The organism is Aquabacterium sp. (assembly GCF_016234775.1).
Taxonomy (GTDB): domain Bacteria; phylum Pseudomonadota; class Gammaproteobacteria; order Burkholderiales; family Burkholderiaceae_C; genus Aquabacterium.
In genome coordinates, this window is sequence record NZ_JACRAH010000057.1 from 1 (window position 1) to 56,822 (window position 56,822).

Genomic DNA, 56,822 nt, shown 5'->3' on the forward strand with positions numbered 1-56,822 from the left:
ACCGATCGTTCCGAGGGCATCAAGGATCCGATCTCCAAGCTGCAGGTTGACACGCTGGACCAGAACTGCGACCGCGTCGGCATCACCCAGTTCAAGATGGGTGACAAGCGCCAGGGCATCGTGCACGTGATTGGCCCAGAGCAGGGCGCGACGCTGCCCGGCATGACCGTGGTCTGTGGTGACAGCCATACGTCCACGCATGGTGCATTTGGCGCACTGGCCCACGGCATCGGTACCTCCGAAGTCGAGCACGTGCTGGCCACGCAAACCTTGCTGGCCAAGAAGGCCAAAAACATGCTGGTCAAGGTTGAAGGTGCGGTTGCCAAGGGCGTGGGTGCAAAGGACATCGTGCTGGCCATCATCGGCAAGATCGGTACCGCTGGCGGCACCGGCTACACCATTGAATTCGCCGGTAGTGCCATTCGCGCCTTGAGCATGGAAGGTCGCATGACCGTGTGCAACATGGCCATTGAGGCCGGTGCACGTGCGGGCCTGGTGGCGGTCGATGACACCACCATCAACTACACCAAGGGTCGTCCCTTCTCGCCGGCTGGCGTGGAGTGGGATCAGGCTGTGGCTTACTGGCGCACGCTGCATTCCGATGCGGATGCCCAGTTCGACACCGTGGTCGAGTTGAATGCCGCCGAGATCAAGCCGCAGGTCACCTGGGGCACCTCGCCCGAGATGGTCCTGTCCATTGACGATCGTGTGCCTGACCCCGACAAGATCAAGGACCCCGTCCAGCGTTCGGCCACCGAGCGGGCGCTGCAGTACATGGCGCTGGAGCCTAACAAGGCCATCAACGACATCCTCGTCGACAAGGTCTTCATCGGTTCGTGCACCAACAGCCGCATCGAAGACATGCGCGAAGCCGCTGCCGTGGTCAAAAAGGTCGGTGGTCGTGTCGCGGCCAACATCAAGTTGGCCCTGGTGGTGCCTGGCTCCGGCCTGGTCAAGGAGCAGGCTGAGCGCGAAGGCCTCGATGTGATCTTCAAGGCCGCCGGCTTCGAGTGGCGCGAGCCTGGTTGCTCCATGTGTCTGGCCATGAACGCCGACCGTCTGGAGCCCGGCGAGCGTTGCGCCTCGACCAGCAACCGCAACTTCGAAGGCCGTCAAGGCGCCGGTGGCCGCACTCACCTGGTGAGCCCTGCGATGGCTGCTGCTGCAGCGATGCAGGGGCACTTCGTGGATGTCCGTCGTATCGCCTGAATCTGATCTGTCTTGAAGTTGGAGAAACCTCACATGAAACGTCTGGCTGTATCCCTGATGCTGTTGCTGTCCTTGCTGGGCCTGAGTGCCTGCAACACGCTCCACGGTATGGGGCAGGACATCGAGAAGGCTGGTGAGGCCATCTCCAACGCAGCGAAAAAGTAAACACCATGCAAGCATTCCGCATTCACAAGGGCCTGGTGGCCCCCATGGACCGGGACAACGTCGATACCGACGCCATCATCCCCAAGCAATACCTGAAGTCCATCAAGCGCACGGGCTTCGGCCCCAACCTGTTTGACGAGTGGCGCTACCTGGATGCGGGCGAGCCCGGCCAGGATCCCGCTTCCCGCAAGCCCAACCCGGACTTCGTGCTCAACCAGTCGCGCTACAAGGGCGCTTCCGTGCTGCTGGCGCGCAAGAACTTCGGTTGCGGCTCCAGCCGTGAGCACGCGCCCTGGGCGCTGGATCAATATGGCTTTCGCGCCATCATTGCCCCGAGCTTTGCCGACATCTTCTTCAACAACAGCTTCAAGAACGGCCTGCTGCCTATCGTGCTGAGCGAGTCGCAAGTCGACAAGCTGTTCAACGATGTGCTGGCCTTTCCTGGCTACGAGTTGACCATCGATCTGGCGCGCCAGGTTGTGATCACGGCCGATGGCACCGAGCTGCCTTTCGAGGTGCAAGCCTTCCGCAAGTACTGCCTGCTCAATGGCTTTGACGACATCGGTCTGACATTGCAGCACGCCGACAAGATCAAGGCTTACGAGGCAGAGCGCTTGGCGCAAAAGCCCTGGTTGAACCACCGCATCGTTTAAACAATAACTAGTCTGTCGAGATTCCCATCATGGTCATGAAGATTGCTGTTCTGCCGGGTGACGGCATTGGTCCCGAAATCGTCACGGAAGCCGTCAAGGTACTCAATACCCTTGATCTGGCTTTCGAGATGGAAGAGGCCAAGGTCGGTGGCGCTGCGTTTGACGCCCACGGCCACCCGCTGCCCGAGCACACACTGAAGCTGGCCATGGAATCCGACGCCGTGCTGTTTGGCTCGGTGGGTGACTGGAAGTACGACAAGCTGGACCGCCCCCTGCGTCCCGAGCAGGCCATCCTCGGCCTGCGCAAGAACATGGGCCTGTTCGCCAACTTCCGCCCCGCCATCTGCTATCCCCAACTGACGCACGCATCCAGCCTCAAGCCCGAGCTGGTCGCTGGTCTGGACATCCTCATCATCCGTGAACTGACGGGTGACATCTACTTTGGTCAGCCCCGCGGCCGTCGTCAGTCGCCCGATGGCGAGTTCAAGGGCGCCGACGAGGCCTTCGACACGATGCGCTATTCGCGCCCCGAGATTGAGCGCATCGCCCACGTGGCCTTCCAGGCTGCCCGCAAGCGCAACAAGCGCGTGACCAGCGTCGACAAGGCCAATGTGCTGGAGACCTTCCAGTTCTGGAAGGATGTGGTCACCGAAGTCCACGCCCAGTACCCCGACATCGAGCTGGACCACATGTACGTGGACAATGCCGCGATGCAGCTGGTCAAGGCGCCCAAGAAGTTCGACGTGCTGTTCACCGGCAACATGTTCGGTGACATCCTGTCTGACGCGGCGGCCATGCTGACCGGTTCGATCGGCATGCTGCCTTCTGCCTCGCTGAACGCCAAGGGCCAGGGCCTTTACGAGCCCAGCCATGGCTCGGCCCCCGACATCGCCGGCAAGGGTGTGGCCAATCCGCTGGCCACCATCCTGAGTGCCGCCATGATGTTGCGCTTCAGCCTGAACCAGGAAGAGGCCGCCAGCCGCATCGAGCGCGCCGTGCAGGCAGTGCTGGAGCAAGGCTTGCGCACGCCTGACATCTACAGCGAAGGCACGAAGAAAGTTGGCACCGTCGAGATGGGTGAGGCCGTTGTGGCTGCCATGAAATCACAAGGTTAAGGCGCAGGGCTGAAGCTGATGTGCGCCCCGGTGCGCACGCACAAGATTCATATTGAAGGATAGAAAAATGGCTACGACTCTGGTTGGTTTGGTGGGCTGGCGCGGCATGGTCGGCTCCGTGTTGATGGACCGCATGCAGGCCGAAGGTGACTTCGACCTCATCGAGCCGATGTTCTTCTCGACCTCGAACGCAGGCGGCAAGGCCCCTTCGATGGCCAAGAACGAGACCACCCTCAAGGATGCCTTCAGCATTGACGACCTCAAGCGCTGCGACATCATCCTCACCGCCCAAGGTGGCGACTACACCACCGAGGTCTATCCCAAGCTGCGCGCTGCGGGCTGGAGCGGCCACTGGATCGATGCCGCCTCCACGCTGCGCATGGCCGATGACGCCGTGATCGTGCTGGATCCCGTCAACATGCCTGTGATCAAGAACTCGCTGGCCAATGGCGGCAAGAACTGGATCGGCGGCAACTGCACGGTCAGCTGCATGCTGATTGGCGTGGGTGCGCTGTACAAGGCCGGCCTGGTCGAGTGGATGTCCACCCAGACCTACCAGGCTGCTTCCGGTGGTGGTGCCCAGCACATGCGCGAACTGCTGACCCAGTTCGGCACCCTGAACGCCGAAGTGCGTTCGCTGCTGGACGACCCCAAGAGCGCCATCCTGGAAATCGACCGCAAGATCATCGCCAAGCAACGCGCCCTGACTGCGGCTGAAACCGCCAACTTCGGCGTGCCGCTGGGTGGCTCGCTGATCCCCTGGATCGACAAGGATCTGGGCAATGGCCAGTCCAAGGAGGAGTGGAAGGGTATGGCCGAGACCAACAAGATCCTGGGGCAGGGCGAAGGCTTCGGTTCGCCCGCCGTGCCGGTGGATGGTTTCTGCGTGCGCATTGGTGCCATGCGCTGCCACAGCCAGGCCTTGACCTTCAAGCTCAAGAAGGACGTGTCCGTGCAGGAGATCGAAGCCATGATCGCTGCCGACAATCCTTGGGCCAAGGTTGTGCCCAACACGCGTGAAGCCACCATCCAGGATCTGACGCCTGTGGCGGTGACCGGCACGCTGACCATCCCCGTGGGGCGTGTTCGCAAGCTGGCCATGGGTCCTGAATATGTGGGCGCCTTCACAATTGGCGATCAGTTGCTGTGGGGTGCGGCCGAGCCGCTGCGCCGCATGCTGCGCATTTTGCTTGATGCGTGATTTGAATTAGCCAGCGTTGCAGGTGCATATCTGACAAGCGCCTGCAACGTCTGGTCACAAAATCGGTGTCGCGGCTTGTTGCCCCAGGGCGACAATCTATCCCCCTAGTTTCACGCTGGGAGCTTATTTCCGGCCTGAAACCGACGATAGGGCGCTAGATCAGTAATTGCATGAGCTTGTCACCGTATCTGCTTGATGCTATTGTGTTTTCTGCTGCGTACCGTCTGCAGGTGCTGGCACGTCTATGGGTCGCTTTCCGGTCCGGGCGTGTCATCGGTCGATACACCGACCTCATGACGACTTGGGAGACGCCTTGAAAGATCATTTGTTGTCCGCGGGTCCACAAACCCAAAGTAAATTTGCCTTGAATAAGGTTGCAACCGCTGCAGCCTTTTCTGCTTTGACCGCTGCTGCGTCTTTGATGCCAGTTTCTGCGTGGGCATTGGGCCTGGGCAAGTTGCATGTGCAGTCCGCGCTGGGCGAGTCCCTGCGTGCGGAGATTGACGTCACCAGCCTGACGCCGGAAGAGAGTGGCTCGCTGCAAGTGCGCGTGGCCACGCCGGAAACCTACCGTGCGGCCGGCGTGGATTACAACCAGGTGTTGACGGCCACGAACATCGTGTTGCAGCGTCGCGCTGACGGCCGTCCCTATCTGCGCATCGCCAGCGATCGCGCCGTGCAGGAGCCCTTCGTGGACGTGATCCTGGATCTGTCCTGGTCCTCCGGTCGACTGGTGCGTGAATACACGCTGCTGTTTGATCCGCCTTCGACACGCGCCAGCACCCAGACCACGTCGCCGGTGATCGATGCGCCAGCTCCTGTGGTGGCGCAAGCGCCGGCACCCGTGCCTGCGCCCGCCGTGGCGGCTGAGCCTGCCGTGAAGCCCGCGACGACAAGGCCTGCTGCCTCGACGTCTGGTAGCGCGCCTCTGAAAGTTCGCAAGGGTGCGAAGCCTGCGCCTGCTGCACCTGAGCCAGTTGCCAGTGCGCCTTCCGAAGCTGAAGCCGCGACGCCTGCCAAGGTGGCGCCTGCTGAATCGACCCGATCGCCTTCATCTGTCGCTTCTGCGCCCGACACCATTCGCGTGAAGTCCGGTGACTCGTTGTCGCGCATCGCTGGTCGTACTGCGCAGCAAGGCGTGTCTCTGGATCAGATGCTCGTGGGCTTGTATCGCAACAACCCGCAAGCCTTCTTGGGCAACAACATGAACCGACTGAAGTCGGGCGTGGTGTTGAACGTGCCGACAGCCGAGCAGGCCAAGAGCGTTTCCAACGAAGAGGCGCGCCAATTGATCGTGGCGCAAAGCGCGGACTTTGCCGCCTACCGTCAGCATCTGGCTGGTGCGGTGGTTGCCACAGCGCCTGAGCAGCCTCAGCGTCAAGCCAAGGGCAAGGTTGAAGCCGAAGTTCAAGACAAGAAGCAGTCCGAGGCGCCAGCGCCAGACAAGCTGACCCTGAGCAAGGGCGGCATGTCAAATGCTGCCAAGCCTGCTGCCGAAGACCGCCTGGCCAAGAACCGCGCCAAGCAGGAAGATGCTGCACGTGTGGCCGAGCTGTCCAAGAACCTGGACGACCTGCGCAAGTTGAAGGAAAAGTCGGCTGCTGCTTCGGTTCCAACCAAGGTGGTGCCGCCTCCTGCGCCTGTTGTGCCCAGCAAGCCTGCTGTTGTGACCCCGCCGCCGGCTCCAGTGCCTGCACCAGCACCAGCACCGGTGCCTTCGAAGCCTGCTGTGGTGGAGCCTGCTTCGGTGCCGGCATCTGCCAGCGTGGCTGAGGCTGTGGCCAGCGCCGCATCCGAGGCCGCTTCCAGTGCCGCGACTGCCGCGATGGAGCAGGCTTCTGCAGCCGAGGCTGAGGCCTCGTCGGTTCGCCCGAGCTTGCCTGTTCCTGTTCCGCCTCCTGTCCAGGAGCCCGAAGCGCCAGGTTTCCTGGAAACACTGAACCCCATGCTGTTGCTGGCTGGCGGTGCGGCTGTGGCTCTGCTTGCAGGTGCGGGGCTGTACTTCCGTTCGCGTCGCCGCGGCGACACGGGCGAGACTTCCTTCCTGGAAAGCCGCCTGCAGCCTGACTCCTTCTTTGGTGCATCTGGCGGTCAACGCGTGGACACACGCGATGCCACCGGCGGCCCATCCTCGATGAGCTACTCGCTCAGCCAGTTGGATGCCATCGGTGACGTGGATCCTGTGGCGGAAGCCGATGTGTACCTGGCCTATGGCCGTGACCTGCAGGCCGAGGAGATCCTCAAGGAAGCGCTGCGCAGCACGCCTGATCGCCTGGCCGTGCGTACCAAGCTGCTGGAGGTCTATGCCAAGCGCCGCGACACCAAGGGCTACGAGCAACTGGCTGCCCAACTGTACAACCTGACCGGTGGCCAGGGCGAAGACTGGGCCAAGGCTCAGGAAATGGGCCTGGGCATCGATCCGGAAAATCCGCTGTATCAGCCTGGTGGTCAGCCTTCCGCTGCGCCGCTGAGCATAGAGACGCCGAATGACATGCTGGGTGCCAGCACCATTCCGCACTCCGTGATGCCTGCGCCGAGCATGCTGGAGCCTGCCCCCTCGCCCATGGCGCCTGTGGAGCCCGAACCTGCGGTAGAAGTGCCAGCCGATCTGGTTGATCTGGATCTGGACATCTCCGCACCAGCCCCGCTGGACGAGGTGAACGATTCGGTGTCGCCGCCCACCACGGAAGCCGGTGATCTGCCTCCTCTGGAGTTGCCTGAAGTCGAAACCACGGTGATCGAGCCCAAGACAGCTGCCGCAGACACGGGCCCGATGGATCTGCCCATGATCGACACGGGTGCGCCTGCCGCACCGGCTGCCGACGCAGGTCTGGATTTCGATCTGGATGACGTGCCAACTGAAGCACCAGCTCCAGCGCCTGCCTCGTTCGACCTGAGCAGCATCAGCCTGGATCTGGATGCACCTGCACCGGCTCCTGCGCCCGAAGCGGCCCCTGAAGACGACTGGCTGACGGCCACCGCTTCTTCGCCTTCTTCGCTGTCGTCGGATCCGATGAACCGCAAGTTCGAGCTGGCTGAAGAGTTCCGTCAGATCGGTGACGTGGACGGTGCCCGCGAACTCCTGCAGGAAGTGCTGGAGAACTCGCAGGACGAAGGTCTGAAGGCCCGTGCACAAGGCATGCTCGACAGCCTGGGCTGATGATCCATGCAAGATGACACTCCGGGGTTGGAGGCGCCCAGTGCCTTCGCCCCGGCAGACCAGAACAGCTCCGAGCTGACAGGGGCGACCCGCCGGGTCGCCCTTGGCGTTTCTTACCTTGGGTGCACCTACAAGGGTTGGCAAAGCCAGCCTGGTGGCGGCACCGTGCAGGACGCCCTGGAGGCTGCCCTCAGCGAATTTGCCACCAAGCGCATCAAGGTCATGTGTGCGGGGCGTACAGACGCGGGCGTACATGGCATCAACCAGGTGGTGCACCTCGATACCGATATCGACCGTGCGCCGTTTTCCTGGGTGCGCGGCACCAACACCTATCTGCCCAAGGACATTGCGGTGCAGTGGGCGGCCGAGGTGCCGGCGCATTTCCATGCCCGCAACAGCGCGCTGGGGCGTCGCTACACCTATGTGCTGCTGGAAGCGGCCGTGCGCCCTGCGCTGGAAACAGGCCGGGCAGGGTGGGTGTTTCGCCCTCTGGATCTGGATGCCATGCAGGCGGCCGCGCAACACCTGATTGGCGAGCACGATTTCAGCTCTTTCAGATCGTCCATGTGCCAGTCGCCCACGCCGGTCAAGGAACTGCGCGAGATCCGCATTCGCCGCTGTGGGCCGCCCCATGCACCCTCGGCCTATTGGCGCTTCGACTTCGAAGGCAAGGCCTTTTTGCATCACATGATCCGCAACATCATGGGCTGCCTCATCATGGTCGGCACAGGTGTGCAGCCGGCATCCTGGGTGCTGGAGGTGCTGCATGCGCGCGACCGCAAGGTGGCGGCGCCGACCTTTTCGCCAGATGGACTTTATTTTTTCGGGCCACGCTACGACGCGGCCTTCGGCCTGCCCGAGCAGATTCCTGGTCAGGACTGGCTGCCTTCCTGAGCGCATCCTGCCAGATCAGTTCAGCGTCAAATCCGCGCCAGTGGCACGGAGGGGCAGGGCGCCTGAACAGGTGGCTGGGCGTTTCCCGTATTTTTGAGACAATCCCGGCATTGACACCGACGGGCTGCCTGCCAGCCTTCCAGCCTGGATGTCCCTGTCCCCTGAACACCGAACCCGCATCAAGATTTGCGGACTGACCCGCGAAGCCGATGTGGACGCCGCCGTCGAGGCGGGTGCCGATGCGATCGGTTTTGTGGTTTACGACAAAAGCCCACGTTATGTGACGGCCGCACGGGCCGGTGAGCTGGCGCGTCGTTTGCCCCCTTATGTGACGCCGGTCGTGCTGTTGGTCAACGCCTCTGATGAGTTGCGTCAACACGCCCTGCAAGCCGTGCCCAACGCCTTGCTCCAGTTCCATGGCGACGAGACGCCCGCCCAGTGCGAGGCGGCTGCGCGCCCCTATGTCCGGGCTGCCCGGATGGCCCCCGGTTTCGATTTGTTAGACTTCGCTCTGTCTTACCCGTCGGCTCAAGCGATGTTAGTGGATGCTCACGTCGAGGGCTACGGTGGGGGAGGCAAGGTATTTGACTGGTCCCTGTTGCCAAAACAGCTGTCCAGACCCATGATCCTCTCGGGTGGTTTGCACCTGGGCAATGTGAAGGATGGGGTCATCAGCTTGCGGCCATGGGCCGTGGATGTGAGTTCTGGTGTGGAAGCAGCCAAGGGCATCAAGGATGCCGCGCTGATGCGCCAGTTCTGTCAGGCCGTGCGGGCGGCCGATCGGCAATGTGCCGAAGCCGCATGAGGGCGGAGCCTTCACCTGAAATGGTGTCGCCCCGCGTGGTGAGTTCAATGAGAGTGACATGCTGAAATACGACCAGCCCGATGCCAAGGGCCACTTTGGGCCTTACGGCGGCACCTTTGTCTCCGAGACCCTGATCTTTGCCCTGGATGAACTGAAGAACGTCTACGAGCACTATCGCCACGATGCCGACTTCCAGGCCGAGTTCCGCCGCGAGTTGAAGCACTTCGTGGGCCGCCCCAGCCCGATTTATCACGCTGACCGACTCAGCCGTGACATGGGTGGTGCGCAGATCTACTTCAAGCGCGAAGACCTCAACCACACCGGCGCGCACAAGATCAACAACGTGATTGGTCAGGCCCTGTTGGCCAAGCGCATGGGCAAGCCCCGCGTGATCGCCGAGACCGGCGCAGGCCAGCACGGCGTGGCCACGGCCACCATCTGTGCCCGCTACGGTCTGGAGTGCGTGGTCTACATGGGTGCCGAAGACGTGAAGCGCCAGTCGCCCAACGTCTACCGCATGCACCTGCTGGGCGCCAAGGTCATCCCGGTCGAATCCGGCAGCAAGACCCTGAAAGACGCACTCAACGAAGCCATGCGCGACTGGGTCACCAACGTCGAGAACACCTTCTACATCATCGGCACGGTGGCGGGCCCCAGCCCTTATCCGGCCATGGTGCGTGATTTCCAGAGCGTCATCGGCGAGGAGTGCCTGCAGCAGATGCCCGAGATGATCGGTCGTCAGCCCGATGCCGTGATCGCCTGTGTGGGTGGCGGCAGCAATGCCATGGGTATCTTCTATCCCTACATTCCGCATGAAGGCGTGCGCCTGATCGGCGTGGAAGCCGCTGGCGAAGGCTATGACAGCGGCAAGCATTCCATGTCGCTGCAAAAGGGTGTGCCAGGCGTGCTGCATGGCAACCGTACCTACCTGCTGCAGGATGAAAACGGCCAGATCACTGAGACGCACTCGATCTCGGCGGGCTTGGACTACCCCGGCGTGGGCCCCGAGCATGCTTATCTGAAGGACATCGGCCGCGCGGAATACGTGGGCATCACCGACAAGGAAGCGCTGGAAGCCTTCCACCGCATGTGCCGCACCGAGGGCATCATCCCCGCGCTGGAATCCAGCCATGCCGTGGCTTATGGCATGAAGCTGGCGGCCACCATGCGCCCTGATCAACATGTGCTGGTCAACCTGTCTGGCCGTGGTGACAAGGACATCGGCACCGTGGCCGATCTGAGCGGTGCGGAGTTCTACTGCCGCCCCTCCTGCCGTGGTCAATCCGTGAAGGGCGGTGCAGCATGAGTACCGTGACCCGTTTGGACAAGACCTTCGCCACGCTGAAGGACCAGGGCCGCAAGGCGTTGATCCCCTACATCACCTGCGGCGACCCCTTCCCCGAGAAGACGGTCGAGCTGATGCTGGCCATGGCCGAGGCCGGTGCCGACGTGATCGAACTGGGCGTGCCTTTCTCCGATCCGATGGCCGACGGCCCCGTGATCCAGAAGGCGGCCGAGCGCGCCCTGCTCAAGGGCATCTCGCTGACCCATGTGCTGGCCGATGTGAAGGCCTTCCGCGCGAAGAACGCGGACACGCCCGTCGTGCTGATGGGCTACGCCAACCCGATCGAATGTTATGACCTGCACCACGGCGCAGGTAGCTTTGTGCGTGATGCCAAGGCTGCTGGCGTCGATGGCGTGCTGGTGGTGGACTACCCGCCTGAAGAGTGTCAGGAGTTCGCTGCGCGCTTGAAGGCCGCCGATCTGGCGCCCATCTTCTTGCTGGCGCCAACGTCTTCCGAGCAGCGCATGGCCGATGTGGGCCGTGTGGCGGCTGGTTATGTGTATTACGTGTCGCTCAAGGGCGTGACGGGTGCTGGTCACCTGGATACCGCTGCCGTGGCTGACATGGTGCCCCGCATTCGCAAGCATGTGAGCGTGCCGGTGGGCGTGGGTTTTGGTATCCGTGATGCAGAGACTGCCAAGGCGGTGGCTGCTGTGTCGGACGCCGTCGTGATCGGTTCGCGCATCGTCCAGTTGCTGGAAGCGCAGACCCCGGACACGGTGGTGGCCGCCGGGCGTGATTTCATCGCTGAAATCCGTGCGGCGCTTGATTCCTTGAAAGGAAACTGAACATGAGTTGGCTCGAAAAGCTGCTGCCCCCGAAGATTCAACCGACCGACCCCTCCGAGCGTCGTTCGGTGCCGGAAGGGCTGTGGGTCAAGTGCCCGTCTTGTGAAACGGTGCTCTACAAGAACGACCTGGAAGCCAATGTGAACGTGTGCCCCAAGTGTGGCCACCATCACCGCATTGGCGCCCGTGCTCGTCTGGATGCCTTCCTCGATGCCGAAGGCCGCTATGAACTGGGCCAGGAAGTGCTGCCGGTTGACGCGCTGAAGTTCCGCGACAACAAGAAGTACCCCGATCGCCTCAAGCAAGGCATGGAAGCGACCGGCGAGACCGATGCGCTGATCGTGATGGGCGGCTCGGTCCACAGCATTCCCGTGGTCGCGGCCTGCTTCGAATTCGACTTCATGGGCGGCTCCATGGGCTCCGTGGTGGGCGAGCGCTTCGTGCGCGGCGTCGAGGCTGCGGTGGACCAGAAGACCCCGTTCATCTCGTTCACCGCGACGGGCGGCGCCCGCATGCAGGAAGGCCTGCTGAGCCTGATGCAGATGGCCAAGACCAATGCGGCCTTGACGCGCCTGGCCAAAGCCAGGCTGCCCTACATCAGCGTGCTGACCGACCCGACCATGGGTGGTGTGTCGGCTTCGTTCGCCTTCATGGGCGATGTGGTGATCGCCGAACCCAAGGCGCTGATCGGTTTTGCCGGCCCTCGCGTGATCGAGAACACCGTGCGTGAAGTGCTGCCGGAAGGCTTCCAGCGCGCCGAGTTCCTGATGCAAAAGGGTGGTCTGGACATGATCATCGACCGCCGCGAACTGCGCATGGCGATTGCGCGCCAGTTGGCGATCCTGACGCGCCAACCTGCCGATGCGGTGGCCGCCTGATGGTCTGATGCTTCCTTGAGCCAGTTGTCGGTTGGCCCCTGGATTGACCTCGGGCGAGCAAACTGATCCATCTGGTTTCAACATGCGGGCTGCGCTTGGATGCAGCCCGTTTTGTTTTTTGTTTGGTCGATATCCCCATGAGCCAGTCTTCTGACACCGCCGCCAACTCCCCTCGCACTCTGGATGCCTGGTTGTCGCACTGCGAGCGCCTGCATCCCGTCACCATCGACATGGGCCTGGAGCGGGTAGGGCAGGTCTGGCAGCGCACCGGCATCACGCTGGGCACGCCGCTGGGGCGCGAGGAAGAGGGCCTGGAGGGGCCTGTGGTGTTCACGGTGGCCGGCACCAATGGCAAGGGCTCGACCTGCGCCATGCTGGAAGGCATCTTGCTGAATGCGGGTTTCAAGACGGGCGTGTACGGCTCGCCGCATCTGGTGCACTTTGAAGAGCGCTGTCGCATCATGGGCGAGCCGGTCAAGGCCGCCGATCTGGTGCCTCATTTCGAGGCCATCGAAGCCGCCCGGGGCGACACCGCGCTGACGTATTTCGAGTTCACGACCCTGGCCATCCTGCGCCTGCTGGCCACCTCCGGCCTGGATGCGGTCATCCTGGAAGTGGGCCTGGGCGGCCGCCTGGATGCCGTCAACGTCATCGACACCGATTGCGCCGTCATCACCAGCATCGATCTGGATCACATGGACTACCTCGGGCCCGATCGCGAAGCCATTGGCCGCGAGAAGGCCGGCATCATGCGGGCGGGTCGCCCGGCGGTGGTGTCGGATCCGCAGCCACCACAGAGTGTGGTGGACCACGCCACGCAACTCGGTGCTGATCTGTGGCTGTTCGGGCGCGATCACAACTACGCGGGTGACCGCCAGCAATGGTCATGGGGTGGGCGCAACAAGCGTTTCAATGGCATGGCCTACCCGGCCTTGCGCGGCGCCAATCAATTGCTTAACGCCTCGGGCGTGCTGTCCGCCCTGGAAGCCATGCGCAACCGCCTGCCGGTATCGGCACAGGCCGTGCGCACCGGCCTGGCCACGGTCGAACTGCCGGGGCGCTTCCAGATCATCCCGGGCCAGCCTACGCTGATTCTGGACGTGGCCCACAACCCGCATGCGGCTGCCACCCTGGCGGTGAACCTGGACCAAATGGGGTTTTTCCCGCGCACGCATGTGGTCTGGGGGGCCATGGCCGACAAGGATGCCGCCGGCATGATCAGCAAGCTGCGCCCGCTGGTTGACGCCTGGTACTGCTGTGATCTGCCCACGGCGCGCGCCGCCACGGCCGAGCAGTTGAAACAGGCGATCGAGGCTGAAATGTCTGCAAAACCCATGGCGACGGCGCCCAAGGCGACCGTGTCGACCCATTCCGACCCCATGGCCGCACTCAAGGCTGCGCTGGCGGCAGCGGACCCCACGGATAGAATCGTGGTCTTTGGCTCTTTCTATACCGTAGGTGGTGTCTTGCACGACGGCTTGCCCAAGCTGAACGCACCTCACATGCCTGGGGCCTGATCGAGTCACCGCCCTTCATTTCAGCCCACCACCGAGCATGCCGCTGCCTTCGTTTCTCCAGCGCTTTCGCCGAAAGCCCTCGTCGGGCCAGGGTGCGTCCGATGCCGTGCCCTTGACGCCGTCTGACGTGGAGGCCACTCGGGCCCGCGCGCGCCGCCGTCTGGTGGGTATGGTGGTGCTGGTGGGCGCGGGCGTGATCGGCTTTCCCTGGTTGTTCGAGACCCAGCCTCGCTCCATGTCGCCGGACGTGCAGATCGTGCAGGGTGCCAACGCGGCTGGCGGCGACGTGCAGATCAGCGGTGTGGCCGCGCCTCGTTCGCCGCGCAGTGTGGCGGGCAGGGTGGCCGTGTCCAATATCGTCGAGCCTCAGGCCCCGGCCTCCTCGCAGGAAGACACTGCACCGGCTGCAGGTCAGCGTCGGTCCGAGCCGGTCGAACAGGTGGTGGATGAAGCCGCCGCACCGCGTGTTGCCGCGTCTCGCTCGGAGCCAGCCAAGGTGGCCGCCAAGCAAGCCAGCAAACCAGCGGAGAAGCCTGTCGCCAAGGTGGCTGACAAGCCTGCGGCCAAGGACAGTACGAAGGACAAGGCGAAAGAGCCACCCAAGGTGGCGGTCAAAGACAAGGACACGGCCAAGCCCACCGCTGCCAAGGATGCAGCAAAGGCACCCGCCAAGTCCGACAAGCCGGCTGACAAGCCTGCCGACAAAGACAAGACCCCGAGCCGCTACGTCGTGCAGTTCGGCGCCTTTGCTGACGTGAACACCGCGCACCAGGCCCGCATGAAGGTTGAACGTCTGGGCCTCAAGACTTACACGCAGCAGGTGGACACGCCTGCCGGCAAACGCATCCGTGTCCGCATGGGCCCTTACGCAGACAAGACCGAGGCAGACAAGGCCATGGCGACGCTGCGCAAGGCTGGCTTGAGTGGCGCCGTGCTGACCTTGTGATCGTGCGAAAGGTGCGTGCAAGGTGGACGGTGTGACCGAGACGGGGGCTTATGCCTGGACTCTGCCTGACCTGATCCTGTTGGTCGGCTTGGGCTTGTCCCTGGTCGTAGGTGCCTGGCGCGGTCTGGTGAAGGAAATGTTGTCCCTGGCTGGCTGGGGTGTGTCGTATTTCTCGGCGCAGTGGTTCGGGGCCGAGATGGGCGAGATGCTGCCGATTGGTCAGCCCGGGCAGCGCCTGAACGTGCTGGCCGGGATGATTGTGGTTTTTGTCCTCGCCTGGCTGGGGTGGGCGCTGATATCGTGGGCCATCACGCAGGTGGTGAGGGCTTCGCCATTGAGTGCGCCTGACCGTGTGCTGGGGGCGGGATTTGGTTTGATGCGCGGCGTGGTCGTGGCGCTGGTGGTCGTGACCCTGGTGGGCATGACACCGGTGGCCAAGTGGCCAAGCTGGCAGGCATCGCGCGGTGTCGCGTGGATGCAGGTGATTTTGAAGGGGCTTCGCCCCGTGTTGCCCGAGCAGGTGATCAAGTTCCTGCCCGAGCAGCAGTCCGATTTTTGAGTTTGATTTTGCAAGAGGTGAACCCATGTGCGGCATCGTTGGTGTGATTTCCAAGACGCCCGTCAATCAACTGATCTATGACGCGCTGTTGCTGTTGCAGCACCGTGGTCAGGACGCAGCCGGCATCGTGACGGCAGGCCCTGATGCACACGGTCGCAAGTTCTTCATGCACAAGGCGCGCGGGATGGTGAAGGACGTTTTCCGTACCCGTGACATGCGTGCCCTGCCGGGTACCGCCGGTCTGGGCCAGGTGCGTTACCCGACCGCCGGCAATGCCTTCAACGAAGAAGAGGCCCAGCCTTTCTACGTGAACGCACCTTTCGGTCTGGTGCTGGTGCACAACGGCAACCTGACGAACGCTCATGCCCTGCGCAAGGAGCTGTTCGACATCGACCGCCGCCACCTGAACACCGACAGCGACACCGAAGTGCTGCTCAATGTGTTCGCCCACGAACTGGAACTGGCTGGCCGTGAACTGCCACTGACGCCTGCCGCCGTGTTCACCGCCGTGCGCGCCGTGCACAAGCGCATCAAGGGCTCCTACGCCGTGATCTGCTTGATCGCCGGCTACGGCCTGGTGGCCTTCCGCGATCCGTTTGGCATCCGCCCCATGTGTTACGGCGAGGCCGATTTGCCCGAGGGCCGCGAGGTCATGGTGGCGAGCGAGTCGGTGGCCTTGGAAGGCACCGGCCATCGCGTGGTGCGCGACGTGGCACCGGGCGAAGCCCTGTTCATCGATCTGGATGGCGTCGTGCACGCCGAGCAGTGCGCCGAGAACCCCGTGCTGAACCCCTGCATGTTCGAGTTCGTGTACCTGGCCCGTCCTGACTCAGTCATGGATGGCGTGTCGGTCTACCAGGCTCGTCTGGAAATGGGTGAGACCCTGGCGCAGCGCGTGATCTCGACCATGCCCCCGTCTGAAATCGACGTGGTCATTCCCATCCCCGAATCCAGCCGTCCTTCGGCGATGCAACTGGCGCAGAAGCTGGGCAAGCCTTATCGCGAAGGCTTCGTGAAGAACCGCTACGTGGGCCGCACCTTCATCATGCCCGGCCAAGGCGTGCGCAAGAAATCCGTGCGCCAGAAGCTCAATGCCATCGGCATGGAGTTCAAGGGCCGCAACGTGCTGCTGGTCGATGACTCCATCGTGCGTGGCACCACCTCCAAGGAAATCGTGCAGATGGCCCGTGAAGCCGGCGCCAACAAGGTGTACCTGGCTTCGGCTGCGCCGCCTGTGCGCTTCCCCAATGTGTACGGCATCGACATGCCGACCAAAGCCGAACTGGTGGCCCATGGCCGCACGCTGGAGGACATCCGCCAGATCATCGGCGCCGATGCCCTGATCTATCAGGACGTGGACGCGATGAAGAAGGTCGTGGGCAAGCTCAATCCGGCCATCAAGGGCTTCGAGGCTTCGTGCTTCGATGGCGTCTACATCACCGGTGACGTGAGTGCCGCTGACTTTGCCGCCATCGAATCGCAACGCCTGACGCAAAAGGGTGAGGACGAGGCGTCCAACTCGCGCCTGGCTCTGCAGAACCGTCCAGACTGATCCTCGTTGATTGACAGAGAAGGCCCAGCCGCTTTGGCGGCCAGGCCGATAGGAGGCCGCATGGCCCAATCTGAATCCAAGAAAAAAACACTGCCTCGCAAGGCACTGCCAGCCGATGCCCGCATCGAGACGCTGGCCGTGCGCGAAGGCTTGCCCGCATCGCAATGGGGTGAGAACTCCGAAGCACTGTTCCTGACCAGCAGCTTCACACACCCTGATGCGGCCACGGCGGCGGCGCGCTTTGCCAACGAAGAAGAAGCCTTCGTCTACAGCCGCTTCACCAACCCGACCACGATGATGTTCGAGCGCCGCCTGGCTGCACTCGAAGGCACCGAGGCGGCCATTGGTACCGCCAGCGGCATGAGCGCCATCCTGCTGATGATCATGGGCCTGCTCAAGGCGGGTGACCACGTGATCTGCTCGCGCAGCGTGTTTGGCGCCACCATCGTGTTGCTGGAGCGCGAGTTCGGCAAGTTCGGTGTCGAAACCACCTTCGTGTCGCAGACCGACCTGGGCGAGTGGCGCGCCGCCATCAAGCCCAACACCAAACTGCTGTTTGCCGAGACCCCCAGCAACCCGCTCACCGAGGTGTGCGACATCCAGGCCCTGGCCGATATCGCGCATGCCAACGGGGCCTTGCTGGCGGTGGACAACTGCTTCTGCACGCCCGCCATTCAGCAACCTGTGAAGATGGGGGCCGATCTCATCATCCACTCCGGCACCAAGTACCTCGACGGGCAAGGCCGTGTGCTGGCGGGCGCTATCTGCGGCAGCGACAAACTCATCAACGGCACCTTCATGCCGGTGATGCGTGGTGCGGGCATGAGCCTGTCACCGTTCAACGCCTGGATCGTGCTCAAGGGCCTGGAGACGCTGGCCATCCGCATGGCGGCGCAAAGCGCCAATGCCATGAAGTTCGCGCAATGGCTGGAGAAGCAGCCTGCCGTGGACAAGGTCTATTACCCAGGCCTGCCCAGCCATCCCCAGCACGAGCTGGCGATGAAGCAGCAAAACGGTTGCGGTGGCGCGGTGGTGTCCTTCACGGTCAAGGCCGGGCAGGGCGCCGATGCAGCCGCCTTGCGCAAGGCCGCCTTCCATGTGATCGATCACACGCAGTTGTGCTCCATCACGGCCAACCTGGGCGACACCAAGACCCTCATCACCCATCCGGCCAGCACCTCGCATGGTCGACTCGCCGAAGAACAGCGCCTGGCTGCCGGCATCACCCAGGGCATGATCCGCATCTCGGTCGGCCTGGAACACATTGACGACCTCACGGCCGACCTGGCCCGTGGTCTTGACAGCTTGCACGTATGACACAAGTTCGCACACCCGTCCGCACACGTTTCGCCCCGTCGCCTACCGGCTTCATTCACCTGGGCAACATCCGCTCGGCCCTGTATCCATGGGCTTTTGCGCGCGCCAACCAGGGCGTGTTCATCCTGCGCATTGAGGACACGGATGAAGAGCGCTCCTCGCAAGCTGCCGTGGACGTGATCCTCGAAGGCATGCAGTGGCTGGGCCTGAACCACGACGAAGGTCCCCTCTATCAGATGCAGCGCATGGACCGCTACAAGCAGGTCGTGCAGGAGATGCTGGACAAGGGCCTGATCTATCCATGCTACATGTCTTCTGCCGAGCTGGATGCCTTGCGTGAGCGCCAGATGGCGAACAAGGAAAAGCCCCGCTACGACGGCACCTGGCGCCCCGAGCCCGGCAAGACCCTGCCACCCGTGCCCGCTGGCGTGAAGCCCGTGCTGCGTTTCAAGAACCCACAAGGCGGTTCGGTGGTGTGGGAAGACAAGGTCAAGGGCCGCATCGAGATCAGCAACGATGAACTCGATGACCTGGTGATTGCGCGCCCGGCAGCTGAAGGCGCCGATTCCATCGTGGGCACGCCCACCTACACCTTCTGCGTCGTCGTCGATGACATGGACATGGGCATCACGCACGTGATCCGTGGCGACGACCACGTCAACAACACGCCGCGCCAGATCAACATCCTGCGCGCCCTCGGCCAGGAGCCGCCTGTGTACGCCCACTTGCCCACCGTGCTCAACGAGCAGGGCGAGAAGATGAGCAAGCGCCATGGCGCCAAGGCTGTCACGCAGTACCGTGACGAGGGCTATCTGGCCGATGCCATCGTGAACTACCTGGCGCGCCTGGGCTGGAGCCACGGTGACGACGAGATCTTCTCGCGTGCGCAGCTGATCGAGTGGTTCAACCTGGATCACCTGGGCAAGAGCGCGGGCCAGTTCGACGAGGCCAAGCTGCGCTGGGTGGCCCAGCAGCACATGAAGACCGCCGATGACGCCTTGCTGGCCACGCTGGTGCGCGAGCAGTGGGCCAGGCGCGGCACGGCGGTGCCGGCCGAGTTGCAGTCCGGCGACAAGCTGGCAGCCATGTGCGCGCTGTTCAAGGACCGCTGCGCCACCACGGTGGAGCTGGCCGACTGGCTGGGCATGTACGTCGCGCCGGTAGCCGCTCCGGCTGAGGAACTCGCCGCGCAAGTGACCGATGCCGTCAAGCCCGCCATCGCCGCCCTGGCCACTCGCCTGGAAACGGCAGCCTGGGACAAGGCCGCGATCAACCAGGCCATCAAGGACACCATTGGCGAGTTCGGCATCAAGATGCCGCAACTGGCCATTCCCGTGCGCCTGCTGGTTTGTGGCCGCGCCCAGACGCCATCTGTGGATGCCGTGCTGGCCTTGTTCGAGCGTGAAACCGTGATCCATCGCCTGCGGGCCTGAACCGTTCAGCCGGGCCGCGCGCAATCGATGTTAAAAAAAAGCGTCAACTTGCGTAAAACGTAGAAATCGGTATATACTCTCAGTCTCGCTTGAACGACGCTTTGTTCGAAACGACAAAGCAGCCGGGCAACCCGAAGATGCAGATCGCAAGGTCGAATTCACAAGGGGGTATAGCTCAGCTGGGAGAGCGCTTGCATGGCATGCAAGAGGTCAGCGGTTCGATCCCGCTTACCTCCACCAAGCAACCACAAGTTGCAGCGGTGGTCTGGTTGCAGTGTTGCCGAGTCGAGCGTCGATCAGGTTGTATGAAGGAATTCAGTCCCCTTCGTCTAGAGGCCTAGGACACCACCCTTTCACGGTGACTACAGGGGTTCGAATCCCCTAGGGGACGCCAAGTTTTGACAGCACTTGGCTGGTCGCAAGATCAGCGCAGTTGTCAGGTTAGTTAAACCACTGCGGAGTGGTAGTTCAGTTGGTTAGAATACCGGCCTGTCACGCCGGGGGTCGCGGGTTCGAGTCCCGTCCACTCCGCCAAGCTCTTTGAATGGGCCTTGCTGGTGGCACAGCAAAGTTCAGAAAACGAAACAGTCTCGGTGCCGGTTTGGCGCCCTGCCGTGGTCGAAAGACGCGATGGGGGTATAGCTCAGCTGGGAGAGCGCTTGCATGGCATGCAAGAGGTCAGCGGTTCGATCCCGCTTACCTCCACCATCACAAGGTGGCGCCAGGTTGGCACGGAGTCGGTTTCAGGTTTGATGTTGTAGTTTCAGTCCCCTTCGTCTAGAGGCCTAGGACACCACCCTTTCACGGTGACTACAGGGGTTCGAATCCCCTAGGGGACGCCAAGTTTGACGGCGCTTGGGTTGCATGTGCAATCGAAGTCGTCTGCCACTGCGGAGTGGTAGTTCAGTTGGTTAGAATACCGGCCTGTCACGCCGGGGGTCGCGGGTTCGAGTCCCGTCCACTCCGCCAAAAATGCAAAGCCCTGATGCGAAAGCGTCAGGGCTTTTTGCATGGTGAACGCTTTTGCGCTTGAGCTTGCGCTTCACCTTGCGTGGGCTTTGTGGGAAAGCCGACAAAACTGCTGGGTGCTCGTGCATGCCCGACAAGGGCCATCAAACAGGCATCAGCCCGTCGCCCCAGGGGAAATGCCCCATATCGCCCGATTCGGCGGCATGCAAACCGACTTGGTACAACAGTTGCGATGCATCGGGTATGACTGCCCCCACCATCGCCCCGTCGCAGCCCAATCCGCATTTCGCCCGCATCGGCGGACACGAGCAGATCGTGCGCCTGGTTGACGCGTTCTACCGCGCGATGGACACCTTGCCCGAGGCCGCCACCATCCGGGCCATGCATGAGCCGGATCTGCGCGCCACGAAAGCCGTGCTGGTCAAGTACCTCAGCGAGTGGATGGGCGGCCCCAAGCTTTACACGCCAGACCGCGGTGCCCCCATGCTGCGGCGGCGCCATCAGCCTTTTGCGCTGGACTCGGCGGCACGTGATGCCTGGATGGCGTGCATGCGCCAGGCGCTGGACGAAGTCTGCCCGGATCAGGGCTTGCGCGAGGAGTTGCTGGCGGCCTTCTACAAGGTGGCCGACTTCATCCGCAATACCGAAGATGGCGGCGAGACGCGCGCCCACCCCGGGCGGCCTCGCGAGGTCCAGCCGGGTGTGGTGGCTGCACCGCACAGCTCCCGCAGTTGATCCCAGCCTGAACCGTGAGCCATGTCGAGCACCCTCACACCTGGTACACGACCAATCTGGTTGGCATCCCGGCGCATGTGCTCGCCAGCACGGAATTCAACGCCCATCCGGTGGCGCTTCACATTGTGGGCACGCGTGAGGCGCACGCCGGCCTGTTCGCCTTGCTTGAAACCAGCCGGGATGCCCAGGAGGCCAGTGAGATGTTCATCCACTACCTGAGCCTCGCCTTTGGCCTGCAACCTGCGCAGGACCCTGCTTCGCCATCAGAGGCGCGGCGTTGGCGCGCCAGCTACATCAAGCTCTTGCAGAGCTGGGGTGTCGACAGCAACGGTGCCCCGGGTGCGGTGCTCAAGGGGTGGGTTGAAAGCCGTTTCGGCATGGTGCCGTGTTTTCATCAGGCGAGGCTGGAGCGTTTCCCTTCACCAGCCTGGGTGCGGTACATGGAGGAGAAGGCTTCCAGTCGCTTTCACAACAACTGCATCTACCAGCAGCTGGATCTGCTCTACGAATACTGTCAGTGGGCCTTGCGTCGTTTCAAGCCTTTTGGCGAGTCAGGCCACGTGGCCTTGTGGCGCGGCATCAACCACTGCGAGGAGCAAGTGGTGCAAGGCGAGCTGGGCCCCGGGCGGCGGCATCTGGTCGTGATGCTCAACAACCTGGTGAGCTTTGCCCAGCAAGTAGAGCAAGCCGAGTGTTTCGGTGACTGGTTGCTGCATGCGCAGGTGCCGCTGGTCAAGCTGCTGTTCTATCCGGGCTTGCTCAGCCAGGTCCCGCTCAATGGCGAAGGTGAAGTGCTGGCCATAGGCGGGCAATATGAGGTGGAGGCCCGCCGTGCTTGAACTCAAGGAACGCCTGCCCGGACGTGTGCCTGTGGCCATGGGCCGGGCCCGCCTGTTCGATCACGCCCTGGGTGCCTACCTGGGCTTGGCCTTGGGCGACGCGCTGGGTGCGACCGTCGAGTTCATGACGCCACGCGAAATCCAGCATCACCATGGCGTGCACAAGGAGATTATCGGTGGTGGTTGGCTCAAGCTCAAACCAGGGCAGGTGACCGATGACACCACGATGAGCCTGGCGTTGGGCGAGGCCTTGATCCGTGGCCATCGCGAGGGACGGCCCTTCGATGTGGGGCTCATGGCTGAGGGCTTCGTGAGCTGGTGGCGCAGCAAGCCTGTGGACTGCGGCAACACCTGCCGGCGCGGCATCATGCGCTATCTGGCCGATGGCAGCCTGCAAGGGCCTGCCCATGATGGTGATGGTGGCAACGGCGCCTTGATGCGCAACTTCCCCGTGGCACTGGCCACGCTGGGGCGTCCCGACATGCTGGTGCAGGCTTCGATTGACCAGGCCCACATCACGCATCACCATGCACTGTCTGATGCGGCCACGGTGGCTTTCGGGCGCATGCTGCATGAGCTGTTGTGCCAGGCCGAGCCGCAGCAGGCCTTGCCGGCATGCCGCGGCATCGCCGATGAGCTGGTGGCGCGCCATCCCCAGTTCAACTTCGTGCCCTATCCGGGGCGTGCGTCTGGCTATGTGGTCGACACCGTGCAGACGGTGCTGCATCACTTCTTCAGGACGCCGGATTTCGAATCAGCCGTGCTGGGCGCGGTGAACCAAGGCGAAGACGCCGACACGACAGGTGCCCTGGCCGGCATGCTGGCGGGGGCCCTCTGCGGCGCGCAGGCCTTGCCCAAGCGGTGGCTCAACAAACTCGATCGCGGGGTACGCATGGCCATCACCGATCAGACCAGCGCCTTGCTGGCATTGGCGCTTGCATCATGAGCACGGCACAGGACACGGTGCTGGCCTACCACCAGCGAACCAAACACCAGCCGCAACGCTATGCAGCGGGGCCCGAGACGCTGGATTGGGACGCGCAACCGAGCCCGTTTCGCGAGTGGGCCGGATCGCCCTTGACGAAGTTGCCCCTGGTGGCTGACGAGTTGCGGACGACCTGGTCTCAGATGGATGATCCGGTCGGCCTGCCACCACATGCCATGAGCCTGGCCTCGGTGGCGTGCCTGCTGGAACTCAGCTTCGCGCTGACGGCCTGGAAGCAGTACGGGCCGGACAGGTGGGCGCTGCGGGCCAATCCATCCAGCGGCAACTTGCATCCGACCGAGGTGTACGTCATCGCGGTGGGCGTCTCTGGGCTGGCGGATGGGCTGTATCACTATGCGCCGCGAGAACATGCACTGGCTTTGCGTGCGGGCTTTGGCGCTGTGCAAGGGGCGTCGATCAAGGGGCCTGCGCTCTGGATCGGCTTGAGTTCCATCCAGTGGCGCGAGGCCTGGAAGTACGGTGAACGCGCGTTTCGCTATTGCCAGCTGGACACGGGGCACGCTGTGGGCGCGTTGGCTTATGCCGCAGCAGCATTGGGGTGGCGCACGCGTGTGGTGGCCGAGCCGGGCTTCACCGAGCTGGCCACCATCATGGGGCTGGACCGAGACAGTGACTTTGGCCTGGCCGAGCGCGAAGAGCCGGAGATGCTGATTCGCGTAGCGTTGGCATCAGAGCTTGACTCGGACCTTGGGCAAGGTGAACTGCCACCTCCGCCAGCGGGCGAGTGGCACGGGCAGGCCAGCCGACTCGACAGGCATCCCATGTACCGATGGCCCGTGATCGATGAGGTCTCTCGTGCGACCCGAGCGATGGCAGCTGACAGGGCGCAACTGGCACACGCTGCATCGAACATGAAGTCCGCCAACCCGCCTGCTACCTGTGAGGCCTCAACGGGCACCACGGCACCCACGAACCATGACGCGCTGGCATCCAGCGTCATTCGCGGTCGCCGCAGTGCCCAGCACTTTGACAAGCGTGCCACCATGCCCCTGGCGGTGTTCCTGCGCATGATGGCGGCCTTGATGCCGCACAGGAGCCTGCCGTTTGATGCCTGGCCCCAAACCGCCAGCGTGCATGCCGTGGTGTATGCCCATCGGGTCGATGGCCTGGCACCCGGCGCTTATGTCCTGGCGCGCACGGCGCAAGGTGAAGCAGCCTTGCGTGCGGCCATCCACACTGCGCCGGACTGGGCGCGGGTGCTGGCCGGCGGTGGGGCGCTGCCTCTGTGGTGCATCGCGGCGCATCCCGCGCTGGCAGGCACCTTGCGCACGCTGAGCTGCCATCAGGCCATTGGCAGCGATGCCTGCTTCGCCGTCAGCCTGATCGCCGACTTTGCCGAGCCCGTGGCCCGTCAGGCCAGCGCCTACCGAACGCTGTACCAGGAGGCGGGCCTCATGGGACAGGTGCTCTACCTGCAGGCCGAGGCCGAAGGCTTTCGGGGCACCGGCATTGGCTGCTACTTCGACGACGCGGTGCACGAGCTGCTGGGCATGAAGGACCAGGCCATGCAGGTGCTCTATCACTTCACCGTGGGTGTACCCATGGTGGACGCCCGCATCGTGACCGAGGCGCCCTATGCCCATCGCGCGCCGGTTGCCATCCCATCACCTGGTCAAGAGGTACCCACAACATGAGCTCGACACAAGGATTCCAACGATTGCGCGCCGGTGAGTTGGCAGATTGGCTGAGTGCCCATCCCGACGCCTTGATTCTGGATGCCCGCGATGAACGCCACCATGCACTGGGGCATCTGAATGGCAGCGTCAGGCTGGATGGGCGCAATCACGAGCGTCTGCTCATGCGTGAAAGCAAGACCCGGCCTGTGCTCATCTACTGCTATCACGGCAATGCCAGCCAGACCTATGCCGACATGTTCGTTGACTTCGGTTTCGCCTGTGTGGCCGACCTGATGGGTGGGTGGGAGGCCTGGATGCAAAGCGGGCCACAGGCCAGCACGGCGGAAGCCGCAGCAGGTGGGCGCAGCACGAACCTCGATGAGGCCGTGCCACCCTTTCTGCAGACCTGGCTGAGCGACCACGAGTTCGAACACATCAACGAGGCAGGGGCACATGGCAACACGCCCTTGATGGAGGCTGCCTGGCGCGGAGAGACCGCCATCGTGCAGGCCCTGATCGACCTGGGTGTGAACCTGCATGCCACCAATGGTGACGGCAACAATGCCTTGTGGCTGGCCTGTGTGTCCAACGATCCCGCCCTGGTCATCCTGTTGGCGCAGGCCGGTGTGGCCATCGACCACCTGAACGCCACCGGCGCGACCTGCCTGATGTACGCGGCGTCCAGCAGCAAGCCCGACATCGTGCGGGTCCTGCTGGCCTTGGGGGCTGATCCGCTGATCCAGACGCAGGATGATTTTTCTGCGCTGGACATGGCTGCCAGCCTGGCGTGCCTGCAACTGCTGCGCTCTGCCACCAAGTCAGCCAGCAAGGTGACTGCGTGATTGGTCGTGTGATGCGCATGTGTCTTTTATTGTTGAATGACCTTCCAAGGAGCCCCACATGGATCTCGTCTACAAGGCACAAATGCTCACCCAGGGTGGGCGCACCGGCACCATCCAGAGTGACGATGGCAGCTTCAAGCTCAAGCTGGCCGTACCAACCGCCATGGGCGGAAAGGGCGATGGGCCGAACCCCGAGCAGTTGTTCGGCGGCGCCTTTGCCGCGTGCTTCGAGCAGTCCATACGCCACATTGCCAAGAAGGGGCACGTCCCTTTGAAGGGGTGTTACGTCGAGGCCGATCTGTCGATGTACATCACCTTTGAAGATGCCTACCGCATGGCCCTGAGCCTGACCGTGCACATGGCCGGGCCATTGGACCAGGATGCTGCCGACAACCTGCTGGAGCGGGCCCGTGGCATCTGCCCCTATGTGGACGCCACCAAGAACAACGTGAGCCTCACGCTCAAGGCTGTGCTGGACACGCCCGTGACGGCCTGATCACCGATTCGCCATTCAAACCGAGAGACCGAGGAGACAAGACCATGAGCACACCCGAAGGATTTTTTGTGGACTGGGACGGCAACCTGCGAAAGACCACAGACCCTGGCACCGGCTTTGTGTGTGAAGTTGACTTGATGGCACGCTATGTGGGCGTGAAGACACCCAAGGGCATCCTGATGCACGAGGCTACCTTCTACAAGGACCAGGCCGCTGTGGACAAGGCCGGCATCAAGACGCAATTGGTGCCTGGCAGCCAACCCTGGGGCAAGCCGGACCTTTGATGCGTTACCGCAGCGCGGCGGCGGCCTGCAGCAAGCGCGTGTGGCTGGCGGGGTCCTTGCGGGCCGACAGTGCAAAGGCCTGCACACAACGCGCGGCCGCCGTCACGTAGCGGGACTGCGGCGCCAGCTTGTTCAAGGTGATCAGCGCCAATGCCGCCGTGCCATTGCCCGAAGGTGTCGCCGTGTCGATGCCGGGCTTCATGCGGAAGAACAGGGCGGGCGCGTCCGACGGCGTGAAGTAGAAGCCGCCCTCGGCAGCATCTTCAAACCGATGGAGCAGTGTGTCGGCCAGCACGTGGGCAAAGCCGATGTCCTGCGGCTGCGGGTCAGCCTCGTGGACGGCCAACAGCGCTTCGAGCAGGAAGGCGTGGTCGTCCAGGTAGCCGACTTGCCCAGCCTGGCTCCACAACTGGCCCTGGTCCGTCCAGCGCGTCTGACGCAGAAAGTCCAGGGTCTGCCGCGCGAGGTCTATCCATGGCTGTTGCTGGCACAGCTTGCCTGCCCGGGCCAGTGCGGTCACCATCAGGGCCGTCCAGCTTGTCAGTACGGTGTCATCACCCTGGGCGCGTTGACGCTTCTGCCGCTCCAGCAGGAGCTTCTACCTGGTGGCCACGATGAACTCGTCCACCAGCTTCAAGGGCCGGTCCAGCAAGCGTGCGAGGTCTTCTGCAGGGCGCGCGATGGTCAGATGCCAGCGGCTGCCTTCCACATTGGGCGGGTCGATGAGGCCCCAGTGTGCCGAGCAGACATCCCACTCCATCGGCTTGAGCGCGCTTCGAATGGCCTCGCGCTCCCAGGTGTAGTCACCCCCTTCGCGTCCTTGCTGATCGTCGGCGGCTTGCGAGGCCAGGAAGCCCCCTTGGGGGTGGCGCATCTCGCGGTCCAGCCAGGCCACGGTCTGATCGACCACGCGTGCAAACAGGGGCTCATCGGTCAGGGCATAGGCCTGGGCATACAACTCGATCAACAAGGCGTTGTCGCACAGCATCTTTTCGAAGTGCGGCACGTCCCAGCGGGCATCCACGCTGTAGCGGAAGAAGCCGCCGCCAATCTGGTCGAACAGCCCACCCTGGGCCATCTTGCGCAAGGTGTGCAGGGCCATGTGGCGCGCGCTGTCGTCGCCTGCCTGGCCTTTGGCCAGCAGGAAGGCCAGGTCGGTGGGATGGGGGAACTTGGGTGCGCCGCCAAAGCCACCGTGTGTGGCGTCGAAGGCCACGGTGAGTTGTTGCAGCGCCTGTGCGTCCACACTGGCGTTCATAAGTACGCCCTCGTGAGGCCTGGCCCGTTCGGTGTTCATCCGATCAAGCAGGGCCTGATCCTGCCTGACCAGCGTCTCGCGTTTGTCAGTCCACACGGTGCTGACGGAAGTGAGGATGTCACGCAGCGCGGGCTGTTCCATTTGCGGTTCGCGCGGGAAGTAGGTGCCGCTGTAGAAGGGGATGCATTGCGGAGACAGGAAGATCGTCAGGGGCCAGCCACCGCCGCTGCGGCGCAGGATGGTGTGTGCAGCCTGGTACAGCTGATCGAGGTCAGGGCGATCTTCACGGTCGACCTTGATGTTGACGAAGCCTTCGTTCATCAACTGCGCGGTAGCAGGGTCAGAGAAGGACTCCCGGGCCATCACGTGGCACCAGTGGCAGGCGTTGTAGCCGATGGACAGCAAGATGGGCTTGTCCAGTTCACGCGCCTTGGCCAGGGCCTCTTCGCCCCATGGGTACCAGTCCACAGCTTGTTCTGCATGTGCCAGCAGGTAGGCCGATGTTTCCTGGTTCAGTCGGTTGGACATGGCATCGGCCTTTCGCTTGATGTGCAGATGGTCTGTCGGCTTCACCACAAAGCCGACAAGCGCAGGGGCATCCGTGCGGTCCAGGCTGTTCGAGCAGGTTCTGTGCCTTCCACGGTTGGAAAGTCTCAGTGAGTTCGGTGGGGGTGCTCAAGGCTTCGTGCGCGCTTCACTGAAGCGGCGCACGAAGCCACGTAAGGCGGTGGTCTGACGCTGGCCATAGGCCAGCAAGGCTTGCCTCAGGCTGTCCAGTTGTGCCTGCCCCAGCACGCCTTGCAATGACAAGGCAAACGCCTCTTGCGCCTCGGTGATGCCCTGCCAGTCGAATTGATCGGCCCGGGTCTCGGGTGCCAGGGCGTGCACGATCGACTTGAAGGACCAGGATCCGCACATATCAGGGTGATAGTAGTGGGCGCGCGCCACCTGGAACAGGTCCACGATGCGGGGCTGCAAGGCTTCCAGTGCACTGGCAAGGTCATCAAAGGCGGTGGCCAGTTCCCGCAGGCGGTTGCGCTCGAAGCCCGCGTTGTAGGCGAAGATGGGGCCTGTTGTGCCCAGTACCTCGATCAGTGACAGCGCGAACGCCCGTCGCGGATCACCTTGCTGTGTGGCCAGAAAGGCGTGGTGTGACAGCCGGCCATCGGGTTGTTCGACGTCGCACGTCCACTGGAAAGGCATGATCTGATAGGGCCGGGTTCCCGGCCAGCTCGGCAAGGCAAAGCCAATGGTGTCGATGCGCAGTGCGTATCTGGGATAGGCCATGGTGGCGATCAGATCGGCGACCTCCGGTTCCATGATGGGCCGCCCCTGCTGGACCGCTCGCACGGCGCGACGCCGCCGCTCGTCGGGCAGTTCATCCAGCGACACCGTGCGCACGCTGATGTGACCCAGCTCGCGCAACTCGCCTGCCAGCTCCCGGCCGACCAGATCCAGATCGGCCGGGTCCTTTCTGCCATGACCTGCTTCAAGTTGGCCGCAGTGCCGGACGAAAGCGCAAGGCGAGGGCGTGTGGCAAGGCGCTTCATCGGGTGGAGCAGGTTCTGTATCACGTTCGCAGGCCCGCATGGCCACCAGCCAGTCGGGCACCGAGCGCGAGCCCAGTACCGGCATCAATTCCACTTCTCTGAACAAGCCCGCATAGCAGCCCAGACCTGGATACACGAAATCGGTATCCACCAGCATGAGCCCGGCGCTTTGCACGCGCAGGCCGTTTCGTGCGGCCACATGCGTCCACAAGGCCACCATGTCGACGTCCCGCTCGTCACCCACCGTGGCGTAGCGGACCTTGAACAGACGCAGGCCGTAGGGGCCAGCCGCCAGCACGTCCACACGCACGCGCACACCTTCGTTGCTCTCCAGGCAAGCACCGAGAATGGCGCGGCCCTCGTCTTCCCTGACGCCCGCCAGCCAGCCCTCGGCCAGAACAGCGTGGGTGCGGGCAATGGCCTGCAACCAATCGGTCTCGCTTTGAGGGGTGTCGATGACGATCGCTTGTGGGAAAGTGGCGCGCAAGGCCTGATCTTGTGCGGCAGGTGAGGCGTCCAGTCCTTTGCCTGATGCAGCACCTTGCATCAACAGCGCCTCGCTTGACGGTTCGACATGGCGTTGCAGCCAGAAGCGCCGCGAGCAGGCCAGCCAGCGTGACAGGTCTTCGTGCGTATAGGGCTGGGATGACGTGGTGGAGGACATGGGCGCAAGCAGGTGCAGGAAGACCGTCGAACAAAGCCGACAAAGCTGACAGGGGCGACACAAGGCCGACCTCGTCGATGCGTGTTCATGCAGGGAAGCAAGCAGCGTGCGGGGTGTCACGCATCTTGCAAGCAGGCGAGCCATGATGCTCAAGTTCTACATGACGCCGGGATCGTGTTCCACCGGCATCCACATCCTGCTGGAAGAGGTGGAGGTCCCTTTCGAGGTCACGATCCTGAATCTGCCTGCAGGCGATCATCGGCAGCCCTGCTACCTGGTCATCAACCCCAAGGGCACGATTCCGGCGCTCATGTTGACGGACGGCCATGTGCTCACGGAGTTCCAGGCCATTGCCTATTGGCTGGCGCGCACTTATCCGCGCAAGGGCTTGCTGCCTGAAGATCCCGTCAAGGCGGCCACGGCCATGGAGCTGATGGACTATGTGGTGGGCACCATCCACGGTCAGGGCTACACACGCATCTTCACCACGGACACCTATCTGCCTCCTGGCCTTGCAGAGGATGAAGCGCAGCGCTGGCGCAGCGCAATGGAGGCGCGAGGGCAGGAGATCGTCGATCAAGGCTTCAAGGTGATCGAGGCCCGCTTGTCTGACGAGGGCTATGCCGTTGGCCCCAGGCTGTCCATTGCGGACGCAGCCCTGTTCTATGTGTTCTTCTGGGCCGATCGCATCGGCCTGCCTTTGCCGGAGCGGTGCGCCGAGCTCTACCAACGTCTGCGCGCACGCCCCGTGGTGCGTCAGGTGCTGATGGAAGAAGGCTATCGCTGATCAATAACCCATCTCGAACCACACCGGGTTCTTGCGACGCAGTGCCTGCAGCAGCCCCATGGTTTGCGGCACCAGTGCGCTCACGGCGTACCAGATCTCGCTGCGGCGAGGCTGGATGCCATGGCGCAGCTTGTCGTGCAGCACGGCCCAGCCGTTCCAGTCCACCTCCATGAGGCGCTGGTGCAAGGCCGGCGTGAAGTTGCCCATCGTGTGCGCCATGATCAGCAACTGCGCTTCCACAGCCCGCAAGGTCAGGGTGCTGGCGAAGAGTTCATCCTCACCCTGCATCTCCTTGATCAGCTTGCCGATCGACAGGCCCGTGTCCATCACGATGTCGTAGAGCGAACGGTTGTACATGGTCAGGCCTCCACCTTGTCCGTATCGAGCGCAGGGTCCAGTGCTCGGAACATGGCGCAGCGTGCGAACACGTTCAGCGTGGGCTGCAGTTGCTTGTGCTGGCAGAACTTGGCCACCAGTTTGCTCAAGCCCTTGATGTCTCGCCCGCTGGCTTGCGGGTAGATCTCGGCCAGCTGGCGCACCATCGCCGCATCGAGGTCCAGGTTGAACTGTTCGGCCATCACGCCCCAGATGCGTTCGCGTGCCGCCAGGTCGGGCGCGTGGTAGCGGATCAAGGCGATGCAGCGCGACACGATGGCCTCGTCGATGTCATCAATGCGGTTGGTGGTGAGAAAGAGCAGGCCGTCGAAATACTCCAGCACGCGCAGGAACACCCCCACCACCGCATTGGCCGTGATGTCATCACTGCGCTTGCGGATGTAGACATCGGCCTCGTCGATCAGCATCACGGCCCCCCAACGCTGTGCGCGGGTCAGCGCCTCTTTCAAGGCACTCTCCATCGCGCTCACACTCAAGCCCAGCTGGCCGGAGTGAACGCGGTAAAGCGGGCGCCCCGTGACCTCGCCATACACCTCGGCCGTGAGCGTCTTGCCCACACCGGGTGGGCCGGCGCACAGTACGGTCGTGCCGCCGCTCTTGCCGGCGATCACGTCCTCCTGCAGCACATCCATCTCGGCCGTCAGGATGTCGATCAGTTCGGTCTGCTCGGAGGGCAAGACCAGCTTGTGCTTGAGCTCAGGCTGGTAGCGGTAGAGCTCGACATCATCGGCATGCACCCACAAGTGCTGATGCAACTCCAGATGGAAGAGAAAGAGGTAGGCCTGAACGGGCAAGGCCTTGAACAGATGGGCGGGCAGGGAGGCATCCAGCGCCTTGACTTCTTCTTCGTAGTCGAAGTCGCTGCTTTTGGCAGCCCTGCGCAGGTAGGGGCCCAGGATGTCCCCAGGGGATTCCAGCCCCACGCCGCGCGGCGGCAGGATGCCTTCGTCGTTGACCAGACGAGCTGCACCGCCGCTGGCGCTGAGCACCACCTGATCCTTGCGGCTCCAGTCCGTGTCGCGGTGTGTGGCCGTGGGATCCTCTGCGATGAAGCCCATGCCTTCGCCGGAGAACTGCGTGCCATAGCGCCCGCGCCATTCGAAGTAGCGTGCGGCAGAGGTGTCATAGGCGGCCAGCAGCGCGGGTGTTTCCTTCAGCAGGCCCTTGGCGGCGAGGATCTCGGCAATCGTGTGGCCGGGCAGATCCCCTTCGGTGATCCGCAAGGATTGCGAGATCAGATTGGCTCGCGCATGGGCCTTGAGTTCGACCATGACCTTGCCCAGCTCCTCTGACGAGCCTTGCACATAGTCGATGCGGGTCGGGACCCAGGCCAGTGGCTTGCCATCCATATTGGCCGCAAACAACCAGCCGCGCTCGGCGCCTTCAGCCAGATAGCGCACCAGTGCCGGTAGCACCGCCTCCAGCGAATCCCCTTGCTTGAAGCGTTGGGTTTCGCAACGTTGAGCGGCCACCAGGGCACGCAATTGCGCTGCGCGCCCGGCCAGCACTACACCGGCTTCTTCATACAGCCTGGCCAGGAATTCCAGTGCCTCCAGCGGCAGGCTGCGCGAGCGCAACTCGATGCGGTGGCCAAAACGCAATTGCGTCTGCAGGCCGTCCAGTTCCGGAAAGCGATCGGTGAGCGCCAGGACATCCGGGCGGTCGAGTTGCAGTTTCATCGTGGGCCTCACAAGCGACGAACATCGCTTTCATTGCGAGACCTGTGCCAGCCCTGTCAGATCGGCAGCGATGAGCCAAATCAATGACTTGCATGCGTATTGGCATCCATGCCTGTACGTCACATGGCGTGTGGATCACGACAAAACCGACATGTCGTCGGCGTCGCCCGAGCCGAGCTCAGGGCAACTGCGGCTCAAGTGAGATTCAAGTGCGCCCTGATGCCGGCGATGCAACGCTGGAATCATTCCTAGGCGTAGGCAAGGCTGCGCCCTGGTTGGACAGCCACGTACCCAGCAGGATCAGGCCAGTGCTGCCCACCATCATCAACGTGATGCGTTCGTCCATGAACAGCGCCCCCCAGAGCATGCCGAACACGGGAATCAGGAATGTCACGGTCAGTGCCCGGCTGGCACCAATGCGGTCGATCAGTCTGTAGAAGATCAGATAGGCCACGCCGGTACACAACAAGGTGAGCGCCAGCAGGGCTATCCATGCCTGTGTGGACACCGCTGCCCAAGCACCCAACACCGGTGCCGCCGTTGATGTGGCGGCCTGCGCGGCAGGTGGGCCTATCCACAGCGCTGGCGCGATCAGCACGATGCTGGCCATGGTCAGCGTGCCCGCGCAGTTGGTGAGCGGGCTGAGCTCACTCAGGAAGCGCTTGTTGTAATGCACGGCAAAGGCATACATCAGGGTGGAGCCCAGCGCCAGCGCCGCGGCCCAATGTGCATCGGGTGCTGCGAACTGATGGCCGTCAGCCGCCAACAGCGCCACACCCACAAAGCCCAAGGCCAGCCCGAGCGCCCGCATGAGCGAGAGTTTCTCGCGGGCCCAGAGCCAGCCCACCAGCGCACCCCACATCGGCGTGGTGGCATTCAGGATGGACAGCAAGCCGGAAGGCAAGTGCCGTGCAGCTTGCCCCAGCCCCATGAACGGCAGAATGCAAGACAGAAGCGCCGCGCCCAGCAGTTGGGGCGCGTGCTGCCGCAGGGCGGGCCCCTCACGGCTGAGCAGCACCAGAGGCAACAGCATCAGTGCGCCCCCGGTGACGCGGAAGGCCGCCACGGCCAGCGGCCCGACAGCTGGTGAGGCCACGCGCAGAAATAGAAATGAGCCGCCCCATATGGCGGCCAGAAACAGCAATTCGATCAGATCCCTGGGTTTCATGCGAGTCATCCTACCCGGATCATGCAAGCCTCGCCGGTCACCTCGATTCACGGGGGATTCGTGGCGGTTTTGGGGTTGAATGGGCGGATCTGTTGCCCGAATTCACCATCTGACATACACAGGTCCCTAAAATCGCGGTTTTCGGGTACCGCCCAACTTATTCAAGCGAAGGATCACCATGCAAGTCGCCGCATCCATCTTCAAGGCCTATGACATCCGAGGCGTCGTCGGGCAGACCTTGAACGAGGCCGTGGCCGAGCACCTGGGTCGTGCCTTTGGCACCGAGGCGCTCAAGCTGGGCGAAAAGGCCGTGGCCATTGGCCGTGACGGCCGCCTGTCTGGCCCTTCACTGAGCGGTGCGCTGATCCGCGGCCTGCGTTCCACTGGCATCAACGTGATCGATCTGGGTGCCGTGACCACCCCCATGCTGTATTACGTGGCCGCCACGCGCGCCTCCGAGGGCTGCCACAGCGGCATCCAGGTGACCGGTAGCCACAACCCCAAGGACTACAACGGCTTCAAGATGGTCCTGGCCGGCCGCGCCATCTATGGCGACGACATCCAGGGCCTGCGCCAGCGCATCGAAAAGGAAGACTACGCCACCGGCGCGGGCAGCCTGACCGAAGTGAACGTGCTGGACGAGTACACCAAGCGCATCACCGGCGACTGCAAGCTGGCTCGCCCCATGAAGATCGTGGTGGATTCGGGCAACGGCATCCCCGGCGCGTCGGCGCCTGGCATCCTGCGCGCCCTGGGCTGCGAAGTGATCGAGCTGTTCTCTGAAGTCGACGGCGACTTTCCCAACCACCACCCTGATCCTTCCAAGCCTGAGAACCTGGCTGACCTGATCAAGGCCGTCAAGGAACATGGCGCCGAACTGGGCCTGGCTTTTGACGGTGACGGCGACCGCCTGGGTGTGGTCACCAAGGATGGCAACAACATCTTCCCGGACCGCCAGATCATGCTGTTCGCCAAGGACGTGCTGTCGCGCGTGCCTGGCGCCCCCATCATTTTTGACGTCAAGTGCAGCCAGCGCCTGGCCGTCGCCATCCGCGAAGCCGGTGGTGTGCCCACCATGTACAAGACCGGCCACAGCCTGGTCAAGGCCAAGCTCAAGGAGCTCAACTCGCCCTTCGCCGGCGAAATGAGCGGCCACATCTTCTTTGGCGAACGCTGGTATGGCTTTGATGACGCCACCTACACGGCCGGTCGTCTGCTTGAAATCCTCAGCAAGGTGGCCAACCCCAGCGCCGTGCTGGACGCGCTGCCCACCAGCTTCAGCACGCCCGAGTTGAATGTCGCCTGTGCCGAAGGCGAACACCACGCCGTGATCGAGAAGCTGCGCCAGACCGCCACTTTCGAAGGTGCCGAGCTCACCACCATCGACGGCCTGCGCGCCGACTACCCGGATGGTTTCGGCCTGGTTCGTGCTTCCAACACCACCCCTGTGCTGGTGCTGCGCTTTGAAGGCCAGACGCCTGAAGCACTGGAGCGCATCCAGAAGCACTTCATGGCCCAGATCCTGGCCGTCAAGCCAGACGCGCATGTGGGCGCTTCGGCGCACTGAAGCGCCTTGCAGTTGTCCCCGGCATTGACCGATTCAGTGATCAAGCCCTGGCTGGCGCGCCAGGCCTACAGCCTGGTGCTGAGGCTGGCCACGCCGGCCTACCTGTGGCGGATCTGGTCGCGTGGCAAGGTTGAGCCAGGCTACCGCGTGGCCTGGCCGCAGCGACTTGGTTTCTATGGCGCCGCGTACCGGCATGCCTGGCAGGATGGCGCCACGGCGAAGGCCTCGGGGCAGGGCGGGCGACGCCCCGTGCTCTGGCTGCATGCTGTCTCACTGGGTGAGGCGCGGGCGGCCACGCCCTTGATCCAGGCCTTGCGGCAGCAAAAGCCGACCATGCGCCTGCTACTGACACACAGCACGGCCACGGGTCGTGAAGCTGGCAAGGCCTTGCTGCAACCCGGCGACGTGCAGACCTGGTTTCCTTTCGACACCCCTGGCGCCGTCAGGCGTTTTTTGAAACAACATCAGCCGGATGTGGGCGTCCTGATGGAGACCGAAGTCTGGCCGAATGTTCAGCATGTGGCTCGGCAGTTAGGCGTGCCCATGGTGCTGGCCAATGCGCGTTTGAGTGCAAAGAGCCTGAAGCAGGGCCAACGACTGGCGGTTTTGATGCGCCCGGCTGCGCAGGCCTTGAGCGCCGTGCTGGCTCAGACGGAAGAAGACGCTCTGCGTCTGCGCCTGATGGGATCACCTCAGGTGCAGGTGAGCGGCAATGTCAAGTTCGACATGACGCCTTCTCCGCCGTTGCTGGAACAAGGTCGAGCCTGGCGTGAAGCCAGCCTGCGGCCGATTGTGTTGGCTGCCAGCACCCGGGAAGGGGAGGAGGAGCCCCTGCTGGATGCCTGGCTGGCTTTCTATGGTGCCAGGCATGACGCCACTGGTATGTCGCTCCCTCGCCTGTGGATCGTGCCTCGGCACCCTCAGCGTTTTGACGAGGTGGCCTCGCTCATAACCCGAAAGGGTGTATCCCTTTCCAGGCGGAGTGCCTGGCCTCAAGGTCTGCCGGATGCAGTTGCGCATCAGGCCACGGTCTGGTTGGGGGACTCGATGGGGGAAATGCCAGCCTACTTCGCAGCGGCTCGCGTGGCCCTGCTGGGGGGAAGCTTCGAGCCCTTGGGAGGGCAGAATCTGATTGAGGCTGCCGCCTGCGCTTGCCCGATCATCATGGGCCCGTCAACTTTCAATTTCGCCGATGCCGCGGCCTTGAGCGAAGCTGCTGGGGCCGCTGTTCGGGTTCAGAATGTGGCGGAGGCGGTCAAAAAAGCGGTCGAATTTTGCGATGTGGATGAGCGCACCCGCATCGTGGAAGCTTGCCTCGCTTTTGCGCAGGCGCACCGTGGGGCAGCGGCGCGCATGGCCTGTGAAATATGGGGGTTCACCTCCCCCCACTCTAGGGATAACGTTTAGAAACAACTGCGTGCACAATTCACTCATCCGTTAATGAAGTGAGCCAAACATGTCGTTCTCAACCCGTATTGCTCCTGTGGCCATTGCCCTCGCCGCGCTGGTGTCTCAGGCATATGCCAAGACTCAGGATCTGGGTTTGCTGACCAGTACAGGTACCACGTTTGGTAACTCGTTCACCAGCAATGGCAATTTCACCGATTACTACACCTTCTCGATCGGTAACCCCGGTTCGGTGACGGGTACGACGGCTGATACCTCTTACGTGTTGTTCTTCGCCAAGGACGTGACGCTGAGCTCGCTGGTGCTGACAACCGGCTCTACCTCGACCTTCATCGGTCAGGACACCACGGCCAACTCCTTCACTTTCTCCGGCCTGACCGCTGGTAACTACACACTGGCCGTGAACGGCAAGGTGAGCGGCGATATCCTGTTGCCAACGGTCGGCAGCTACAGCGGCACCATCAAGGCTGTGTCCTCTTCGGTCGCCTCGGCTGCACCTGAACCCGCTGACCTGGCTCTGACCCTGGTTGGTCTGGCTGGTGTGGGCATGCTGGTTCGCCGTCGCGCTGCACGCTGATTCAGCCCTTTGTTGCAGTGGCTTGTGCGGCCACTGGCAGGGATGATCCAAAGAAACGGACCTTCGGGTCCGTTTGTTTTTTCGGATCATGAATAGCCTGTGTGTATGAAGATAATCGGTGCAGACCGGTACATCCTGTATCGTCTCCACACCGTTCTTCGGAGAGTTGTTGACATGCCTTGGTTCAATCGCAAGTCGGTGCGCCGCACCGCAGGTCTGTTCACCCGCATGGCCGCGCTTGCCATGCTGACGACGCTGGCGGCGTGTCCTTCGAAGGACAAGCCTGCAGCATCGAAAGAAGCCTCCCAGATCGTGGCGAAGGTCAATGGCAGCGAAATCTCCATTCACCAGGTTCAGTCTGTGCTGCAGTCCCAGCCAGCGTTGACTGAACAATTGGGAGAGGGCGCTCCTGCCAAGGTACTGGACAGCCTGATCGAGCAGGAGTTGGCCGCTCAGGCTGCCCGGGAGTCCAGTCTGGACAGCAGTCCCCGCGTGTTGCAGGCCATGGAGTTGGCCAAGCGTGAAGTGTTGGCCCGCGCCTATCAAGACCAGCTCGCGGACAAGATCGTGACGCCGGACACCGAGGCGGTCAACCAATACTACGAGGCACACCCCGAGCTGTTTGCCCAGCGCCGACGCTACACCCTGCAGGAGATCATCGTCAAGGGGACGGCAGATCAGTCCAAAGAGCTCAAAGCCAAGGTCGAACAACTGGCCAGTTCAGAGGCCGTCAACAGCCTGGTCGTATCGACGGGTTTGCCCCATTCGAACCGCAACAGCATCCAGTGGGCCGAGTCTCTGCCCATGGAGTTGCTGCCTAATCTGGCTTACCTCAAGGTCGGGCAGTCCCTTGGGGTGTTGCGCCCAGATGGGATCGTGATCTTGACCGTGCTGGCCGCTGAAGATGCGCCCATGACGCGTGGTCAGGCCGCCCGCGCCATCCAGGCGGCCTTGATGGCCAACAGCCGTCGCGAGGTCGTCAAGAAAGGCATGGATAACTTGCGGAAAAAGGCCCGGATTGAGCGCATGGGCCCCATGGCTGAGCGCGCTGAGGCATCCACTGCCGTGGCGGCTTCTGCTGCGTCCGCACCATGAACATCGCGATGGGGCCGAAGCGGTTCCAAACCGGTCGTGCTGGCTGGGTGATGGCCGCCGGGTGGTTGACCTTGCTGATACCGACTTTGTGGGACTATCTGTTTGGTCAGTGGTCGGCCTACAGCCAGGGGCATGAGTTGCTCCTGTTGAGCGTGGTGATCTGGCTGATGTGGCGTGAGTGGCCGCAGATCGCCTCCTTGCCTGATGTCAGGCCCACTTGGTGGGCCATGCTGGCTCTGGCCGCTGGCTTGCTGGCCTACGCCTTCGGGCGCACGCAGGAGTTCATCCGAATTGAAATGATCTCGCTGTGGTGGGTCAGTCTGTGCGCCGTGTTGCTGTGCAAAGGTTTCCCAGGCCTGAGGCGCACCTGGTTTGCCTGGTTGTTTGCGCTGTTCATGATGCCCATCCCGTTTTCCTTGGTGCTGACCTTGACGGCACCGCTGAAAGAGGCGGTCTCGGCTTTGGCAACCTTGATGTTGGGATCGGTTGGCTACCCTGTTGGGCGCACCGGCGTGATCATCACCGTAGGTCAGTACCAATTGCTGGTGGCGGAGGCCTGCGCCGGCCTGCATTCCATGTTCATCCTGGAAGCCATGGGCTTGCTGTACAGCTATCTGGTGAACCATCAATCCTGGGGGCGCAATGTTCTGCTGGCCGTTTTTGCGGTGCCGGTTTCGTTTGCAGCCAATGTGGTTCGGGTCATGATCCTGGTGGTGGTGACCTATCACTTTGGTGACGAAGTCGGGCAGGGCTTTGTCCATAACTTCGCCGGCATCGTCTTGTTTGCAGTGGCCCTGGCCTTGATGGGGGGTGTTGATTCCCTGCTGGGTGTGTTCTTTCCAGACAGACGGAAAGCTCAAGCATGACCAGCAACAAGACCCTGGCCTGGTTTGTGGCGGTGAGTATGGCTTTGACGGCGGTGGTGAGTCACGTGTTCAGACCCCGACCCATGCCTGATGCACAGGCTCGGGCCAACACGCCGCTGGAGCAGCTTTTTCCCTCTCAGTTCGGTGACTGGCGGCTGGACCCCTCCACAGCGGCGTTGATACGGCCTGCATTTGAGCAGGCGCGGCGCTTTCAGATGTATGACCAGGTGCTGGAGCGAACTTACCTGGATAGGTACGGTCGTCGTGTGATGTTGTCCGTTGCCTATGGTCGCCAGCAATCTGTGGGCTTGCAGATGCATCGCCCTGAGGTTTGCTACAAGGCTGGCGGCTTCCGCATTGCCGATGTCAAGCCGGGTGAGTTCATGCTAATGGGGCACAAGGTGCCGGTGACCAGGCTGTTTGCCAGCATGGAAGGCCGCCCCGAGCCCATCACCTACTGGCGCTTGCTGGGCAACGAGCTGATGGCCGACGAGCAGCAGTTCAAGCTGCGCCAGTTGTCACTCGGCGCCTCTGGGTCCATCCCCGATGGCCTGCTGGTGCGGGTGTCCAGCATCGATGATGACCCGCCCGGGGCTTACAAGCTGCATGCCGAATTTGCACAGGCCATGGCCCAGGCCATGGGCCCGGCGCAGCGTTTGCGTGTGCTGGGTTGGTAAAGCCCAGGTGGCCAGATCACCCCGCGCGGGTCAGGCCAGCAGATCCTGCCACTCGGGGTGGCGCTTGATGTACACGCGCACGTAGCTGCACAGCGGGTTCACCTGATGGCCTTCTGTGCGTGCCCAGCTCAGGGCGGCCTTGACCAGCGCCGCTGCGATGCCCCGGCCTTCAAGCTGACCCGGCACGCCGGTATGCGTCATGTGCATGGTGTGGCCGTCCAGGCGGTAATCGGCTTCGCAGCGCAAGCCATCGACGATGGCCTCGAATCGGCCGATGTCCGGCTTGTGGGCGATGTTCAGTTCAGTGGATGCAGTGCTCATGGTTCATTCCGTCAAAGCCTGTCAGACCAGCCCCATGGCACCCAGAGCGGCACCTGCAGCGACCAGCCATATCAGCGAAACCTTGGTGCGCCACACCAGCAGCGCGATCACGATGCTGAGCAGCAGGGCTCTGGGTTGCCCTTGTGCCGATGGTGCCAGATGCCAGCCCGTGGCCAGCAGCAGGCCGATCGTCACGGGGATCATGCCGGCCTGAAAGGCCTGCACGCTCAGCCAGTGCCGTCTCGTGGAGACCCAGCGCGAGACCGACAGCGCCAGCGTGGTGGAGGGCAGCATGATGCCCAGCATGCTCACGATGGCGCCGCCCAGGCCACCGGCATACCAGCCCATCAGGGCCACGAACAGCACGTTGGGGCCGGGCGCGGCCTGAGCCAGCGCGATGGACGAGGTGAAGTCCGCGTCGCCGAGCAGCCCGCTGTCGGTGACCAGGCGGCGATGCATGTCGGGCACCAGGGTGATGGCGCCACCGATCGACATCAGCGACAAGGCCAGGAAGTGACCGAACAGCGACCACCAGGTCTCCGGCGCCCACATCAAGGGTGTCATGCCTGGCTCCTGGGGGCACTCAGCGCGCGGCGAAGCAGCAGGAGGTAGGTGCCGGTGCAGGTGAGCAAGCCCAGCCCGAGCAGCACCCACACCAGTGGCCAGTGCAGGAAGGCCATCATGCTGAAGGCCAGTGCGGCCAGCGCCGCGCAGGTGGGCCAGCCCAGGACATGGTGCTTGATGGGCGCGGCCAGCTTGAGCACGGTGCCCACGATCTGGCCCGCCGCCACGGCTGCGATGCCACCCAAGGCGCCTTTGATGAGGCCTTGTACCTGCGCCACGTGAGATGCTTCACCCAACAGCCAGGCCAGCAGGAGCATCAAGGCCATGGGGGCGGCGATCATGCCAGACAAGGCCACGAGCGCGCCACGCCAGCCGAAGAAGCGGTCGCCAATCATCAGCGAGAGGTTGCACACGTTCGGGCCGGGCAGGACCTGCGCGCCGCTGAGCAGCTCGACAAAGTCCTGCGGCGTGAGCCAGCGGCGGCGCTCGCACAACTCCCGCTGGGCCACGGCGATCACGCCACCGAAGCCCTGCAAGGCCAGCACCGAAAACGCCACGAACAGGTGCCACATCGAGCGTGGTTGCGCCAGCTCGCTGTCGTCCGTCGTGGGCGTGGCGGCATCAGGCATACACGGCCACCACCTGGTAGCCCAGCGCGGCCAGTTGACCGCAGGGCGTCCACAAGCTGGTTTTTTCGTTGACGTAGCCTTCGCCTGTGGCCAGCGCGTCCTTGTCCATGCGCCAGAAACCCTTGGGGTCACCCACCTCGACGGGGCGCAACTCCAGTGCCCATGACACCGATGAAGCCGGTGCAAAGCCCTTGAGCTGGCCCAGTGCCGGTGTGGGGCCAGCGTCTGCCAGCAGCACGGCCTGCAGTTCGGCATCGACACCATCCGATTCATGCAGGCGGATGTGGGTGCGGCTGTGCCATTCCTTGGAGCCACTGAAGGGCACGCTGCCTTCTGCGTGGCGGATGTCCAGATGCTGGGTGAATGCGGGCATCACATTGGGCACATAGGGCCACTTCATGGCCTCGTGCGGTTCCTTGGCCACGCTGGGACGCTCGGGGCGCAGATGGGGCATGGCCGATTCACGGCCTGTGCCGAACACGCCCAGCAGCACACCGCCGATCTGTTCCTGGCCCTGGGCATCCAGTTGGGTGACACGGGCTTGCACCTGGCGCACGTTCTTGCCCTGGCGCAACAGGGTCACGTCCACCGTCATGGTGCCGGGCGCCACCGGGCCCACGAAGTTGGTCTGCAAGGCACGCAGCGGCCAGTTGGCGCCGCACACATCCCGCATGGCCTGCACGACCAGCGCCGACAGCAGGCCGCCGAAGGTGGTGCGACCCTGGGCCCAATCCTCATTAACCACAAAGCTGACACGGGTATCGCTTCGCTGTCGGTTGGCCAGGATCTGGGCCAAGGTGGTGACGGACGCCTGGGAACCACGCTGGGAGTCGCGCTTGGAATCGCTCATGGGGGACCTGCTTCGTTGAACGGGAACCCATTATCGAACGATCGTGCTATTTTTGCTTGCCGTTGACGTTTTCCAGCATGTGCTCGATCTGAACGGCGGGCACCGGGCGGCTGTAGAGGTAGCCTTGAACCACGTCGCAACCCCGGCTGGCCAGGAAGGCTTCCTGGTCGGGCATCTCCACGCCTTCGGCCACCACATTCATGCGCAGGCCGTGTGCCATCGAAATCATGGTGCCGACCAACTGGGCATCGCTGTCGTTGCCGGGTAGATCCTGCACGAAGCTGCGGTCGATCTTGAGTTGGTGCACGGGGAAGCGCTTCAGATAGGCCAGCGACGAGTAGCCCGTGCCGAAATCGTCGATGGACAGGAAGACGCCCAGCGCGTGCAGCATCTGCAGGAACTGCTCGGCGCCCATGCCGGATTCCATCAGGCCGCTTTCGGTGATCTCGATTTCCAGCCTGTCGGGTGGCAGGCCCGTGCGGTTGAGGATGCGTGACAGGCGCTCGACCACGCCGCCCCGGCGGATCTCGCTGGGCGACAGGTTCACGGCGATGCGGCCAAAGTCCAGGCCAGCATCCAGCCAGGCCTTGCCCTGACGGCAGGCCTCCTGCAGCACCCATTCGCTGAGCGCCACGATCATGCCGGTTTCTTCCATCACGGGGATGAACTGGTTGGGACTGACCGAGGGCAGGCAGACATCCGATTCGGTCGGGGCCTTCAGTCGCACCAGCGCTTCCACGGCGGTGACCCGGCGTGTCTCCAGATTGATCATGGGCTGGTAGTGCAGCACGAACTCGCCGTGCTCGACGGCGCGGCGCAGACGGGTTTCCAGTTGCAGGCGCGAGGTGGCGTCGCTGGTAAAGGCTTCGGTGTAGAAGCTGAAGCTGTTGCGACCGCGTCGCTTGGATTCGTACATGGCCGCGTCCGCGTTGCGGACCAGTTCCGGCGCATCCTGGCCATCTGCCGGGAACAGGCTGATGCCGATGCTGGCGCGCACATAGACCTGCTGGCCGCCGTCCAGCGTGAAAGGCTGGTTCAGCGTGTCCAGAATGGCCGTTGCCACATGCGCGGCCTGCTGCGGATGGCGCAGGTGTTCGAGCACCAGGATGAACTCGTCGCCACCCAGTCGGCCCAGTGTGTCTTCCTGGCGCACGCGCTGGCGCAGGCGTTGGGCCACCTGTTTGAGCAGGCTGTCGCCGGCGGCATGCCCCAGCCCGTCATTGACGGTCTTGAAGTTATCCAGGTCGATGAAGATCACGCCCACCAGCGTGTGGTGGCGCTGCGCCAGGTTCACCGCATGCGCCAGGCGCTGATGGATCATCACGCGGTTGGGCAACTCGGTGAGCGGGTCGAAGTGCGCCATCTTGGCCAGGCGCTCTTCGGTCTGCTTGATCTGGGTGATGTCGGTGAACACGCCTACAAAGTGAGTAGGGCGGCCTCGGTTGCTCTTGACGGCGCTGACGGACAGCTTGGTCATGAACAGCTCACCCGTCTTGCGGCGGAACCAGACCTCGCCTTGCCAGTAGCCTGAGCCGATCATCTCGGCGCGCATGTCGGCCAGGGTTTCGTCCGGGCGATCGGGCAGCAGAAATTCCGGTGATTTGCCCACCACTTCCAGCTCGTCATAGCCGGTGAGCGCCGTGAAGGCCGGGTTGATGGACACGACCATGCGGTTGCGTCCCAGAACCATCATGCCGTCCTGCGTGCTCTCCAGTGCGGCGGCGTGCAGGCGGATGCGTTCTTCGGCCTCATCGCGCAAGGCTTCGCGGTGCAGGTTGTGCAAGGCGAAGGACAGATCGCTGGAGAGGTCTTCAAACAGCGACAGTTCGTCGGTGTCGTGGTCGTCCACACGCTTGCCCAGCAGGATCAGGTGGCCCACCAGCAGGTTGTCGCGGTGCAGGGGCACGATCACGCAGCCGGGGATGCCCGCTGCAATGGCCTCGTCCGTCCAGGCTGGGCGCATGGCGCATTGGCCCAGGTCACGGGTGCGGAAGGTGCGGCCGTGGCGCAAGGCCATGTCCAGTGTGGCGTCGGTGGTTTCGGACGGCAGCAGGTCAAAGCTCAGGCTGGCTTCAGCCGGGGCCGCGTCACCGGCCAGGGCCACGCAGCTCAGGTGGCGGCGATCGTCTTCGTCGAACATGGCCACCCAGGCCTTGCGGAACTGACCATGGTCCACCGCCACTTCGCACACCTTTTCCAGCAGCGTGTCCACATCTTCCGAGCGCACGATGGTCTGGTTGACGTGGCTGAGGAAGTCGTACATGCGCGTCTTGCGGCGCAAGCGGTGTTCGATCTGGCGCCGCGAGGTGATGTCCCAGATCATCCAGACGACTTCATTGGTGTCGCCGATGGGGGCGCAACGGCTGTCGAAGTGCTTGCGTTCGCGGTTGACCGGGATGCTGAAGGTCAGCGATTGAGAGACGCGACTTTGCAAGGCCTGTTGCAACACGCCCATGAAGCGCGCGGACATGTCCGCCGGGAAGAAGTCCTTCAGGTTGAGGCCCAGCATGGCCTCGCGAGGCCGGCCCAGCAGGGGCAGGTTGCTGCCGTAGATATCGAGGTAGTGCCCGTGGGCGTCCATGCGGAAGGCCAGGTCGGGCAGGACTTCGGCAAAAGCACGCAACTGGGCTTCGCGAGCCTTGAGCGCATCAGTGGCCTGTTCGCGCTGGCGGTGGGCGCGCGCCATCAAGGTCAGCAGCAGCAAGGTCATGCCGCCCACCAGGCCCATGTTGATCTTGTCGAGCCGGTGTTGCGCTTGGGTTTCCTTGTCGAGCTCGGTGGCCCAACTCTGCGCGGCGATCCGGGTGGCCTCGTCCACCTCGGTCAGCATATGTTGCAGGCCCGCGGCGTCCAGCGAGGCGGGCGTGCGCAGGCGTTTGGTCAGTGCCTGGCGCGTCTGGTCAATCTTGCTCAGCAGGTGCTGCAGGGCCGGGTCCAGAGCGGGCGGCGCCAGATCGTGCAACTGGCGCACGGTCGACTGGGCCTTGGCGGCGGGTTGGTCCACCATCACATCGCTGATGTCAGCCTGGCCCAGCACACGTTGTTCTGCCAGCCACTGGCTCTGCCTGGTCTGGAACTGCGCCTCGGACAGCAGCGTGTCGAACACGTGGGCGCGTTGCTGCAGCTTGTGCCAGCCCATGTGCGACCAGGCGATCAAACCCATGCTGACCGCCGCCACCGCCGCCACGGAGACGGCAATGGGCCCGAACCGACCAAGTGCCGGAACGGTGGGGGAGGCGGGAGCCTGCTGTTGCATGTTGGATGGGATGACGGCGCTCACGGACCTGGAATCGTTCGATGTGTGTCTGTTTCGCTGAGCCGGTCAGCTTAGGTGAAAAACAGTGTCTTCGGCGATGATGGGCGCTGGCAATCGGGACCTCCCCCTTAAAGGGGGTTCGCGACGTCGGTACAAGTTCACAGTTTGGAGACCGTTTCCTCATGTCCAGTGCGCAGGCCTATGTGCCTATCTACAACGCCACGTCGACCTACCTCACTGTGCGGGGCTTGAAACACCACGTCTTGACCTGGGGTGACACGTCCCGAGTCACGCCCGAGCAGCCTTTGCTGGTGATGGTGCATGGCTGGATGGACACCTCAGCCTCCTTCCAGTTCATGGTTGATGCATTGAGGCAACAGCCTGGCTGGGCGGATCGCCCTATCGTGGCGATCGACTGGCGTGGCTTCGGCCTGACCGAAGTGCCTCAGACCGACAGCTACTTCTTTGCTGATTACCTGGGTGATCTGGATGTGCTGCTCGATCAGCTCGCGCCGGGCCAGAAGATCGACTTGCTGGGCCACAGCATGGGCGGCAATGTGGTGATGCTGTATGCCGGGGTGCGCTCCGAACGCATCCGCAAGCTGGTCAATCTGGAGGGCTTCGGCATGCCGGCCACACAGCCGCAAGAAGCGCCAGAGCGCTACATCAAGTGGCTGGACGAGCTGAAAAAGCCCGTGCAACTCAAGGATTACGCCACCTTGCCCGAAGTGGCCAAACGCTTGCAGGCCAACAACCCGCGTCTGCGCGAGTCTTTTGCCTTGTGGCTTGCAGGCCACTGGGCGCGCAAACTGGGCAACCGCTGGGTGATCAACGCCGATGCGGCCCACAAGCGTCCACAGCCCATCCTCTATCGCGTGGAAGAGGTTTGCGCCTTTCTGCAACGTATCGCATGTCCGGTTTTATTTGTCGAAGGCACCGAAACGCTGTATTTCATGCTGTTCAACGGCAAGTTTTCCAGGGATGAATTTCTGGATCGCGTGAAACTCGTCCCCGATTTCCGCCTGGAAAGCATCCAGAACGCGGGCCATATGCTGCACCATGACCAGCCCGAAGAGCTGGCTGTCCACATTGCCAACTTTCTGAAGGCGACAGATCCCGCCATCGCGTGAGAAAATATGCCCATTGAAAAAGGCTCCAGTCACGGACTGCAGGGCCTTTTTGACTTGAACCGAATAACGACAGACACCTTTTTTGCGCAGGATTCACATGGACATCGAACACATCAACGCCCTGGGTGCTCAAATCGCCGACCTGACCCAGCGGACCGCCGAGCTTCGGAGGTATCTTTGACTGGGATGAAAAATCCCGCCGCCTGAGCGAAGTCAACGCCGAACTCGAAGACCCGTCCGTCTGGAACGACCCCAAGCGCGCCCAGGAGTTGGGCAAGGAAAAGAAGTCGCTTGAAAACGTGGTCGTGACCATCTCCGAGCTGGAAACGGGGCTGGCAGACAACGCCGAGCTGTTCGACATGTCCAAGTCCGACGGTGACATGGACGGCCTGCAAGCGATTGCCGATGATGTGGCCGCCCAGGCTGCCCGCGTGGGCGAGCTGGAATTCCGCCGCATGTTCAACAACCCGGCCGATCCGCTGCCCGCCTTTGTCGACATCCAGGCTGGTGCCGGTGGGACCGAGGCTTGCGACTGGGCCAGCATGCTGCTGCGCCAGTACACACGTTACGCCGAGCGCAAGGGCTTCACCTGTACCGTCGAAGACATCACCGATGGTGATACGGCAGGCATCAAGAGCGCCACGATCAAGGTCGAAGGCGAATACGCTTTTGGCCTGCTGCGTACCGAGACTGGCGTGCACCGCCTGGTTCGCAAGTCGCCATTCGATTCGTCCGGGGGCCGTCACACCAGCTTTGCCAGCGTCTTTGTCTATCCGGAAATCGACGACACGATCGAGATCGAGATCAACCCGGCTGACGTGCGTACCGACACCTTCCGTGCCAGCGGCGCGGGCGGTCAGCACATCAACAAGACCGACTCTGCCGTGCGCTTGACGCACATCCCGACCGGCATCGTCGTACAGTGCCAGGATGGCCGTAGCCAGCACAGCAACCGTGACGTCGCCTGGAAGCGCCTGCGTTCGCGTCTGTATGACCACGAGATGCGCAAGCGCCAGGAAGAGCAGCAAAAGCTCGAAGACACCAAGACCGATGTGGGCTGGGGACACCAGATCCGTTCCTACGTGCTGGACAACAGCCGCATCAAGGACTTGCGTACCAACGTTGAAATCTCCAACACCCAGAAGGTGCTGGATGGTGATCTTGACCAGTTCATCGAAGCCAGCCTCAAACAAGGCGTTTAAGCAGCTACCCCTGCAACAGGCTTCCTTGAAGTTCTTCATCCAAAGGACTCTCCGACATGCGTGAAGGTACCGCCCCTCTGATTCGCCGCGAAGACTATGCGGCGCCGGCTTTCTGGATCCGAACGGTCGATCTGACCTTCGATCTGGATCCCGCGAAGACCCTGGTCATCAACAAGATGACCGTGGAACCCAACGTCAACCTGCCGGGTGCGCCACTGCGCCTGGACGGTGAAGACATCAACCTGACCCGTGTGCTGGTCGATGGCGAGCCGGTCTCGTTCCGGTTCGAGAACCAGCAACTCGTGCTGGAGAACCTGCCTGCGCAGCCCTTCCATCTGGAGATCCGCAACACCTGCGCGCCAGAGAAGAACACGCACCTGTCGGGCCTGTACACCAGCAGCGGTGGCTTCTTCACGCAGTGCGAGGCCCTGGGCTTCCGGCGCATCACCTACTTTCTGGATCGTCCGGACGTGATGGCCACCTTCAAGGTCACCTTGAAGGCGGACAAGCTGAAGTACCCGGTGCTGCTGTCCAACGGCAATCTGGTGGAAGAGGGCGCCATTGACGCCGCTCGCCACTACGCCGTCTGGGAAGACCCGCATCCCAAGCCCTGCTACCTGTTTGCCCTGGTGGCCGCTGATCTGGTGCGCCGCGAGCAACGCATCCGCACCCGCGCCGGCAAGGACCACCTGCTGCAGATCTATGTGCGCGCCGGTGACCTGGACAAGACCGAGCACGCGATGAATTCGCTGATCGCGTCCATTGCCTGGGATGAGTCTCGCTTCAACCTGAGCCTGGATCTGGAGCGCTTCATGATCGTCGCCGTGAGCGACTTCAACATGGGCGCGATGGAGAACAAGGGCCTGAACATCTTCAACACGAAGTTCGTTCTGGCCAACCCCGCCACGGCCACTGATGTGGACTTCGGCAACGTGGAGAGCGTGGTCGCCCACGAGTACTTCCACAACTGGACGGGCAACCGCGTCACCTGCCGCGACTGGTTCCAGCTCTCGCTCAAGGAAGGCCTGACCGTCTTCCGTGACCAGCAGTTCAGCCAGGACATGGCCGGCAGCAAGAGCGCCCGTGCCGTGAAACGCATTGAAGACGTGCGCACCCTGCGCCAGCTGCAGTTCCCCGAAGATGCGGGCCCCATGGCCCATCCGGTGCGCCCTGACAGCTATCTGGCCATTGATAATTTCTACACCGCCACCGTGTATGAAAAGGGCGCTGAAGTCGTGCGCATGATGCACACCCTGGTGGGCCACGAAGGCTTTGCCAAGGGCATGGCGCTGTACTTCAGCCGCCATGACGGCCAGGCCGTGACCTGTGACGACTTCGCCCAGGCCATTGCCGATGCCAATCCGAACAGCGAGTTGGCCACGCGCCTGGGGCAGTTCAAGCACTGGTACAGCCAGGCTGGTACACCTCGCGTACAGGCCCACGGTGTGTACGACGCCGACAACCGCATCTACACCCTGACGCTGAGCCAGACCAGTGCGGCCACGCCAGGCCAGCCTGTCAAGCAGCCCGCCGTGATCCCCGTGGCCATGGGCCTGGTGGGCGTGGATGGACGCAACATCAACCTGCACCTGGAAGGCTACCTCGATCCGATCGGGCATGACACGGTGCTGGTGTTGTCTGAAGCCTCGCAGACCTTCACCTTCGTGCATGTGCCCGTCGAGCCCGTGCCTTCGCTGCTGCGTGGCTTCTCGGCCCCTGTGGTGCTGGAAACCGAGCTCAGCGACGATGCGCTGTTCACGCTGCTGACCCACGATCTGGACCCGTTCAACCGTTGGGAAGCTGCCCAGAAGCTGGCCCTGCGCCGCATCCTGCACGCGGTGCATGGCAACGGCCACATGGAGCTGGATCACCGCTTCATCGACGCCATGCGCAACGTGCTGCGCAATGCCGAGTTGGACGCCGCCTTCAAGGAGCTGGTGCTGACCCTGCCGAGCGAGGCCTATGTGGCCGAACAGCTCGACGTGGTCGATCCACAGCGCATCCACACCGCACGCGAAGCCATGAAGGCGCAGCTGGCGCACGCCCTGCATGAGGACTGGGTCTGGGCCTTCGAGCACCACCAGGACAGCAGCGGTTATTCGCCCGATCCCATCAGCGCGGGCCGCCGTGCCCTGTGCAATCTGGCGCTGAGCATGCTGGCGCTGGATGGCGCTGCACGCCACAACCCGATCTGGACGGGCCGGGCCTATCAGCGCTTCAAGGACGCCACCAACATGACCGACCGCCTGGGTGCCTTGCAGGCCCTGGTGCACAGCCATGCTGAACTGGCCACCCCCGCGCTGGCGCTTTTCCACGAGCAGTTCCGCAACGAGGCCCTGGTCATCGACAAGTGGTTCACGCTGCAGGTGACGGCCCCCGAAAAGGACGGCAAGGTTTTTGCGCGAGCCAAGACCCTGTTGCAGCACCCTGACTTCACGCTGCGCACGCCCAACCGCGCCCGCAGTCTGCTGATGGCGCTGTGCCAGTCGAACCCGGCCGCCTTCCATCGCACCGATGCCGCTGGCTACGTGTTCTGGGCAGACCGCGTCATCGAGATCGACGGCATCAACCCGCAACTGGCCGCACGCCTGGCCCGCTCGATGGACCACTGGCGCCGTCTGGCCGAGCCCTATCGCTCGGCTGCGCGCGAGGCCATCAGCCGCGTGGCAGCACGCCCCGAGCTGTCCGATGACGTGCGCGAGATCGTCACGCGCGCGCTGCAGGACTGATCGCGCTCACTCCACTTTCCCATCCATATCCACAGAGACCACAACATGTCCAAACGCATCAGTCTCACGCAGTACCTGATCGAGCAGCAGCGGGGCGAAGCCCAGATTCCCTCGCAATTGCGCCTGCTCATCGAAGTCGTGGCGCGTGCCTGCAAGAGCATTGCCATCAGCGTCAACAAAGGCGCCTTGGGTGAAGTGCTGGGCACCGCCGGCAGCGAAAACGTGCAGGGCGAAGTCCAGAAGAAGCTTGACATCATCGCCAACGAGGTGTTGATCGAGGCCAACGAATGGGGCGGCCACTTGGCCGGCATGGCATCCGAAGAAATGGATGATATGCACGCCGTGCCGCACCGCTACCCGCAAGGTGAATACCTGTTGCTGTTTGATCCCCTCGATGGTTCTTCCAACATCGACGTGAACGTCAGCATCGGCACCATCTTCTCTGTGCTCAAGCACAAGGGTGGCGACGTCACCAACGACAGCTTCCTGCAAGCTGGTACCGATCAGGTCTGTGCCGGTTACTGCGTCTACGGCCCGCAAACTACCCTGGTACTGACCGTGGGCAAGGGTGTGGTCATGTTCACGCTGGACCGCGAGCAAGGCGCTTGGGTGCTGACCGAAGCCGACGTCAAGATCCCCGAGGACACCAAGGAATTCGCCATCAACATGTCGAACATGCGCCACTGGGCTGACCCTGTGAAGCGCTACATCGACGAGTGCCTGCAGGGCAAGGAAGGCCCTCGCGGCAAGGACTTCAACATGCGCTGGGTGGCCTCGATGGTGGCTGACGTGCACCGCATCCTGACCCGTGGCGGCGTGTTCATGTACCCCTGGGACAAGCGCGAGCCCAACAAGCCCGGCAAGCTGCGCCTGATGTACGAAGCCAACCCGATGAGCTTCCTGGTGGAGCAAGCCGGTGGCGCATCCACAAATGGCCTGCAGCGCATCATGGAGATCAACCCCTCGCAACTGCACGAGCGTGTGAGCGTGGTGTTGGGCTCCAAAAACGAAGTGGACCGCGTCACCGCCTACCACCGTGAAGCGCAGTAAATTGCCATGCTAGAATTTTGGTCTTGGAAGCCGGTGTAGCTCAGTCGGTAGAGCAGCTCATTCGTAATGAGAAGGTCGAGGGTTCGATTCCTTTCTCCGGCACCATCTGAATCAAGCACTTAGCCCAGTCCGCAAGACTGGGCTTTGTTGTTTCTGGGCGTGATGTGCGCTGTACATTGCGCATCGTGCTTTTCCAGCACTCATTTTTCATACGGACAAACATGGCCAAACAACGTAGCCGACGCCTGCGCAAGAAACTCCACGTCGGGGAGTTTCAGGAATTCGGGCTGGCCTTCAAGGTCCAGCGCAAGCCTGGCACCCTGGACATCAGCTTCGTGGATGCCTTGCTGACCGACGTCATCGACCCGCGCGGCTTGGAGTTTGGCGGTTGGGCGTCGGGTGGCTTTGTCTCCCGACTGGGCCGTGGCAGCGTGACCGACGAAGATCGGCAGGTGTTGATCGATTGGCTCGGCCAGCGTGCCGACGTGGAAACCGCGTTGGTGAGTGGCTTGATGGATGCGTGGTACACCAGCTTCGTCGGCGACGACCAGTTCACCAAGGTCGTCGGCTGAGGCGTTCAGGCCTGGGCGTCTTCGCCTGCGGCCTCGCGCTTTCGGTTGACGTTGTAGGCCGTCAGGATCTGATGGGCGATCAGATCCAGGGCGGGGCGTACCTGGCCATCGCGGTCCGTCCAGACCTTGGGCGTCAGGGCGCCTGACAGGGCCACGCTGTCGCCCTCATCCATGGCCAGCAGTGCGTCACCGACGGCGTCACTGAAGGTGATCACATTGACGATCAGGTTCTCGCCATCTCCTGCGGTGGCGCGAACCTTGGCAATCACATAGGGCTTGCCGTTCTTGCCGGTCTTTTCGCTTGGCTGGCCTTGCAATCTGCCGGCAATCAGTGCGTCAATCATCAGTGGATCCTGTTCTCTCTTGTCATGCCTGCGTGTTTTCAAAGGCCACGACGTGGCTCATGTCCAGGCGGATGCCGATGGCCTCGCCAATGGCGTGGTCATGGTGTGAGGGCACGGTCGAGAGTACTTCGGAACCATCGGCCAGGGCCAAGGTGTAGAGAAACTCTGCTCCTTTGAATGCCTTGTGGACGACGCGAGCCTGGATGGGGCTGGCATCATCGTGCACGACATCGTCGGGTCGCAGCAGCACGTCGACACGGCTGTCGGCCAAAAAAGGCATGCGGTCTTCGGTGAAGAAAGTCGCCTGGTCATCCGGGACCACGCCTACCTCCAGTTGCAGTCGATGCGCATCCAGAACCCGAGCATGAACGAAAGCGCCTTGGCCTACGAAGTTGGCCACGCATCGATTGGCGGGGCGGTGGTACAGGGCATAGGCCGTGTCCCATTGCTGTAGCCGGCCCTCTGCCAGCACGCCCACCACGTCGGCCATGGCGAACGCCTCGTGCTGGTCGTGTGTGACAAGTACCGCAGTGGTGCGAGTGGCTTTCAGAATGTCGCGGACCTCGCCCGCCAGACGCTCCCTCAGGGCCACGTCCAGGTTGGAGAACGGCTCATCCAGCAGCAGCACGGCAGGTTGAGGCGCCAGGGCGCGGGCAAGCGCCACACGCTGTTGCTGCCCCCCCGAGAGCTCATGCGGATAGCGGCGTGCAGCATGAGCCAGACCCACGGTGTCGAGCATGTCGGCCACGCGGCGATCCGCATCGGGATGCCCCCGCAGACCGAAGCGGACATTCTGCGCCACGGTCAGGTGCGGGAAGAGGGCGTAGTCCTGAAAGACCATGCCGATGCGACGTTGCTCTGGCGGCACGACGCGACCTGGCTGGCTGAGTGTGCGGCCATCCAGAGAGATGCTTCCTGCCGTGAGGGGTTCGAAACCGGCCAGTGCGCGCAATACAGAAGTCTTGCCGCAGCCGGAAGGGCCCAACAGGCAGGCGATGGCGCCTTGTGGCAGCGAGAAACTCAGGTTTTCGACAATGGCTTTGGGCCCGTACTGGAGGGTCATGTCCTCCACGATCAGCCAGGGTGGCCCAGGCGGTGGCGAAGGCGTTTGGGCAGGGTCGTGGGCGGCGTGCATGTCGAGGGTGTCAAACAACTGAAGTAGCGATGATAATTCTCAGTTGCGCCATGTCTGTTTTCCTCGCCCCAACCTTCCAGTCTCCCTCGCTGTTCCAGCGTGTGTCGTCGCGTTGGCTGATGATTGTGGCCTTGCTGGTGGGGGCTCTGGTGGCCCTGCCTGTACTGGCCGTGCTGGCGCAGGTGCTGTCACCCAGTGATACGGCGGATACCTGGTCGCACCTGGCCGGGACGGTGCTGCCTGATTACATCTGGTCCACCTTGTGGCTTTGCCTGGGCGTCGGCCTGGGCACGGCGAGCATGGGGGTGGGGGCAGCCTGGCTGGTGAGCCGCTACGACTTTCCCTTGCGCGGCGCGCTGGAGTGGGCGTTGGTGCTACCGCTGGCTGTTCCCGGGTATGTGATGGCATACACGTATACCGACTTGCTTCAGTTTGTTGGCCCGGTGCAGACGGGCTTGCGCGAGGCATTCGGATGGTCACGTGCAGACTACTGGTTCCCCGATGTGCGTTCACTGGGGGGCGCCGTGGTGCTGTTTTCGCTGGTTCTCTATCCGTATGTCTACATGTTGGCGCGTACCGCTTTCCTGGAGCGCGCCGGTGGCATGCTGGAGGTAGGGCGTGTGCTCGGCCTGGGGCCCTGGGGCAGTTTCTTCAGGGTGTCGCTGCCGCTGGCCAGGCCGGCCATTGCTGCAGGCGTTTCTCTGGCCCTGATGGAAACCTTGGCCGATTTCGGGGCTGTGTCCTACTTTGGGGTTCAGACCTTCACCACGGGCATCTACCGGGCCTGGTTTTCTTTAGGCGACCGGGTGGCAGCCGCGCAACTGGCTTCGACTTTGCTGGGGTTCGTTGTGCTTGTGTTGATGTTCGAGCGGCTGTCTCGCGGGCGGGCGCGTTTTCATGACACCACTTTGCGCCGATCACGTCTGAGTGGCATCCGCGTGGGTGGGTGGCGAGCCGCACTGGCGGTGCTAGCCTGCATGATTCCGGTGTGCGCCGGGTTCCTGTTGCCGGCCGGTATTTTGCTGAACATGTCACTGAGCCAGGGGGATGCCCAGTTCGGCCCACGCTTCATCGAGTTGGCCACCAATAGCCTGACAGTGTCCGCGCTGACGGCTTTCATCGCTGTCATGCTGGCGGTGTTGCTGGCCTATGTTGCACGCCTGCAGCCGCATTGGGCCGTGCGCATGACGCACCGGCTGGGTGGGCTGGGCTATGCACTACCCGGTACCGTGATTGCCGTGGGCGTGCTGATTCCGGTCACGCATGTCGACAAGATACTGACGACATGGCTGGAGCAGTCGGTTGGGTGGACGGGCGGTTTGCTGATCACCGGTGGCATCACCGGACTGGTCTATGCCTGCGTGGTGCGCTTTCTGACGCCAGCCTTGCAGTCGGTGGATGCGGGCTTGCTCAAGGTCACGCCGAACATGGATCACGCGGCCCGCAGTCTGGGCCTGAGCCCCGCACAGACCTTGCGCAGGGTGCATTTCCCCTTGCTTCGCGGTAGCTTGTTGACGGCGCTGTTGATGGTGTTCATCGACGTGATGAAGGAGTTGCCGGCCACCTTGGTCATGCGGCCGTTCAACTTCGATACCCTGGCAACGCAGGCCTATACGCTGGCCTCCGATGAGCGCTTGGCCGAGGCCTCCACAGCGGCGCTGACCATTGTGGTGGTGGGCTTGCTGCCTTTGATCGTTTTGTCTCGCGAGATCGCTCGGAGTCGATTGCCAGGAGGCCGGCGCTGAGCCCTGTGCCTTAACTTAACGCCAGCCTGCCCGGTCGAACAGCTTCTGGGCCTTGGCCGCATTCTTTGCCAGTTCACCCACGCCAATGGTGTCGGGCTTGAACTGGCCCAGCGCCGTCAGTGCGGGGTTGTCAATCTTGACGGATGCTACCGCTGGCCACTCGTTGTTGCCGTCGGCGAAATAGGCCTGGGCTTGATCGCTGCTCAGGTACTCCAGAAACTGCATGGCGGCCGCTTTGTTGGGCGCGGTCTTGATGATGCCTGCGCCGGACACATTGATATGGGTGCCCCAGGTCTGCTGGTTGGGCCATGCCACGCCAAGCGCCTCGACGACCTTGCGGTCCTCTGGTTTGTTCGAGCGCATCAGGCGTGCCAGGTAGTAGCTGTTGGTAATGGTCACCCCACACTCCCCGGCGGCCACGGCCTTGAGCTGGTCCGTGTCGCCACCCTTTGGGCTGCGAGCAAAGTTCTGCACCAGACCACGGGCCCAGGCTTCCGCCTGCTGTTCGCTCTGGTGGGCGATGAACGCGCCACCCAGCGACAGGTTATAGGGGTGCGAGCCCGAACGCACGCATACCTGGCCTTTCAGGCGCGGATGGGCGAGGTCGCCATAGGTCTGCACCCATTCGGCCTTGACGGCAGACTTGTTGTAGGCGATCAAGCGGGCGCGAGTGGAGAACGCAATCCAGTTTGGCGTGCGGAGGTTGGCCGGGATGCGCTTGTCCAGCACTTTGGATTGGATGGGCGCGAACAAACCTGCCTGATCGGCAATCTCCAGTCGGGCGGCATCAACCGTGATCAGGATGTCGGCAGGCGATTTGGCGCCTTCGGTCTTGATACGCTCCAGCAACTCGTCTTCCTTGCCATCCAGACGATTGACCTTGATGCCGGTCAGCTTGGTGAAGTTGGCGTAGAGGGCTTCGTCTGTCTGGTAGTGACGAGCGGAATAGATATTGAGGGTCTTGTCGTCAGCCTGAGCAGCAAAGGCCATGACAGCGAGGGCAAGCATGGACAGGCGGGTAAAGGATGTAGCCATGGCGAGCATTCCTGAATCAACGTTGTGGAAAAGAGCCAGTAGCCGGGAACCGATACTGGCCAATGATGACCTGTATGTTATCAAGAATTATTCGCGTTTGCATTACGCCGAGCATGATCATGCATATTGCACTCGGCATATGACGTGTGGTGGGGCGTCGAAACGGTCAGTGCTTGGGTGGGCGTGCGCTTGGGCAAGCGATTGTTTCGCCTTCGTCCATGGCTCTCAGGAATGCGCTTTGAAAG

52 protein-coding genes and 7 tRNA genes (1 of these 59 running past the window's edge) are annotated in these 56,822 nt (G+C 62.9%); 44 read left to right on the forward strand and 15 right to left on the reverse strand.

Translation table 11 applies throughout. The features are described from left to right. The 30 genes from leuC to HY836_RS17315 form a co-directional block, all read left to right on the forward strand. A partial coding sequence (leuC, locus tag HY836_RS17170) for a 3-isopropylmalate dehydratase large subunit (protein ID WP_290678610.1) occupies positions 1 to 1,209 on the forward strand: 1,209 nt, incomplete at its 5' end. A gap of 33 nt (positions 1,210 to 1,242) precedes the next feature. After that, on the forward strand, positions 1,243 to 1,374 hold the full coding sequence (locus HY836_RS17175; RefSeq protein ID WP_290678613.1) for an entericidin A/B family lipoprotein: 132 nt from the start codon (positions 1,243 to 1,245) through the stop codon (positions 1,372 to 1,374). Between the two features lie 5 nt (positions 1,375 to 1,379). Next, positions 1,380 to 2,027: a 3-isopropylmalate dehydratase small subunit gene (gene leuD, locus HY836_RS17180; RefSeq protein WP_290678615.1), complete on the forward strand. Its 648-nt coding sequence runs from the start codon at positions 1,380 to 1,382 to the stop codon at positions 2,025 to 2,027. Between the two features lie 35 nt (positions 2,028 to 2,062). Beyond that, complete coding sequence (gene leuB, locus HY836_RS17185; RefSeq protein ID WP_290678618.1) at positions 2,063 to 3,142, forward strand: 3-isopropylmalate dehydrogenase; 1,080 nt, start codon at positions 2,063 to 2,065, stop codon at positions 3,140 to 3,142. Between the two features lie 67 nt (positions 3,143 to 3,209). After that, positions 3,210 to 4,343: an aspartate-semialdehyde dehydrogenase gene (gene asd / locus HY836_RS17190; RefSeq protein WP_290678621.1), complete on the forward strand. Its 1,134-nt coding sequence runs from the start codon at positions 3,210 to 3,212 to the stop codon at positions 4,341 to 4,343. Between the two features lie 421 nt (positions 4,344 to 4,764). Continuing rightward, a complete protein-coding gene (locus tag HY836_RS17195; protein ID WP_290678624.1) occupies positions 4,765 to 7,503 on the forward strand; it encodes a FimV/HubP family polar landmark protein in 2,739 nt (912 codons plus the stop codon). A gap of 6 nt (positions 7,504 to 7,509) precedes the next feature. Next, a complete protein-coding gene (gene truA, locus HY836_RS17200) occupies positions 7,510 to 8,397 on the forward strand; it encodes a tRNA pseudouridine(38-40) synthase TruA (RefSeq protein WP_290678627.1) in 888 nt (295 codons plus the stop codon). A 148-nt stretch (positions 8,398 to 8,545) separates the two neighbouring features. Continuing rightward, positions 8,546 to 9,202, forward strand: a complete 657-nt coding sequence (locus HY836_RS17205; RefSeq protein WP_290678630.1) for a phosphoribosylanthranilate isomerase — start codon at positions 8,546 to 8,548, stop codon at positions 9,200 to 9,202. A gap of 58 nt (positions 9,203 to 9,260) precedes the next feature. Further along, on the forward strand, positions 9,261 to 10,508 hold the full coding sequence (trpB, locus tag HY836_RS17210) for a tryptophan synthase subunit beta (RefSeq protein ID WP_290678633.1): 1,248 nt from the start codon (positions 9,261 to 9,263) through the stop codon (positions 10,506 to 10,508). 5 nt (positions 10,509 to 10,513) lie between these two features. Beyond that, positions 10,514 to 11,335 carry a tryptophan synthase subunit alpha gene (trpA, locus tag HY836_RS17215; protein ID WP_290678772.1) on the forward strand — a complete coding sequence of 274 codons (822 nt, stop codon included), beginning with the start codon at positions 10,514 to 10,516 and terminating at the stop codon, positions 11,333 to 11,335. Positions 11,336 to 11,337: 2 nt separating this feature from the next. After that, the gene (gene accD, locus HY836_RS17220; protein WP_290678636.1) at positions 11,338 to 12,213 is read left to right on the forward strand and encodes an acetyl-CoA carboxylase, carboxyltransferase subunit beta; all 876 of its coding nucleotides are present in this window, start codon (positions 11,338 to 11,340) and stop codon (positions 12,211 to 12,213) included. 137 nt (positions 12,214 to 12,350) lie between these two features. Next, positions 12,351 to 13,730, forward strand: a complete 1,380-nt coding sequence (folC, locus tag HY836_RS17225; protein WP_290678640.1) for a bifunctional tetrahydrofolate synthase/dihydrofolate synthase — start codon at positions 12,351 to 12,353, stop codon at positions 13,728 to 13,730. Positions 13,731 to 13,767: 37 nt separating this feature from the next. Then, positions 13,768 to 14,676 carry an SPOR domain-containing protein gene (locus tag HY836_RS17230; RefSeq protein WP_290678644.1) on the forward strand — a complete coding sequence of 303 codons (909 nt, stop codon included), beginning with the start codon at positions 13,768 to 13,770 and terminating at the stop codon, positions 14,674 to 14,676. Between the two features lie 22 nt (positions 14,677 to 14,698). Further along, positions 14,699 to 15,235, forward strand: a complete 537-nt coding sequence (locus tag HY836_RS17235; protein WP_290678647.1) for a CvpA family protein — start codon at positions 14,699 to 14,701, stop codon at positions 15,233 to 15,235. Between the two features lie 25 nt (positions 15,236 to 15,260). Then, entirely contained in the window at positions 15,261 to 16,787 is a 1,527-nt protein-coding gene (gene purF, locus HY836_RS17240; RefSeq protein ID WP_290678650.1) for an amidophosphoribosyltransferase, read from the forward strand. 60 nt (positions 16,788 to 16,847) lie between these two features. Then, positions 16,848 to 18,104, forward strand: coding sequence for an O-succinylhomoserine sulfhydrylase (locus tag HY836_RS17245; RefSeq protein ID WP_290678653.1), 1,257 nt, complete (start codon positions 16,848 to 16,850; stop codon positions 18,102 to 18,104). Further along, positions 18,101 to 19,537, forward strand: a complete 1,437-nt coding sequence (gene gltX, locus HY836_RS17250; RefSeq protein WP_290678656.1) for a glutamate--tRNA ligase — start codon at positions 18,101 to 18,103, stop codon at positions 19,535 to 19,537. The genes HY836_RS17245 and gltX overlap by 4 nt, the downstream gene beginning before the upstream one ends. 164 nt (positions 19,538 to 19,701) lie before the next feature. Next, positions 19,702 to 19,777 (forward strand) — tRNA-Ala (locus tag HY836_RS17255). 78 nt (positions 19,778 to 19,855) lie between these two features. Then, positions 19,856 to 19,931: transfer RNA gene (locus tag HY836_RS17260), tRNA-Glu, on the forward strand. Positions 19,932 to 19,994: 63 nt separating this feature from the next. Continuing rightward, positions 19,995 to 20,071 (forward strand) — tRNA-Asp (locus HY836_RS17265). Positions 20,072 to 20,169: 98 nt separating this feature from the next. Then, positions 20,170 to 20,245: transfer RNA gene (locus tag HY836_RS17270), tRNA-Ala, on the forward strand. A gap of 58 nt (positions 20,246 to 20,303) precedes the next feature. Next, positions 20,304 to 20,379, forward strand: a tRNA-Glu gene (locus HY836_RS17275). Between the two features lie 50 nt (positions 20,380 to 20,429). Beyond that, a tRNA-Asp gene (locus HY836_RS17280) sits at positions 20,430 to 20,506 on the forward strand. Between the two features lie 243 nt (positions 20,507 to 20,749). After that, complete coding sequence (locus HY836_RS17285) at positions 20,750 to 21,241, forward strand: group II truncated hemoglobin (RefSeq protein WP_329692782.1); 492 nt, start codon at positions 20,750 to 20,752, stop codon at positions 21,239 to 21,241. Positions 21,242 to 21,255: 14 nt separating this feature from the next. Further along, positions 21,256 to 22,080: an NAD(+)--dinitrogen-reductase ADP-D-ribosyltransferase gene (locus HY836_RS17290; RefSeq protein WP_290678659.1), complete on the forward strand. Its 825-nt coding sequence runs from the start codon at positions 21,256 to 21,258 to the stop codon at positions 22,078 to 22,080. Then, complete coding sequence (gene draG / locus HY836_RS17295; RefSeq protein WP_290678662.1) at positions 22,073 to 23,026, forward strand: ADP-ribosyl-[dinitrogen reductase] hydrolase; 954 nt, start codon at positions 22,073 to 22,075, stop codon at positions 23,024 to 23,026. Before HY836_RS17290 ends, draG begins: the two co-directional genes overlap by 8 nt. Beyond that, the gene (locus HY836_RS17300) at positions 23,023 to 24,720 is read left to right on the forward strand and encodes a SagB/ThcOx family dehydrogenase (RefSeq protein ID WP_290678665.1); all 1,698 of its coding nucleotides are present in this window, start codon (positions 23,023 to 23,025) and stop codon (positions 24,718 to 24,720) included. Before draG ends, HY836_RS17300 begins: the two co-directional genes overlap by 4 nt. Further along, the gene (locus tag HY836_RS17305) at positions 24,717 to 25,544 is read left to right on the forward strand and encodes an ankyrin repeat domain-containing protein (protein ID WP_290678668.1); all 828 of its coding nucleotides are present in this window, start codon (positions 24,717 to 24,719) and stop codon (positions 25,542 to 25,544) included. Before HY836_RS17300 ends, HY836_RS17305 begins: the two co-directional genes overlap by 4 nt. Positions 25,545 to 25,602: 58 nt before the next feature. Beyond that, on the forward strand, positions 25,603 to 26,040 hold the full coding sequence (locus HY836_RS17310; RefSeq protein WP_290678671.1) for an Ohr family peroxiredoxin: 438 nt from the start codon (positions 25,603 to 25,605) through the stop codon (positions 26,038 to 26,040). Positions 26,041 to 26,084: 44 nt separating this feature from the next. Continuing rightward, positions 26,085 to 26,324, forward strand: coding sequence for a hypothetical protein (locus tag HY836_RS17315; RefSeq protein WP_290678674.1), 240 nt, complete (start codon positions 26,085 to 26,087; stop codon positions 26,322 to 26,324). 4 nt (positions 26,325 to 26,328) lie between these two features. Here the strand turns inward: HY836_RS17315 and HY836_RS17320 are convergent, their stop codons facing one another. The 3 genes from HY836_RS17320 to HY836_RS17330 form a co-directional block, all read right to left on the reverse strand. Then, the gene (locus tag HY836_RS17320; protein ID WP_290678677.1) at positions 26,329 to 26,847 is read right to left on the reverse strand and encodes a hypothetical protein; all 519 of its coding nucleotides are present in this window, start codon (positions 26,845 to 26,847) and stop codon (positions 26,329 to 26,331) included. Between the two features lie 75 nt (positions 26,848 to 26,922). After that, positions 26,923 to 28,110: a thioredoxin domain-containing protein gene (locus HY836_RS17325; protein ID WP_290678680.1), complete on the reverse strand. Its 1,188-nt coding sequence runs from the start codon at positions 28,108 to 28,110 to the stop codon at positions 26,923 to 26,925. Positions 28,111 to 28,257: 147 nt separating this feature from the next. Then, on the reverse strand, positions 28,258 to 29,796 hold the full coding sequence (locus HY836_RS17330) for a DUF2779 domain-containing protein (protein WP_290678683.1): 1,539 nt from the start codon (positions 29,794 to 29,796) through the stop codon (positions 28,258 to 28,260). A gap of 142 nt (positions 29,797 to 29,938) precedes the next feature. On the opposite strand from HY836_RS17330, the gene HY836_RS17335 reads away from it, so the two are divergent. After that, on the forward strand, positions 29,939 to 30,583 hold the full coding sequence (locus HY836_RS17335) for a glutathione S-transferase C-terminal domain-containing protein (RefSeq protein WP_290678686.1): 645 nt from the start codon (positions 29,939 to 29,941) through the stop codon (positions 30,581 to 30,583). On the opposite strand, the gene HY836_RS17340 is transcribed toward HY836_RS17335, so the two are convergent. From HY836_RS17340 to HY836_RS17350, 3 genes are all read right to left on the reverse strand, one after another. Continuing rightward, positions 30,584 to 30,940, reverse strand: a complete 357-nt coding sequence (locus HY836_RS17340) for a hypothetical protein (RefSeq protein WP_290678689.1) — start codon at positions 30,938 to 30,940, stop codon at positions 30,584 to 30,586. A gap of 2 nt (positions 30,941 to 30,942) precedes the next feature. Then, a complete protein-coding gene (locus HY836_RS17345; protein ID WP_290678691.1) occupies positions 30,943 to 32,658 on the reverse strand; it encodes an ATP-binding protein in 1,716 nt (571 codons plus the stop codon). A gap of 205 nt (positions 32,659 to 32,863) precedes the next feature. Continuing rightward, positions 32,864 to 33,826 (reverse strand): DMT family transporter, encoded by a 963-nt coding sequence (locus HY836_RS17350; RefSeq protein ID WP_290678694.1) that lies wholly within the window; start codon positions 33,824 to 33,826, stop codon positions 32,864 to 32,866. A 178-nt stretch (positions 33,827 to 34,004) separates the two neighbouring features. On the opposite strand from HY836_RS17350, the gene HY836_RS17355 reads away from it, so the two are divergent. From HY836_RS17355 to epsI, 6 genes are all read left to right on the forward strand, one after another. Further along, the gene (locus HY836_RS17355) at positions 34,005 to 35,393 is read left to right on the forward strand and encodes a phosphomannomutase/phosphoglucomutase (RefSeq protein WP_290678697.1); all 1,389 of its coding nucleotides are present in this window, start codon (positions 34,005 to 34,007) and stop codon (positions 35,391 to 35,393) included. A gap of 6 nt (positions 35,394 to 35,399) precedes the next feature. Next, the gene (locus HY836_RS17360; protein WP_290678700.1) at positions 35,400 to 36,800 is read left to right on the forward strand and encodes a 3-deoxy-D-manno-octulosonic acid transferase; all 1,401 of its coding nucleotides are present in this window, start codon (positions 35,400 to 35,402) and stop codon (positions 36,798 to 36,800) included. A gap of 49 nt (positions 36,801 to 36,849) precedes the next feature. After that, a complete protein-coding gene (locus HY836_RS17365; RefSeq protein ID WP_290678703.1) occupies positions 36,850 to 37,377 on the forward strand; it encodes an FxDxF family PEP-CTERM protein in 528 nt (175 codons plus the stop codon). Between the two features lie 174 nt (positions 37,378 to 37,551). Then, positions 37,552 to 38,472 (forward strand): EpsD family peptidyl-prolyl cis-trans isomerase, encoded by a 921-nt coding sequence (locus HY836_RS17370; RefSeq protein WP_290678706.1) that lies wholly within the window; start codon positions 37,552 to 37,554, stop codon positions 38,470 to 38,472. Beyond that, positions 38,469 to 39,338, forward strand: coding sequence for an exosortase B (gene xrtB / locus HY836_RS17375; protein ID WP_290678709.1), 870 nt, complete (start codon positions 38,469 to 38,471; stop codon positions 39,336 to 39,338). The genes HY836_RS17370 and xrtB overlap by 4 nt, the downstream gene beginning before the upstream one ends. Continuing rightward, positions 39,335 to 40,015: an exosortase-associated protein EpsI, B-type gene (epsI, locus tag HY836_RS17380; protein ID WP_290678712.1), complete on the forward strand. Its 681-nt coding sequence runs from the start codon at positions 39,335 to 39,337 to the stop codon at positions 40,013 to 40,015. The genes xrtB and epsI overlap by 4 nt, the downstream gene beginning before the upstream one ends. A gap of 30 nt (positions 40,016 to 40,045) precedes the next feature. Here epsI and HY836_RS17385 read toward each other — a convergent pair whose 3' ends face one another. From HY836_RS17385 to HY836_RS17405, 5 genes are read right to left on the reverse strand one after another with little or no spacing between them, the layout of a single operon-like run. Further along, positions 40,046 to 40,336 carry a GNAT family N-acetyltransferase gene (locus HY836_RS17385; protein ID WP_290678715.1) on the reverse strand — a complete coding sequence of 97 codons (291 nt, stop codon included), beginning with the start codon at positions 40,334 to 40,336 and terminating at the stop codon, positions 40,046 to 40,048. Positions 40,337 to 40,357: 21 nt separating this feature from the next. Then, a complete protein-coding gene (locus HY836_RS17390) occupies positions 40,358 to 40,900 on the reverse strand; it encodes a chromate transporter (protein ID WP_290678718.1) in 543 nt (180 codons plus the stop codon). After that, positions 40,897 to 41,529, reverse strand: coding sequence for a chromate transporter (locus HY836_RS17395; RefSeq protein WP_290678722.1), 633 nt, complete (start codon positions 41,527 to 41,529; stop codon positions 40,897 to 40,899). Before HY836_RS17395 ends, HY836_RS17390 begins: the two co-directional genes overlap by 4 nt. After that, entirely contained in the window at positions 41,522 to 42,379 is an 858-nt protein-coding gene (locus HY836_RS17400; protein ID WP_290678725.1) for a thioesterase family protein, read from the reverse strand. Before HY836_RS17400 ends, HY836_RS17395 begins: the two co-directional genes overlap by 8 nt. A 46-nt stretch (positions 42,380 to 42,425) precedes the next feature. Beyond that, the gene (locus HY836_RS17405) at positions 42,426 to 45,659 is read right to left on the reverse strand and encodes a GGDEF and EAL domain-containing protein (protein WP_290678728.1); all 3,234 of its coding nucleotides are present in this window, start codon (positions 45,657 to 45,659) and stop codon (positions 42,426 to 42,428) included. 158 nt (positions 45,660 to 45,817) lie between these two features. Here HY836_RS17405 and HY836_RS17410 point away from each other — a divergent pair, with 158 nt between their 5' ends. From HY836_RS17410 to HY836_RS17435, 6 genes are all read left to right on the forward strand, one after another. Next, positions 45,818 to 46,765 carry an alpha/beta hydrolase gene (locus HY836_RS17410; protein ID WP_290678730.1) on the forward strand — a complete coding sequence of 316 codons (948 nt, stop codon included), beginning with the start codon at positions 45,818 to 45,820 and terminating at the stop codon, positions 46,763 to 46,765. 97 nt (positions 46,766 to 46,862) lie between these two features. Beyond that, positions 46,863 to 47,967 (forward strand): peptide chain release factor 2 gene (gene prfB, locus HY836_RS17415; RefSeq protein WP_290678733.1). Its coding sequence is split into 2 segments (ribosomal slippage): positions 46,863 to 46,943 and positions 46,945 to 47,967, totalling 1,104 coding nucleotides; the frame shifts between segments, so codons are not numbered across the junction. Between the two features lie 56 nt (positions 47,968 to 48,023). Beyond that, complete coding sequence (pepN, locus tag HY836_RS17420) at positions 48,024 to 50,696, forward strand: aminopeptidase N (protein ID WP_290678736.1); 2,673 nt, start codon at positions 48,024 to 48,026, stop codon at positions 50,694 to 50,696. 45 nt (positions 50,697 to 50,741) lie between these two features. Next, positions 50,742 to 51,746: a class 1 fructose-bisphosphatase gene (locus HY836_RS17425; protein ID WP_290678739.1), complete on the forward strand. Its 1,005-nt coding sequence runs from the start codon at positions 50,742 to 50,744 to the stop codon at positions 51,744 to 51,746. Between the two features lie 29 nt (positions 51,747 to 51,775). After that, a tRNA-Thr gene (locus tag HY836_RS17430) sits at positions 51,776 to 51,851 on the forward strand. Positions 51,852 to 51,967: 116 nt separating this feature from the next. Then, positions 51,968 to 52,318, forward strand: a complete 351-nt coding sequence (locus tag HY836_RS17435) for a 50S ribosome-binding protein YggL (RefSeq protein ID WP_290678742.1) — start codon at positions 51,968 to 51,970, stop codon at positions 52,316 to 52,318. Between the two features lie 5 nt (positions 52,319 to 52,323). On the opposite strand, the gene HY836_RS17440 is transcribed toward HY836_RS17435, so the two are convergent. Next, positions 52,324 to 52,662 (reverse strand): single-stranded DNA-binding protein, encoded by a 339-nt coding sequence (locus HY836_RS17440; protein WP_290678745.1) that lies wholly within the window; start codon positions 52,660 to 52,662, stop codon positions 52,324 to 52,326. Positions 52,663 to 52,684: 22 nt separating this feature from the next. Then, positions 52,685 to 53,725 carry an ABC transporter ATP-binding protein gene (locus HY836_RS17445; RefSeq protein WP_290678775.1) on the reverse strand — a complete coding sequence of 347 codons (1,041 nt, stop codon included), beginning with the start codon at positions 53,723 to 53,725 and terminating at the stop codon, positions 52,685 to 52,687. Between the two features lie 191 nt (positions 53,726 to 53,916). Here HY836_RS17445 and HY836_RS17450 point away from each other — a divergent pair, with 191 nt between their 5' ends. Continuing rightward, positions 53,917 to 55,542 (forward strand): iron ABC transporter permease, encoded by a 1,626-nt coding sequence (locus HY836_RS17450; RefSeq protein ID WP_290678778.1) that lies wholly within the window; start codon positions 53,917 to 53,919, stop codon positions 55,540 to 55,542. A gap of 15 nt (positions 55,543 to 55,557) precedes the next feature. On the opposite strand, the gene HY836_RS17455 is transcribed toward HY836_RS17450, so the two are convergent. Next, positions 55,558 to 56,577, reverse strand: a complete 1,020-nt coding sequence (locus HY836_RS17455) for a Fe(3+) ABC transporter substrate-binding protein (protein WP_290678748.1) — start codon at positions 56,575 to 56,577, stop codon at positions 55,558 to 55,560. A gap of 166 nt (positions 56,578 to 56,743) precedes the next feature. Continuing rightward, a protein-coding gene (locus tag HY836_RS17460; protein WP_290678751.1) for a hypothetical protein crosses the window boundary here: on the reverse strand, positions 56,744 to 56,822 show its final stretch. The gene runs 275 nt beyond the window's last position; the window shows 79 of its 354 coding nt (coding positions 276-354); the start codon falls outside the window, past its right edge; the stop codon is at positions 56,744 to 56,746.

Coding starts and splice junctions, on each gene's coding strand:
- HY836_RS17175 (WP_290678613.1), top strand. CDS start 1,243: ATGAAACGTCTGGCTGTATCCCTGATGCTGTTGCTGTCCTTGCTGGGC.
- leuD (WP_290678615.1), top strand. CDS start 1,380: ATGCAAGCATTCCGCATTCACAAGGGCCTGGTGGCCCCCATGGACCGG.
- leuB (WP_290678618.1), top strand. CDS start 2,063: ATGAAGATTGCTGTTCTGCCGGGTGACGGCATTGGTCCCGAAATCGTC.
- asd (WP_290678621.1), top strand. CDS start 3,210: ATGGCTACGACTCTGGTTGGTTTGGTGGGCTGGCGCGGCATGGTCGGC.
- HY836_RS17195 (WP_290678624.1), top strand. CDS start 4,765: ATGCCAGTTTCTGCGTGGGCATTGGGCCTGGGCAAGTTGCATGTGCAG.
- truA (WP_290678627.1), top strand. CDS start 7,510: ATGCAAGATGACACTCCGGGGTTGGAGGCGCCCAGTGCCTTCGCCCCG.
- HY836_RS17205 (WP_290678630.1), top strand. CDS start 8,546: ATGTCCCTGTCCCCTGAACACCGAACCCGCATCAAGATTTGCGGACTG.
- trpB (WP_290678633.1), top strand. CDS start 9,261: ATGCTGAAATACGACCAGCCCGATGCCAAGGGCCACTTTGGGCCTTAC.
- accD (WP_290678636.1), top strand. CDS start 11,338: ATGAGTTGGCTCGAAAAGCTGCTGCCCCCGAAGATTCAACCGACCGAC.
- folC (WP_290678640.1), top strand. CDS start 12,351: ATGAGCCAGTCTTCTGACACCGCCGCCAACTCCCCTCGCACTCTGGAT.
- HY836_RS17230 (WP_290678644.1), top strand. CDS start 13,768: ATGCCGCTGCCTTCGTTTCTCCAGCGCTTTCGCCGAAAGCCCTCGTCG.
- purF (WP_290678650.1), top strand. CDS start 15,261: ATGTGCGGCATCGTTGGTGTGATTTCCAAGACGCCCGTCAATCAACTG.
- HY836_RS17245 (WP_290678653.1), top strand. CDS start 16,848: ATGGCCCAATCTGAATCCAAGAAAAAAACACTGCCTCGCAAGGCACTG.
- gltX (WP_290678656.1), top strand. CDS start 18,101: ATGACACAAGTTCGCACACCCGTCCGCACACGTTTCGCCCCGTCGCCT.
- HY836_RS17285 (WP_329692782.1), top strand. CDS start 20,750: ATGACTGCCCCCACCATCGCCCCGTCGCAGCCCAATCCGCATTTCGCC.
- HY836_RS17300 (WP_290678665.1), top strand. CDS start 23,023: ATGAGCACGGCACAGGACACGGTGCTGGCCTACCACCAGCGAACCAAA.
- HY836_RS17305 (WP_290678668.1), top strand. CDS start 24,717: ATGAGCTCGACACAAGGATTCCAACGATTGCGCGCCGGTGAGTTGGCA.
- HY836_RS17310 (WP_290678671.1), top strand. CDS start 25,603: ATGGATCTCGTCTACAAGGCACAAATGCTCACCCAGGGTGGGCGCACC.
- HY836_RS17315 (WP_290678674.1), top strand. CDS start 26,085: ATGAGCACACCCGAAGGATTTTTTGTGGACTGGGACGGCAACCTGCGA.
- HY836_RS17320 (WP_290678677.1), bottom strand. CDS start 26,847: ATGGTGACCGCACTGGCCCGGGCAGGCAAGCTGTGCCAGCAACAGCCA.
- HY836_RS17325 (WP_290678680.1), bottom strand. CDS start 28,110: ATGTCCAACCGACTGAACCAGGAAACATCGGCCTACCTGCTGGCACAT.
- HY836_RS17330 (WP_290678683.1), bottom strand. CDS start 29,796: ATGTCCTCCACCACGTCATCCCAGCCCTATACGCACGAAGACCTGTCA.
- HY836_RS17335 (WP_290678686.1), top strand. CDS start 29,939: ATGATGCTCAAGTTCTACATGACGCCGGGATCGTGTTCCACCGGCATC.
- HY836_RS17340 (WP_290678689.1), bottom strand. CDS start 30,940: ATGTACAACCGTTCGCTCTACGACATCGTGATGGACACGGGCCTGTCG.
- HY836_RS17345 (WP_290678691.1), bottom strand. CDS start 32,658: ATGAAACTGCAACTCGACCGCCCGGATGTCCTGGCGCTCACCGATCGC.
- HY836_RS17350 (WP_290678694.1), bottom strand. CDS start 33,826: ATGAAACCCAGGGATCTGATCGAATTGCTGTTTCTGGCCGCCATATGG.
- HY836_RS17355 (WP_290678697.1), top strand. CDS start 34,005: ATGCAAGTCGCCGCATCCATCTTCAAGGCCTATGACATCCGAGGCGTC.
- HY836_RS17365 (WP_290678703.1), top strand. CDS start 36,850: ATGTCGTTCTCAACCCGTATTGCTCCTGTGGCCATTGCCCTCGCCGCG.
- HY836_RS17370 (WP_290678706.1), top strand. CDS start 37,552: ATGCCTTGGTTCAATCGCAAGTCGGTGCGCCGCACCGCAGGTCTGTTC.
- xrtB (WP_290678709.1), top strand. CDS start 38,469: ATGAACATCGCGATGGGGCCGAAGCGGTTCCAAACCGGTCGTGCTGGC.
- epsI (WP_290678712.1), top strand. CDS start 39,335: ATGACCAGCAACAAGACCCTGGCCTGGTTTGTGGCGGTGAGTATGGCT.
- HY836_RS17385 (WP_290678715.1), bottom strand. CDS start 40,336: ATGAGCACTGCATCCACTGAACTGAACATCGCCCACAAGCCGGACATC.
- HY836_RS17390 (WP_290678718.1), bottom strand. CDS start 40,900: ATGACACCCTTGATGTGGGCGCCGGAGACCTGGTGGTCGCTGTTCGGT.
- HY836_RS17395 (WP_290678722.1), bottom strand. CDS start 41,529: ATGCCTGATGCCGCCACGCCCACGACGGACGACAGCGAGCTGGCGCAA.
- HY836_RS17400 (WP_290678725.1), bottom strand. CDS start 42,379: ATGAGCGATTCCAAGCGCGACTCCCAGCGTGGTTCCCAGGCGTCCGTC.
- HY836_RS17410 (WP_290678730.1), top strand. CDS start 45,818: ATGTCCAGTGCGCAGGCCTATGTGCCTATCTACAACGCCACGTCGACC.
- pepN (WP_290678736.1), top strand. CDS start 48,024: ATGCGTGAAGGTACCGCCCCTCTGATTCGCCGCGAAGACTATGCGGCG.
- HY836_RS17425 (WP_290678739.1), top strand. CDS start 50,742: ATGTCCAAACGCATCAGTCTCACGCAGTACCTGATCGAGCAGCAGCGG.
- HY836_RS17435 (WP_290678742.1), top strand. CDS start 51,968: ATGGCCAAACAACGTAGCCGACGCCTGCGCAAGAAACTCCACGTCGGG.
- HY836_RS17440 (WP_290678745.1), bottom strand. CDS start 52,662: ATGATTGACGCACTGATTGCCGGCAGATTGCAAGGCCAGCCAAGCGAA.
- HY836_RS17445 (WP_290678775.1), bottom strand. CDS start 53,725: ATGACCCTCCAGTACGGGCCCAAAGCCATTGTCGAAAACCTGAGTTTC.
- HY836_RS17450 (WP_290678778.1), top strand. CDS start 53,917: ATGATTGTGGCCTTGCTGGTGGGGGCTCTGGTGGCCCTGCCTGTACTG.
- HY836_RS17455 (WP_290678748.1), bottom strand. CDS start 56,577: ATGGCTACATCCTTTACCCGCCTGTCCATGCTTGCCCTCGCTGTCATG.